General features: G+C 40.7%; 47 protein-coding genes, 1 tRNA gene and 2 pseudogenes (2 of these 50 running past the window's edge). 36 read left to right on the top strand and 14 right to left on the bottom strand.

All coding sequences use genetic code 11. The features are described from left to right. The 15 genes and pseudogenes from KPY62_RS01705 to KPY62_RS01635 all read left to right on the top strand — a co-directional run. A protein-coding gene (locus KPY62_RS01705; RefSeq protein ID WP_216580544.1) for a ShlB/FhaC/HecB family hemolysin secretion/activation protein crosses the window boundary here: on the top strand, nucleotides 1-576 show its 3' end. It extends 1,239 nt beyond the left edge of the window; the window shows 576 of its 1,815 coding nt (coding positions 1,240-1,815); its start codon lies beyond the left edge, outside the window; the stop codon is at nucleotides 574-576. 84 nt (nucleotides 577-660) lie between these two features. Then, the gene (locus KPY62_RS01700; RefSeq protein ID WP_216580543.1) at nucleotides 661-9,762 is read left to right on the top strand and encodes a hemagglutinin repeat-containing protein; all 9,102 of its coding nucleotides are present in this window, start codon (nucleotides 661-663) and stop codon (nucleotides 9,760-9,762) included. After that, entirely contained in the window at nucleotides 9,759-10,352 is a 594-nt protein-coding gene (locus KPY62_RS01695; protein ID WP_216580542.1) for an imm11 family protein, read from the top strand. Before KPY62_RS01700 ends, KPY62_RS01695 begins: the two co-directional genes overlap by 4 nt. Nucleotides 10,353-10,598: 246 nt before the next feature. Then, nucleotides 10,599-12,428, top strand: coding sequence for a VENN motif pre-toxin domain-containing protein (locus KPY62_RS01690; RefSeq protein WP_216580541.1), 1,830 nt, complete (start codon nucleotides 10,599-10,601; stop codon nucleotides 12,426-12,428). A gap of 3 nt (nucleotides 12,429-12,431) precedes the next feature. Beyond that, the gene (locus KPY62_RS01685) at nucleotides 12,432-12,803 is read left to right on the top strand and encodes an Imm8 family immunity protein (protein ID WP_216580540.1); all 372 of its coding nucleotides are present in this window, start codon (nucleotides 12,432-12,434) and stop codon (nucleotides 12,801-12,803) included. A gap of 112 nt (nucleotides 12,804-12,915) precedes the next feature. Beyond that, nucleotides 12,916-15,639: pseudogene (locus KPY62_RS13640) on the top strand (hemagglutinin repeat-containing protein); the annotation flags it as partial. Further along, nucleotides 15,636-16,172 (top strand): hypothetical protein, encoded by a 537-nt coding sequence (locus KPY62_RS01675; RefSeq protein WP_216580539.1) that lies wholly within the window; start codon nucleotides 15,636-15,638, stop codon nucleotides 16,170-16,172. The pseudogene KPY62_RS13640 and the gene KPY62_RS01675, both read left to right, overlap by 4 nt. A gap of 17 nt (nucleotides 16,173-16,189) precedes the next feature. Next, nucleotides 16,190-16,594 (top strand): hypothetical protein, encoded by a 405-nt coding sequence (locus tag KPY62_RS01670; protein ID WP_216580538.1) that lies wholly within the window; start codon nucleotides 16,190-16,192, stop codon nucleotides 16,592-16,594. A gap of 55 nt (nucleotides 16,595-16,649) precedes the next feature. Next, the gene (locus KPY62_RS01665; protein ID WP_216580537.1) at nucleotides 16,650-16,802 is read left to right on the top strand and encodes a hypothetical protein; all 153 of its coding nucleotides are present in this window, start codon (nucleotides 16,650-16,652) and stop codon (nucleotides 16,800-16,802) included. Nucleotides 16,803-16,870: 68 nt separating this feature from the next. Continuing rightward, complete coding sequence (locus tag KPY62_RS01660; RefSeq protein WP_216580536.1) at nucleotides 16,871-17,284, top strand: hypothetical protein; 414 nt, start codon at nucleotides 16,871-16,873, stop codon at nucleotides 17,282-17,284. Nucleotides 17,285-17,289: 5 nt separating this feature from the next. After that, nucleotides 17,290-17,748, top strand: coding sequence for a DUF6334 family protein (locus KPY62_RS01655; RefSeq protein WP_216580535.1), 459 nt, complete (start codon nucleotides 17,290-17,292; stop codon nucleotides 17,746-17,748). 50 nt (nucleotides 17,749-17,798) lie between these two features. Beyond that, on the top strand, nucleotides 17,799-18,320 hold the full coding sequence (locus KPY62_RS01650; protein WP_216580534.1) for a hypothetical protein: 522 nt from the start codon (nucleotides 17,799-17,801) through the stop codon (nucleotides 18,318-18,320). A gap of 385 nt (nucleotides 18,321-18,705) precedes the next feature. Next, nucleotides 18,706-20,163, top strand: a complete 1,458-nt coding sequence (locus tag KPY62_RS01645) for a polymorphic toxin-type HINT domain-containing protein (RefSeq protein WP_324033713.1) — start codon at nucleotides 18,706-18,708, stop codon at nucleotides 20,161-20,163. A gap of 6 nt (nucleotides 20,164-20,169) precedes the next feature. Further along, complete coding sequence (locus tag KPY62_RS01640; protein WP_216580533.1) at nucleotides 20,170-20,562, top strand: hypothetical protein; 393 nt, start codon at nucleotides 20,170-20,172, stop codon at nucleotides 20,560-20,562. A gap of 50 nt (nucleotides 20,563-20,612) precedes the next feature. Continuing rightward, entirely contained in the window at nucleotides 20,613-21,470 is an 858-nt protein-coding gene (locus KPY62_RS01635; protein WP_216580532.1) for a hypothetical protein, read from the top strand. A gap of 220 nt (nucleotides 21,471-21,690) precedes the next feature. Here the strand turns inward: KPY62_RS01635 and KPY62_RS01630 are convergent, their stop codons facing one another. Continuing rightward, complete coding sequence (locus KPY62_RS01630; protein WP_216580531.1) at nucleotides 21,691-21,840, bottom strand: hypothetical protein; 150 nt, start codon at nucleotides 21,838-21,840, stop codon at nucleotides 21,691-21,693. A 34-nt stretch (nucleotides 21,841-21,874) separates the two neighbouring features. On the opposite strand from KPY62_RS01630, the gene KPY62_RS01625 reads away from it, so the two are divergent. The 10 genes from KPY62_RS01625 to KPY62_RS01580 all read left to right on the top strand — a co-directional run bounded on the left by KPY62_RS01625 (nucleotide 21,875) and on the right by KPY62_RS01580 (nucleotide 34,986). Continuing rightward, a complete protein-coding gene (locus tag KPY62_RS01625) occupies nucleotides 21,875-25,096 on the top strand; it encodes a beta strand repeat-containing protein (protein ID WP_216580530.1) in 3,222 nt (1,073 codons plus the stop codon). Then, nucleotides 25,097-25,594: a hypothetical protein gene (locus tag KPY62_RS01620; RefSeq protein WP_216580529.1), complete on the top strand. Its 498-nt coding sequence runs from the start codon at nucleotides 25,097-25,099 to the stop codon at nucleotides 25,592-25,594. 31 nt (nucleotides 25,595-25,625) lie between these two features. Then, nucleotides 25,626-26,129, top strand: coding sequence for a hypothetical protein (locus KPY62_RS01615; protein WP_216580528.1), 504 nt, complete (start codon nucleotides 25,626-25,628; stop codon nucleotides 26,127-26,129). Nucleotides 26,130-26,351: 222 nt separating this feature from the next. Further along, nucleotides 26,352-28,382, top strand: coding sequence for a hypothetical protein (locus tag KPY62_RS01610; protein ID WP_216580527.1), 2,031 nt, complete (start codon nucleotides 26,352-26,354; stop codon nucleotides 28,380-28,382). Between the two features lie 9 nt (nucleotides 28,383-28,391). After that, nucleotides 28,392-28,754 (top strand): hypothetical protein, encoded by a 363-nt coding sequence (locus KPY62_RS01605; RefSeq protein ID WP_216580526.1) that lies wholly within the window; start codon nucleotides 28,392-28,394, stop codon nucleotides 28,752-28,754. Then, the gene (locus KPY62_RS01600) at nucleotides 28,738-29,034 is read left to right on the top strand and encodes a hypothetical protein (protein WP_228730526.1); all 297 of its coding nucleotides are present in this window, start codon (nucleotides 28,738-28,740) and stop codon (nucleotides 29,032-29,034) included. Before KPY62_RS01605 ends, KPY62_RS01600 begins: the two co-directional genes overlap by 17 nt. Nucleotides 29,035-29,300: 266 nt before the next feature. Beyond that, nucleotides 29,301-29,936 carry a hypothetical protein gene (locus tag KPY62_RS01595; RefSeq protein WP_216580525.1) on the top strand — a complete coding sequence of 212 codons (636 nt, stop codon included), beginning with the start codon at nucleotides 29,301-29,303 and terminating at the stop codon, nucleotides 29,934-29,936. Between the two features lie 229 nt (nucleotides 29,937-30,165). Continuing rightward, nucleotides 30,166-31,620 (top strand): hypothetical protein, encoded by a 1,455-nt coding sequence (locus KPY62_RS01590; RefSeq protein ID WP_216580524.1) that lies wholly within the window; start codon nucleotides 30,166-30,168, stop codon nucleotides 31,618-31,620. Between the two features lie 346 nt (nucleotides 31,621-31,966). Next, nucleotides 31,967-32,788 carry a hypothetical protein gene (locus KPY62_RS01585; protein ID WP_216580523.1) on the top strand — a complete coding sequence of 274 codons (822 nt, stop codon included), beginning with the start codon at nucleotides 31,967-31,969 and terminating at the stop codon, nucleotides 32,786-32,788. A 77-nt stretch (nucleotides 32,789-32,865) separates the two neighbouring features. After that, nucleotides 32,866-34,986 carry a dynamin family protein gene (locus KPY62_RS01580; RefSeq protein ID WP_216580522.1) on the top strand — a complete coding sequence of 707 codons (2,121 nt, stop codon included), beginning with the start codon at nucleotides 32,866-32,868 and terminating at the stop codon, nucleotides 34,984-34,986. A gap of 323 nt (nucleotides 34,987-35,309) precedes the next feature. On the opposite strand, the pseudogene KPY62_RS13635 reads toward KPY62_RS01580, so the two are convergent. From KPY62_RS13635 to KPY62_RS01555, 5 genes and pseudogenes are all read right to left on the bottom strand, one after another. Continuing rightward, nucleotides 35,310-35,719 (bottom strand): annotated as a pseudogene (locus KPY62_RS13635) (hypothetical protein); the annotation flags it as partial. A gap of 31 nt (nucleotides 35,720-35,750) precedes the next feature. Beyond that, nucleotides 35,751-36,530: a transglutaminase-like domain-containing protein gene (locus KPY62_RS01570; protein WP_216580520.1), complete on the bottom strand. Its 780-nt coding sequence runs from the start codon at nucleotides 36,528-36,530 to the stop codon at nucleotides 35,751-35,753. A 789-nt stretch (nucleotides 36,531-37,319) separates the two neighbouring features. Beyond that, nucleotides 37,320-37,394 (bottom strand) — tRNA-Gly (locus KPY62_RS01565). A 241-nt stretch (nucleotides 37,395-37,635) separates the two neighbouring features. Beyond that, complete coding sequence (locus tag KPY62_RS01560; RefSeq protein ID WP_324033709.1) at nucleotides 37,636-38,427, bottom strand: DUF5020 family protein; 792 nt, start codon at nucleotides 38,425-38,427, stop codon at nucleotides 37,636-37,638. A 721-nt stretch (nucleotides 38,428-39,148) separates the two neighbouring features. After that, a complete protein-coding gene (locus KPY62_RS01555) occupies nucleotides 39,149-39,904 on the bottom strand; it encodes a zinc-dependent peptidase (RefSeq protein WP_216580519.1) in 756 nt (251 codons plus the stop codon). 227 nt (nucleotides 39,905-40,131) lie between these two features. Between KPY62_RS01555 and KPY62_RS01550 the strand changes: the two genes are divergently transcribed. Further along, entirely contained in the window at nucleotides 40,132-41,319 is a 1,188-nt protein-coding gene (locus KPY62_RS01550; protein ID WP_216580518.1) for a sugar transporter, read from the top strand. A 75-nt stretch (nucleotides 41,320-41,394) separates the two neighbouring features. Here KPY62_RS01550 and KPY62_RS01545 read toward each other — a convergent pair whose 3' ends face one another. Next, nucleotides 41,395-41,559: a hypothetical protein gene (locus KPY62_RS01545; protein WP_228730525.1), complete on the bottom strand. Its 165-nt coding sequence runs from the start codon at nucleotides 41,557-41,559 to the stop codon at nucleotides 41,395-41,397. 375 nt (nucleotides 41,560-41,934) lie between these two features. Here KPY62_RS01545 and KPY62_RS01540 point away from each other — a divergent pair, with 375 nt between their 5' ends. Further along, nucleotides 41,935-42,372 carry a hypothetical protein gene (locus KPY62_RS01540; RefSeq protein WP_216580517.1) on the top strand — a complete coding sequence of 146 codons (438 nt, stop codon included), beginning with the start codon at nucleotides 41,935-41,937 and terminating at the stop codon, nucleotides 42,370-42,372. A gap of 123 nt (nucleotides 42,373-42,495) precedes the next feature. On the opposite strand, the gene KPY62_RS01535 is transcribed toward KPY62_RS01540, so the two are convergent. Together KPY62_RS01535 and KPY62_RS01530 are read right to left on the bottom strand one after the other, a co-directional pair. Further along, the gene (locus KPY62_RS01535; RefSeq protein WP_216580516.1) at nucleotides 42,496-42,744 is read right to left on the bottom strand and encodes a DUF2164 domain-containing protein; all 249 of its coding nucleotides are present in this window, start codon (nucleotides 42,742-42,744) and stop codon (nucleotides 42,496-42,498) included. A gap of 263 nt (nucleotides 42,745-43,007) precedes the next feature. Then, nucleotides 43,008-43,703, bottom strand: coding sequence for a haloacid dehalogenase type II (locus KPY62_RS01530; protein ID WP_216580515.1), 696 nt, complete (start codon nucleotides 43,701-43,703; stop codon nucleotides 43,008-43,010). Nucleotides 43,704-43,877: 174 nt separating this feature from the next. Between KPY62_RS01530 and KPY62_RS01525 the strand changes: the two genes are divergently transcribed. Continuing rightward, a complete protein-coding gene (locus tag KPY62_RS01525) occupies nucleotides 43,878-44,486 on the top strand; it encodes a TetR/AcrR family transcriptional regulator (protein WP_216580514.1) in 609 nt (202 codons plus the stop codon). 161 nt (nucleotides 44,487-44,647) lie between these two features. Here KPY62_RS01525 and KPY62_RS01520 read toward each other — a convergent pair whose 3' ends face one another. From KPY62_RS01520 to KPY62_RS01510, 3 genes are all read right to left on the bottom strand, one after another. Further along, the gene (locus KPY62_RS01520; RefSeq protein ID WP_216580513.1) at nucleotides 44,648-45,301 is read right to left on the bottom strand and encodes a DsbA family oxidoreductase; all 654 of its coding nucleotides are present in this window, start codon (nucleotides 45,299-45,301) and stop codon (nucleotides 44,648-44,650) included. Nucleotides 45,302-45,435: 134 nt separating this feature from the next. After that, nucleotides 45,436-45,990, bottom strand: a complete 555-nt coding sequence (locus KPY62_RS01515) for a carboxymuconolactone decarboxylase family protein (RefSeq protein WP_216580512.1) — start codon at nucleotides 45,988-45,990, stop codon at nucleotides 45,436-45,438. Nucleotides 45,991-46,339: 349 nt separating this feature from the next. After that, on the bottom strand, nucleotides 46,340-47,146 hold the full coding sequence (locus KPY62_RS01510) for a siderophore-interacting protein (protein WP_216580511.1): 807 nt from the start codon (nucleotides 47,144-47,146) through the stop codon (nucleotides 46,340-46,342). A gap of 302 nt (nucleotides 47,147-47,448) precedes the next feature. Between KPY62_RS01510 and KPY62_RS01505 the strand changes: the two genes are divergently transcribed. The 3 genes from KPY62_RS01505 to nfsB all read left to right on the top strand — a co-directional run bounded on the left by KPY62_RS01505 (nucleotide 47,449) and on the right by nfsB (nucleotide 49,512). Beyond that, on the top strand, nucleotides 47,449-48,306 hold the full coding sequence (locus tag KPY62_RS01505) for an SDR family NAD(P)-dependent oxidoreductase (protein ID WP_216580510.1): 858 nt from the start codon (nucleotides 47,449-47,451) through the stop codon (nucleotides 48,304-48,306). A gap of 156 nt (nucleotides 48,307-48,462) precedes the next feature. Beyond that, nucleotides 48,463-48,768: a putative quinol monooxygenase gene (locus KPY62_RS01500; RefSeq protein WP_216580509.1), complete on the top strand. Its 306-nt coding sequence runs from the start codon at nucleotides 48,463-48,465 to the stop codon at nucleotides 48,766-48,768. 87 nt (nucleotides 48,769-48,855) lie between these two features. Next, on the top strand, nucleotides 48,856-49,512 hold the full coding sequence (nfsB, locus tag KPY62_RS01495; RefSeq protein WP_216580508.1) for an oxygen-insensitive NAD(P)H nitroreductase: 657 nt from the start codon (nucleotides 48,856-48,858) through the stop codon (nucleotides 49,510-49,512). A 228-nt stretch (nucleotides 49,513-49,740) separates the two neighbouring features. Here nfsB and KPY62_RS01490 read toward each other — a convergent pair whose 3' ends face one another. Both KPY62_RS01490 and KPY62_RS01485 read right to left on the bottom strand, forming a co-directional pair. Then, nucleotides 49,741-51,531, bottom strand: coding sequence for a potassium/proton antiporter (locus KPY62_RS01490; RefSeq protein WP_216580507.1), 1,791 nt, complete (start codon nucleotides 51,529-51,531; stop codon nucleotides 49,741-49,743). Between the two features lie 246 nt (nucleotides 51,532-51,777). After that, entirely contained in the window at nucleotides 51,778-52,728 is a 951-nt protein-coding gene (locus KPY62_RS01485; RefSeq protein ID WP_216580506.1) for a LysR family transcriptional regulator, read from the bottom strand. A 313-nt stretch (nucleotides 52,729-53,041) separates the two neighbouring features. Here KPY62_RS01485 and speB point away from each other — a divergent pair, with 313 nt between their 5' ends. The 5 genes from speB to KPY62_RS01460 all read left to right on the top strand — a co-directional run. Further along, nucleotides 53,042-54,016 carry an agmatinase gene (speB, locus tag KPY62_RS01480; RefSeq protein WP_216583024.1) on the top strand — a complete coding sequence of 325 codons (975 nt, stop codon included), beginning with the start codon at nucleotides 53,042-53,044 and terminating at the stop codon, nucleotides 54,014-54,016. A 194-nt stretch (nucleotides 54,017-54,210) separates the two neighbouring features. Next, nucleotides 54,211-55,557, top strand: a complete 1,347-nt coding sequence (locus KPY62_RS01475) for a purine-cytosine permease family protein (protein WP_216580505.1) — start codon at nucleotides 54,211-54,213, stop codon at nucleotides 55,555-55,557. Further along, nucleotides 55,554-56,336, top strand: a complete 783-nt coding sequence (locus tag KPY62_RS01470; protein ID WP_216580504.1) for a carbon-nitrogen hydrolase family protein — start codon at nucleotides 55,554-55,556, stop codon at nucleotides 56,334-56,336. Before KPY62_RS01475 ends, KPY62_RS01470 begins: the two co-directional genes overlap by 4 nt. Beyond that, nucleotides 56,333-57,076: an MBL fold metallo-hydrolase gene (locus KPY62_RS01465; RefSeq protein WP_216580503.1), complete on the top strand. Its 744-nt coding sequence runs from the start codon at nucleotides 56,333-56,335 to the stop codon at nucleotides 57,074-57,076. The genes KPY62_RS01470 and KPY62_RS01465 overlap by 4 nt, the downstream gene beginning before the upstream one ends. Nucleotides 57,077-57,169: 93 nt before the next feature. Continuing rightward, a protein-coding gene (locus KPY62_RS01460) for a 5-guanidino-2-oxopentanoate decarboxylase (RefSeq protein WP_228730524.1) crosses the window boundary here: on the top strand, nucleotides 57,170-57,671 show its 5' portion. It continues 1,256 nt past the right edge of the window; 502 of the gene's 1,758 nt are visible here — the first part of the coding sequence; it begins with the start codon at nucleotides 57,170-57,172; the stop codon falls past the right edge of the window.

Raw genomic sequence — 57,671 nt, 5'->3', positions numbered from 1 at the left:
ACTAGTATTGGAAAGAGCCAATGGCTTGGCGATATTATCTATCAGCGTGGTACAGGAGCCTTCGATGCGATAGATCCCCCTGAAGCCTTGTTTAATGAAGGTAGTGCTCGTGCTGGGATTGTGAAAGTCGATGTCGATATGAGTCGTCCGCTGACTATTGGTAAGCAGGCTTTACGATACCAAACTACCTTAAAGGGGCAGTATGCTACAGAGGCGTTAGTTCCCAGTGAACGCTTTGTCATTGGGGGTCGTTATAGTGTGCGCGGTTTCGATGGTGGGCGCAGCTTGAGTGGTGATCATGGCGCACTGATCCGCCAAGAGCTAAGTGCTTATCTAGGCAACACACCCCATGCGGTCTATGCCGGTATCGATGCCGGGTATGTAAAGTTGGACAATACAGCACAAGATGATCTACTGCTAGGCAATCATTTAGTCGGCGGGGTAGTAGGCGTTAAAGGTTATGTCACTCCACTGCGCACTAGTTACGACTTGTTCGCCGGCTATCCATTAGCTCAGCCAGATAACTTCAGTGATAAAGACTGGGTCACGGGCTTTAGCTTGGGCTGGCAGTATTAAGTCTGTTCTATAAGCGTCACTATATAAACCACAGTTAATTTTAAAAATATTTATTTTGCAAAAAACATATCCAAGGACATCTTTATGAATAAGCAATGCTATCGAGTAGTATTTAACAAGGCCCGTGGCATGCTCATGGTGGTGTCCGAAGCCGCTAGATCGCAAGGTAAAACCAGTAATGCAAGCGAGGGTGGCAGCGATATCAGTCAAGTGGCTGGTGCTTCGCAGATTAACGGTCAAAGGTCTGGACAGCTCAATGCTTCTGGTAATGCAGGCAGCTATCAAGGTGGCAAATTAGACACTCTACGCTCACAGGTACTGTTGTCATTAGGTCTTGCCACTATCGTAGCAACAAGCGTCAGCCTCTCCGCTCATGCCGATAGCACTACTATAGTCGCTGATCGCAATGCGGCGGCCAATCAACAAGCGACAATACTGAATACCTCAAACGGTAAAACTCAAGTCAACATTCAATCGCCAAGCGCCGCTGGGGTATCGCGTAACGTTTTTAGCAAATTCGATGTTGGCGCTGATGGCGCTATTTTGAATAACAGTCGCGTCAATGCACAAACCCAGCTCGCCGGTTGGGTCGAGGGCAATCCTTATTTAGCACGCGGTGAGGCTCGGGTTATCCTTAATGAGGTCAATTCAAGCGATCCTAGCCGCTTGAGCGGGTTTACGGAGATTGCTGGTGGCCGTGCTGAGCTGATTATCGCTAACCCCGCTGGTATCACTTGCGCCGGTTGCGGCTTTATCAATGCCTCGCGTACTACTTTGACTACCGGTGAGGCGCTGATGGATCAAGGCCGCTTGATGGGCTTTGATATCAGTAAGGGTGCGGTTCGGGTTGAAGGTGAGGGCTTAAATACTAGCGGTGCTGACTACACCCAGATCCTCGCCAAAACCACGGAGATTAATGCGGCAGTCTATGCTAAGAGTTTAGATGTCATCACTGGTAGCAATCGAGTCAGCTATGAGACCGATGCGGCAGATACGGTTATTACTCCTAATAGTGCTGCAAGCAATCAAGCGACAGGCGTGGCGCTCGACGTTTCAGCGTTGGGAGCGATGTACGCCGGCAAGATCCGTCTGATCGGCACTGACAAAGGTATGGGGGTCACCAATGCAGGGAGCATCATCGCCTCCAATGTTGGCGGCTTGCAGCTCGATAGCAACGGTAATCTCGTTAATTCAGGTATGCTATCCTCAAAAGAAGAATTGAATGTCAAAAAAACAGGTAGCATCAATAATTCAGGCACCATCAGCAGCAGTCAAAAGACCATAACTTTAGACAGTCAAGACCTAACTAACTCAGGTCTTATTAGTAGCTTTGACAAAACTGAAGCGATCAATCAGCAACGTATTGAAAACTCTGGCACTATTAGTAGTGGACAGCTTAATATAAAGACTGCCACTTTAGATAATACGGGTCTTATTGAGCAAACAGGTACGGGTAAGCTAGCAGTACAAAGCCAAAAGCTCATTAATCAAAATCAGGCGATCATTGGGCAAGCGCTTTATGAAAATCAACCTATCGCGACGACGCCAAGTGTCAATACAGCGCCTAGTACGGCTAATACGGGCACACAAACCCAAGTTGTAGATAATACTGCAAACCCATCACCTAACCCTGATGTGCCCGCAACCTCTCCTATACTCACTCCTGTAACCGCTAATGGCTCAATCACAGCCACTACTATTAACAACACAACGAGCAATGCGCGAATCACTGCTACTGGTGTGGTGAATGTACAAGCAAATGATATTAGTAATTTAAACAAATCGAGCATAGCCGTCGATACGCTCATTACTGATAACCAGCAATTAAATAATCGTTTGAACAATGATAACAGCCGCATACAAGTGAGTAACGCTGACTGGAATTTAGCGAAACTTGACAATAGACAAGGTCAGATAATCAGTCAACAAGGTTTTAATATAGCCAGTCAGCAAGGGATTGATAACACAGCGGGTATTTTAGCGAGTCAAAAAAATATTACGCTTATCACGCAAGCTAATATCAATAATACTCAAGGTCTAATGCAAGGTCTAACGGTTACGACTAAAGCTAATCAGCTGGACAACACCCAAGGCAAAATTTATGCAGAGGATACGCTTGGTGTGACGCTAAGCGGTAAGCTGGATAACACCCAAGGCCTTATAAGTGCTAAGCAAGATGTCGATATTGATAGTCAATCGCTCATCTCACAGAACAAGGCACTAGTTCGTAGCGCTAAAGCGATAGATATAAAGGTTAAAGATCGAGTAGATAATTTAGACAACTCAACTATAGCTGCGGGTACTACACTCTTTATTCAAGCAAAAGACACCGTGCAAGATGCGACCTCTAAAATGATTGCTGGTATGAGTGAGGATGGCACTTTATCAGCTGATGAATATGATCTGAACATTACCAGTCAAAATAAACAAAGCAATCAAGGTCAGACGATTGCTACTGGTAGCTTAACACTAGTAGGTAGTGAGTTAGATTTAAGCAAAGCCACCTTGCAAGCTAAAAATATTCAACTCAATGCAAATACTGAGAACCTTGATCTAAGCTATGGCAAAGTCTTTGCCGATGATAAAATATCATTAGGTGCTGCTAAACGCATTAATTCAAGCTATAGCGAAGTATCTGCCAATCAGATCGATGGCTTGGCATCGAGTATTGATAATACCCAAGGTAGTCTGTACGCCAATTCAACAATTAGCCTCAAACAAGAAAATCCAAACGGCGCGCTCACTAATAATTCGGGCACCATCCGTAGCAAAGGCTTATTAGATATTGGCTTTGATACTGTAGAGAACGTCGGTAAAAACTCATTATTATTATCTGATAAAGCGATAAATATTACCGCGCAGCAAATTAGCAATAGCGATCAGCTGGAGGGTAAAAACTTCACAGGTGGCATACAAGCGCCAAGTATTACTATCAATGCTAAAACCTTAAATAATAACCAAGGGTACATCAGTGGTACTACTAATAATTTATCACTCTCACAAGACCTGCAAAATACCAAAGGGTATATCTACGGTAAAGACGCATTAACTATAGGTACTGATGCGCAAACCTTAGCACTGTCTAACGCAGAAGGTGAGCTTAAAAGCGATAAAGACATAACGCTAATCGCTGATAAATTTAGCAATGCTCAAGGCTCTGTTATCAGTCAAGGCGATGCAAGCATCACACTCAAGCAAGATTATACGCATCAAGCAGGCGATAATCTGCAAGTTAATAATCAGCTCTCTATTAAAACACTTGGTAGATTTAATAACCAAGCTGAGCTCAAAGCAGGTAATAAACTTACTCTACAAGCGAATAATATCACTAACGATAGTACTGGCACGATTGTAAGCGATAGCGTAGCGCTTAGAGCGACTGAGACTTTGCATAATAAAGGCCTAATCAATGCCAATGATTTGAATTTGCAGGCCAATTATCTTGATAATGACAGTGCTAAGATTTATGGTACAACCGTATTAATCAAAGCAAATACCGTAAATAACCAAGGGTCTCGCTCTAACCCTAAAGGCGCTATTATGGCCTCAAGAGGCAATATGGTGATCATTGCTGATACGATCAATAACCAAAGTGGCACTGTTACCAATAGTAAGGCACAAGATAATGCATGGATACTTAGTAATCAAAATCTAACCATTGGTGGCGCTATCGATGACAAGGGCGTGGTTACGGCTAATGCCAAAGAAGTTAACAATCTAAGTGGTCGTATCGAATCGTTTGGTGATATGTCAATCACTGCTGATAAATTGATCAATAAAAACCTATCGTTTAAGACTGAGATCCAAGACGTTGCAGGCAGTGAGAACCAAAAGACATTTATCATACCTAAAGCCACTGACAACAAAATACCTTTAGATAAATTAAAATGGGAGTCTTGGAGCCGTGCAGGTCAATATAGATATGCTGAGGACGATGATAATATTATTGAAGAGGGTCAGCTGGGTCAGTCGCCAATACCTAGTGCAACTACCTGTGATGATGGGCCTACTAGCGTCTGCACCTTAAATTATAAGAATAGTGATCCTGTTTGGGCGTACTTTGAGCTGACCCCGCCCAATAGAGAAGCGCCACCTGAGCCTACCCTTACTAAGCCTACGCCGCCTACAGGTCAAGAGAGCTGTAGTGATCCTGCCAGTGCAGCTTGCAGTGCGTACAATAGTGCGCTTGAGCAATATAAGCAGCAGCAAAAAGAGTATGATACTGCCTTGCAAGCTTATGGTGCTGAGCTTAACAGTTGGGAGGAGCAAGATAGTGAAAAGTATGAAGCACTAGATAATGCGGTACGCGCTTATAACGAAGGTTATGGACGTGTTGAGATTAGAGCTTGGACAAAAATTATAGTTAATGAGCGTCAAAGACAAAGCGTAGTGCTAGACTCAGCCCCAGCGCAGATCATTGCTGGTGGTAATATGACGCTGGATGCTGATTATGTCCTCAATGACAAAAGCCAAATTCTAGCAGGGGGTCGTATTGACTTTGATGAAAGTAACAGTACCCTTGAGCAGCTAGATGGTGAAGGCAAACTATTAGTTATTCAAAATGGTACTAGTCAGTTTAGTGAGTCACGGTGGCGCGGCGGGTTTAAGCGCTATCATCAACGTGATAATGATGACTCAATAGCCTTTACTGACTCTCAAGAGAGCACTATTAAGCTACCAGTAGCGCGATTTAAGGAGTTTGCTGATCTATCCCCATCCGTACAAGATACGATTGCCGTTGATAATCAAATCGATGGTAATAGCTCAGCAGTATCAGCTCTACAAGGCGGAGCTGCTCCCACCAACAATAGCTCAATTACGGTAGCTGTCTCCCCATCAGGCGATGAGATTCGAAGTGTCGATGGTGCGACAAGTCTGCCCAATAACAGCCTCTACACTATCGATGCCGATAGTACCAATAGCTACTTAGTAGAGACGGATCCTGCCTTTGCTAACTATAAAAACTGGCTAACCTCAGACTATATGCTACAGCGCCTAAAGCTTGACCCTAACATTACCCAAAAGCGTTTGGGGGATGGCTACTACGAGCAGCAGTATATCCGCGACCAGATCATGATGCTCACAGGTCGCTACTACTTAGGTGACTATAGTAATCAGGACGAGCAGTATAAAGGGCTTATGGATGCGGGCATCAGTGTTGCTCAAACGCTAAATATACGTCCAGGTATCGCCCTCACAGCAAGCCAAGTGGCTAATCTAACTAGTGACATCGTCTGGCTTGAGCAGCAACAAGTCACGCTTGCCGATGGTAGCACACAGACAGTGCTTGCCCCCAAAGTCTACGTACGAGCTAAGCAAGGTGCGATCAGAGGTGATGGTAGCTTTATTGCCGCAGCCCAAGTCAATATTAATCTCAAGGAAGACCTCAACAATCAAGGACTTATTGACGGTTATAAAACCCTTAACGTAAACGCTAATAACGTCAACAACACCAATGGCGGTCGCTTAAGTGGTGCTGATGCTAGGATTAACGCTGACGATAAAATTAGCAACACCGGCGCTACTATTTATGCTGATAATACGCTAGGGTTAAAAGCCAATACCATCACCAATGCCAGTAGTACCTATAGCACCAGCAATCAGCTTGGCGCAAGTAGTGCCACGCGCACAGGCATTGACCAAGTGGGATCAATTGGCGTAGGCGATGGCCTCAAAGGACAAGTGAATGAGGATGGCAATCCCTTAACCACCTTATCTATCGCCGCCAAGAATGATGTTGTCTTTGCCGCAGGGGTCGCCAGTAACAAGAGCGGCAACACCCAAATCATCTCCGAGAAAGGCGACGTCAAATTCAATGCGATCAATACAGGCAATGAGGTTCGTGCCATTGGTGATGGCAATAACTACTACACTGATGGTCAGACCCAAGATAACGGTAGTAATGTTACTAGCTTTGGCAACTTAACCGTAGCAGGTAACAACGTCACAGGCGTTGCCACTACCCTAAACAGTCAAACAGGCACTACCAGTATCGTTGCCGACAATGACGTCACCTTCACAGAGGGACGCGCCACCACAGACTTCTCAACCGCCAGTAAAATGAGCAGCAGTGGCTTCTTAAGTAAAAGAACCAGCCAAGAGCGCTTTAACAGTGAAAGCGATACCGCCATCAGTAGCAACATTGAGGGTGATAAAGTATTTATCCAAGCAGGACAAAACATCAGCCTCACAGGCACTAACGCCCTCAGTGATCGTGGTACTCAGCTTATTGCGACTAAGGGTGATGTCAGCATCTTAGCCGCCCAGAACACCTCAAGTAAAACTAATATCTCGCAAGAGAAAAAGTCAGGCATGTTTAGCACAGGTGGCGCCAGTATCACCATTGGTCGCCAGCAAACCGATGAAAGTAACACCAGCACCTCCTTGACCCATACTGCCAGCAATGTTGGCGCAATCGACGGCAACGTCATCATCACGGCAGGCGGTAAATACCAGCAAACAGGTAGTAACTTGATTGCTGGTATGGGCGCTGATAGCGACAAAGACATCAATTCCACGGAGCGTGGCAACACTATTGTCCGCGCCAAACAGATCAACATCGATAACGCCCTAGATGTCTACACCAATCAAAGTGAGCAGACGTTTAAACAAAGCGGTCTAACGGTGTCGGTTTCCAACAGCCTGATTGACAGTGCTAAGAGCATTGACGCCCTAGTCGATGCTGGTGGCAATACCCAAAGCGTACGTATGAAAGGTATGGCAGGCGCTGCTGGGTTATTAAAGGTAAAAGCCTTAGCTGCCGAGGCCAATAGTGCGGGGTACGATCTACTCGATGGCAATCTCAAAGGCGTGGGCAACACCCGTATCCAAGCCACTATAGGCACTCAAAAGAGTCAATCAAACAGCTCAAGCTACACTGAGGTCAACCACGCCTCAAACATCACTACCAATAACCTAGCCCTTATTGCAACCGGCGGTGGCACCGATAGCAACATCAACATCAATGGCAGTAATCTTAACGTCACCAATGACGCGCTGTTCCAAGCGGATAACAACTTAAATATTAACGCCGTGGCACAAAACAGCAATACTCGTAGTGATAACTCAAGCTCAAGTGCGGCTATTGGGGGCTATGCATCAACAGGTAGCGGTGTCGGTATCACCGCCAGTGCCAGCAGGGGCAAAGGCTATGCCAACAGCGACTCAGTCACTTATGCCGATAGCCAAGTCAACGTCGGTGGCACCACCACCTTTGATATTGGTAACGATCTCAACGGTAAAGGCGTGGTCTTTAACACGGATAAAGTCCAAGGCGTTATCGGCGGCAATGTGACCTTAGAGAGTCCACAAGATACTTACGAGTACGACAGCAATCAGAAGAGCGCAGGCTTTAACCTTGATGTTGACCTCATGGGTAACGGTAAAGGCTCCAGCCTCTCTGTCAATGGTGCTAAGACTAATATCAATGCGAATTCTAAAATTGTCGGGCAACAAACAGGCCTCTTCGCCAATGAAGCCGATCTAATCGTTGAAGGCAAAGGTAACTTCAAAGGCGCCGTCTTCACCACATCAGAGGAAGCACAAGCCAATGGCAAGAGTAACATCGTCTTTAAACAAGGCGTCACCTCAACCGATATCGTAAACACCACAAGCTATGACGGCGATGCGATCTCTGCTGGTTTAAGTATTGGTAAGATCAAAGATAAACCACAAGCCACCATGAATGGTATTGGCTACGGCACAGACGGTGATAGCGACAGCAGTATCACCAAAGGGGGCGTCAGTGGTTATAACGACGAGCAAGGTATTTTCACTACAGACAATAGCCAAGCACTTGCGGGTAAGCTTGAGAGTGTGTTTGATGCCACTCGTGTCACTGAGGAGCTGCAAGCGCAGAATCAGATTACTAAGGAGTTCGGTAAGGAAGCGCCTAAAGCGGTGGCTGACTTCTCAGAAAGTCGTATTCAAGCCATTAAAGCTGATAATACTCTTAGTATTGATGAAAAGTTGGAAGCTATTAAAAAATGGGATGAAGGTGGTGTTTATAGAGTCGCTGCTCACACAGCGCTTGGCGCATTGGGTACTGGTAGTGTTGAAGGTGCCTTAACCACAGGTGGCGTTGCTGCTGCTGCACCGACGCTTAATAATATCCAAGAGAAAATAGCGAAAGCACTTGTAGATAAAGGCATGAGCGAAAGTATCGCTAGTGGCACAGCAAGTGGTTTGGTTAGTTTGACGCTATTAGGTGCTAGCAGTGCGGCAGGACTAGATACCTCAAGTACGGTGACGGCGACTAATGTGGATGCGAATAATAGAAAGTTGCATACATCAGAAATACAAGTTTTGAATTCAGTTGCGAAGAAACTAGCTGAATCAGAAGGAGGAACTGAGGAATACTGGAACACTATACTATATGCAGTTACATTATCTCATTTAGATAGCAAGGGTGCTGCAATTCTAGACAGATTTGAAAATGAATTGGGCTTTTCAATATCAGGTATTCAAAGTGCAGAGAAACGTATAGTTAAAGGAGATATAATTACTGCTGAGAATGCTTATAATAAGCTAAAGGCTCAGTATGCCAAAACAGTACTACCGAAGGATAAGTATAGTAGTTCAAAACAAAAATCTGATATTGTTATGTTCAATAGTAGTGGGTATTATAATGATAATTACATCTATTATAGTATCGATAGTGGTAAAGATGGTATTGGCAAAACTCCAACTTATAAAGCTAACCAAGATGGTTTGCAGAGTTTAGAAAAATTAGAAAACTATTTGAGCCCTGTTGTTAAGGGAGAGATACTAGCCGCTCCTGCGAGTCTTGCTTCTTCTGCGGTATTACGTGCTAATATGATTTCTAAAGGTTTAGCATTAAGGCATGGTGAAGAAGCACATCATATTGTAGCTGGAAACGTAAGAGCATTTGCTCCAGCAAGAAAGCGTTTAGCTGAATTAGGAATTGATATAAATGCTCCTAGCAATGGTGTAGCACTTTCAGGCTCGCGAAAAACAGGCATGACTAAAAATGGTTTTCAATGGGGGGCAACACCTGATATGTTTGCTTTAAACCACAGAGCTTCTGGACTACATAGTAAAAAAATGGCTGATTACGTTGTTGACGAGCTAAGAACAGTTACTACCAAGGCCGAGGCTGAAAATGTTCTTAAGAATGTAGCCTTAGCTATTAAAGATGGTTCTATTAAAAGAAAGGCAGGACTATGACAAATTATTATATTCTGAAGGCAGATTTAGATGATCATTTTCATAACTTTGAAGTAGATTATGATTCCAAAGAACTAGATCACTATTTTAATGCTAATAAATTTTTCAGTCCAGATTTTTCTTCAGATGGTTGGAAAACTGTTGAACTTCATGAATTTAAAGAATATGAAGAGTATCTACCAGTAGAAGATGGTAAAGTAATAAGGCCCTCATTATGGCCAAATATTATGCATGTATGGGGCGCACCTACTTTTGTATTTTCTCAAGCCCTGAAAAATGATCTTTCAGGAATATTGGGTAACTGTGGCTATTTTTTAGAAGCTGAATATCATGGTGAACCATGGTATTTTTATTATTGTAATGTTCATTTAAGTAATGCATTAGATTTAAAACTATCAGAATACGATGTTTTTGAAGATGGTAGAATCATGTCACTACATACTGCTGTCTTAGTGAGAGACGTCATTAAAAATACTGATATATTTCGGGCTTCTGAATATACTAATCGCTTGTTTGTTTCAGATAGGGTCAAAGCAATAATAGATAAACACTTTGTAGGAAATGTTTTTAAATTAGTAGAAATCGTTTAACTTAAATAATGAATATAATCATATCTTTATCAATATAATGATTTCAGACTATTAAAAAAATTTCTGCCAACTAAGCTACTATACATAAATGTGTGTAGTAGCTTTTTATTTTAAAATTCAGACACCACCGCTTGTCATAGCAATCAAAAGAACATAGGCTTTACCGCTGATATCGCTCTAGAGGGTGCAGGCTCAAGTCTATCGCTTAATGGCGGCAAGACCAATATCAATGCCAACTATAAAGCCGTGGGTCAGCAGTCGGGTATCTTTAAAGGAGATGGCGGCTTTGATCTAGAAGTCGGTGGTAAAACTACTTTAATTGGTGGGGCGATTACCACCACTGACAAAGCCCTAGAATTGGGTCTAAACAAATATGTCAGCAAAGGCGGCATTACTACCCAAGATATAGAGAACACCAGTAGCTATGACGGAGATGCTATTCAAGTTGGCATCAGTCTTGGTATGACAGATAACAAGCCTCAAGGCAATACTAACGGTTTAGGTTATGGCACGGATGGGGATAGTGATAGTAGTACCACTCGTGCAGGTATCACAGGTATCGCGGGTAACAGTGGTATCACTACTGACAATCGAGAGGAGTATGCAGGAGCGCTTGAGAATGGGTTTGATGAAACCCGAGTTAATGAGGAGCTCGAGGCGCAGGTAGAGATCACCCAAGCCTTTGATCAGGAGCGGCGTAAGATTAAGACGGAGCTTAATAAGAAGGAGCAGGGTTTAAGAGAAGAGGCTGAAGAACAAGATCAGTTAGGAAATACAGTTGATAGAGATAATTTGCTACTGCAAGCAGATAAAGTTCAAAAACAAGGGTTACTGTTTGACGCTGTCTCTGGCGCTATTTACGGACCGAATAGTAATGGTGTCACAGGCTATGTTGCTAAAGCTGTCAGTCCAGCAGTATCGTTCAAGGTTGGACAGTATTATAAAGGGCTAGAAGCTGATCAAACGGATGGACTGACCAATGGACAGCAAGCGGGTCATATTCTAGCCCATGCTTTACTAGGAGCAGCTGTTAGCTACGCTACTGGCAATGATGCTTTAACGGGTGGTTTGTCAGCCAGTGCAGGTGAAGCCACCGCACCGCTATTATCTAATCTACTTTATCAGAAAAAATCAAGTGAACTATCTGCTGAACAAAAGGATGTTATTAGTAGCATTACTAGCTTAGTTGGTTTAACTGTAGGTGCGACTACAGGAAATGTCACAGATGCTGTAAATGCGGCTGAGACTAGCAAGGTTGCAGTTGAGGAAAATGCTTTAAATAAACTTCAAGATCAATGCTTGAATTGGACGAGGTGTATTGATGAATTTAGAGGGCAGGGAGCAACGTATCGCCCTACGGTGATGAGTAACGGCCAATGGCAATTAGTTGAGGTAGTAAATAAACAGGGAGATACTATTGGATACACTGCTTATAACAAGTTAACCAAAAAAACTGATTTTATAGTTCGTAAGAATGAAATTCAGGACTTTATGAACGCGATACCTATCCTTATCGCAAATATTGTAAATATGGGCAACCTCACGGAAGGTAATCCTAAAGCATTAAATCAAATGCAGATGTCAGTAATGGAAGGTAGTTTCTCTGGTTATCTAAAAGGTTGGCAAGACGGAATTCAAGATCCATATTTTGTTGCTTTCGTTGGTAGCGGTTTCATTGGTTCTGGTGCTGGGTCTATCGCCTCAAGACAAATTAGTCAAGCAGAAATACAACAAATGGCTCGAATGTCAGGAATGTTGAGGAATGTATCTAAAAATAAAGGTAACGTAGGTATGGGTACAGCAACGCGAGCAGAAGCTGAAGCTATGGGTAAAGCCTGGGTAGGATCAGGTTATCGAGTTAGTAAAAGTGATGCAAATGTCTTTGTAAGTAGTGATGGCATGAGAGTTTATAGAGCACCAACTACAAAAAGACCTTCTCAATATAACACAACTGGTGTACAAGCTAATTTTGAACAGATTGAAATAATTTATGACAGAAGTAAAGTGCCTATAGGTGCTAAGCCAACTGAGAAAAGATCTGTTATCGTAAACGCACATTTGAATATTAAGGACTAAAAAATGCTTACATTACAATATATATCATTCGAAGATCATCAAGACTTCGCTGATTTTGAATTAAAAGGTTATGATGGTTTTAATTTGATGATCAACTTACTATTAGGTGATGAGCTTGGAAGTGATATATATCATTTTAACTTAGTTAATGATTACGAAAAAAGTTCTGATAAGATTATTATTGAAAATAAAAATATTTACTTCAGAGAGAAAGGTATATTCGTAATGGAAGTATTTAATAAACATGATTTACTTTGTTTTATCAAGGACTTAGTAAAAAAAAGTACTCTTAATAAAGGCTTAGATGAACAATTGGTTAGTTTATCAAAATATTTTCACTGGGAATTTGATAACTATGTTCCGTATGTCGAGTAGTATATTTTAGTATGTGGTCTATATAGAGCTTGCAATATATAAAAAAAACTAGACTTAATCAAAAGCTACAATCTCTCATGAATCGTAGCTTTTTCCATTTCTTAACACCAATAAAGGCAAAGGGTTTGCTAACAGCGACTCAGTCACTTATGCCAACAGCCAAATCAACGTCGGTGGCACCACCACCTTTAATATTGGTAACGATCTCAACGGTAAAGGGGTGGTCTTTAACACGGATAAAGTCCAAGGTCTTATCCGTGGTAACCTCAACATGGAATCGCCACAAGACACTTACGATTACGACAGCAATCAAAAGAGCGCAGGCGTTACCCTAGATGTTGACCTCATGGGTAACGGTAAAGGCTCCAGTCTCTCTGTCAATGGTGCTAAGACCGATATCAATGCGAATTCTAAAATTGTCGGACAACAAACAGGCCTCTTCGCCAATGAAGCCGATCTAATCGTTGAAGGCAAAGGTAACTTCAAAGGCGCTGTGTTTACCACATCAGAGGAAGCACAAGCCAATGGCAAGAGCAATATCGTCTTTAAACAAGGCGTCACCTCAACTGACGTCATAAACACCACAAGCTATGAAGGTGATGCATTCTCAGCAGGTTTAAGTATCGGTAAAACCAATAACAAACCACAAGCTGCTATGAATGGGCTTGGTTATGGCACAGATGGTGACAGTGATAGCAGTATTACTAAAGGCGGCGTGAGTGGCTATAACGATCCACAAGGTAATCTGACTACTGAGAATCGTGAAGCTCTTGGCGGCAAGCTTGAGAGTGTGTTTGATGCCAGTCAGGTCACTGAGGAGCTTGGGGCGCAGACGCAGATTACTAAAGAGTTCGGTAAGGAAGCACCGAAGGCGGTTGGGGACTTTGCCAATAATCGTATGAAAGCGATTAGAGCTGACACGACTTTGAGCGCTCAAGAAAAGCAAGAGGCACTACAGAGATGGGATGAAGGCGGCATTTACCGAGTAGCGGCTCACACAGCGCTTGGCGCATTAGGTACTGGTAGTATTGAGGGTGCACTAACCACAGGTGGCGTCGCTGCCGCTGCGCCAACGCTTAATGATGTACAAGAGAAGATAGCGAAAGCACTTGTAGATAAAGGCATGAGCGAAAGTATCGCTAGTGGCACAGCAAGTGGTTTGGTTAGTTTGACGCTATTAGGTGCTGGCAGTGCAGCAGGACTTGACACCTCAAGTACAGTGACTGCTACTAATGTGGATGCTAATAATAGACAGTTGCATCCGCAGGAACAAGACTTGGCTTATATTTTACTCAAGAAAGCAAAAGAGAAAGGCTGGAAGCGTGCTGATGGTAAACCTTATACCTTGCAAGAAATAGAGGATGCCCTACGATGGGCTAATAGTACAAAGTATGGCGAACAATGGACGAGCAAAAGAACAGTAAAAATTCATAAAAATGCCAGTAAGGATGGTATTAATAAAGCAATGTACGACCATGGAATAGCATCAGATTTTGATTCTAGACTGTGGAAGACTACTTCTACTGGAGAGTACACTACTATTACTCAAAATTTCAATAACATTGAAAAACCTGATACTAATCTCGTTAATTTTATTAAGGGAGAAACGAAGAGTTATGGCTATAGTTGGGTTGGTGGTGTGGTGCAGCCTTACAACGCTAAGACAACAGGACCTACTCCTGGTAAGGCTAAACCAACCACAACTGCGAAGGTAATTTCTCAAAAGGATTTTGAAAAACAATCGCAATCTAAGAATCAGGCTATTATTAATGGAGGGGGTGGGGTTGATTTACGCGGTGGCAATAGTATTCAGGCAGCATCGGACAAGACATTAAATGAGAAAGTGCTTCCTGTTGCTCAGACAGTTACTGGTGCTGGTGAAGTAGTAGTAGGTACAGGAGCGTGTGTTTCAGGAATTGGTTGTCCAGCAGGTGCGGTGTTAATCGCTAATGGTTTAGACAATATGGCTACAGGTGGGTCGAATTATAATAAAAAACCGACCGAGCAAGTCCCTTCCGCCACCTTAGATAAATTAGGTGTGCCTAAAGAAACTGCTGGTTATATTAAGCTAGGTGCTGATTTAAGTGCAGGTGGAGCAGTAGCAAATATTACTAAGCCGAAGCCTAGAACTACAGTGAATAGTGCAGCTTCGAAAGCAGAAATAGACGCTCAGCGTATTGATAATAATGTTAATACGGATAACTCAGGATTTGGTGATTCAGCTATTAGAGATTTTACTGCAACGCCTAATAACCCAGTTGTACATCGCGCAGAAAATATTAATGCAGGACAGGTAACTGATAGAGATGGTCTACAGCGTGTAGATGATACTAAATGGATAAATGACAACCAAATTGCTGAAAATCTAGGTTTGGATTCAGTACGAGAACTAGAAAGATGGGGTACGCAAAGACCTGCTTGGCAAAATGGTACAACTGTCACTGACCATGTATTGACAGAGCCAAGAACATTTCAAATGGTAGTTGATGAGAGCCAGCTAAATAAAATGAAGGAAGCTGCTAGAAATAATGAAAATCCAGCATCGAATCTTGGAGGTTGGGCAACTGATACACCTGTTGGTTCGGTTGCAGATGTTCGTAATAAACTCGGTGTTCCTGAAGAGTGGAAATCTGGCAACTTATATGTTGTTAATTTCACTGCTAAAACTGGGACTAAAGTGCGTGAAGGTACAGTAGGTGACATGTGGAGTACCGCTACTGAACAACGTTTGTCAGGAGGTGGGCATCAGGTAGAGTTTAAAGACCATCCTGCTGCAAGCCCAGGACAGTTTAAAGTAGATTTAGATTCATTAAATAGAGTTAAGGCATTAAAATGAAAAAAACATTGATTGAAGAAGTTTTGATTAAAAGTACATGCGATGATGGACAATTATTTATAGAAAGCAGTCTAGATCAGAATAAAGGTTCTGGACTATATACTCATCTCAGTAAAGGTCATAAAGTAATTTCATCTAAACGTTTTATTAAGCTAGCAGATGGTCAAGAAATCTCAATTCCAATCTCCAACATTATAGAGCTGTTACCCGATCGCACGGGATTTATTGTTATTTACAAAGAACAGCCAAGCAAGTTTAGTCAAGCTACCAGTTATCCGTGGTTTTTTAAATATCCCAATAATGCAGCTGTTTATAATGCAGATGGTAGTTTACGTTTTCAAATCAAGTTAACAGATAACCTCAAAAGTAGCTTGTATATTGAAAGTTTCGCACAAGAATCTATAGAACATCCCGATAAAAATAGTGTAACTATAAACAGTACTTCTAACCCTATATACTCCTTTTATACACTTTTTGCAGTGGATCCAACTAATCCACAGTTAATTGAAACTAGTCAAAAAATACGACGCTAAAAAATATTGTAATTATAATGAAAAGAACATTAAATATATTTTATTTTTCTAAAAGACCAGAAGTATATGCCTTATACAATCTTGAAAATTATTATTTCGTAATATTTTTGAATGGCGGTTATGGTGGCAGAGACCGAATTGTACAGATCACCAAACAAAGTTTTGAGGAGTTAAAGAGCGATAGCTATAACTTTAATCAAATTATTGATAAAAACACTAGGCTTAAAAACCTTGACCAAACACTGAAGGAATACTTGTATTTCTCCTCATCTGAACCTTACATATTATACGAAATTGATAATCGATATTTTATTGAGTTATGGAAGAAGCAAAGGACTGGTACAAGTCAGGCCGTAAAGATTGATGAAAAGAGCTTCAATCAATTATTGGATGAAACTATATTACCAAGTCATATATTATAAGTTAGTAGAACTATTACTCTATGCAACTAATAATTGAACTTATTAAAAAGCTACGATGTCTAATACGTATCGTAGCTTTTTTGTCATGAACCCAAAAACAGGCAAAGCATCAAGAGTTTATCAATCTTCAATTGCGCCAACTACTAATCCTTCTGGAGTGACCAATGTAGGTAATGCGACTCAAACTGCGCTACAGAAGCAGCAGTAGGTTTAACAGGTTTAGGTATAGCTGGTTGTGCAGCGACAGAAATATGTTCTGAAACTGTTAAAGCTGGTTTGAATAATGCGCAGGAAAATGCTATTGCTGCCGCTGAAGAAGTCAGAAAAGCTACTAATGCTATACTTGCTAAATCTAAGGGTAATGATCGAGGTAACGGGCAGAATGCGTTTGGAAGTTCTTCGCAAGTTGCTTCTACACCGCCAGATCCTGATGATGATGGCGATGGAGGCATTAAATTAACTGGAAAAGGTAAGAGGAGTTTAGGTAATCTAACAAATTTGAAAGATAAGACGGTAGCAGACGCAATACGTTCGCGAGGTGGTACTGGTAGCAATGTTAATAAAGTCGAAAGTTATCTAAGAAATGAGAAAGTAGGCGAAATTGCAAATAGAGCAGCTAGAGGTGATCCCGATGCTGTAACGGCTCTGAAGCTAATAAAAGATGCTAAAAGATTAAGCCAAAAAAGGTAATAATTATGAACAATAGTGATATGTTTGAAGACAAGATTAATGTAGATGGTATTGTAAATATACTATCTATGAGGTTTTATATTGATGAAGACATGCCCGACCAAATTAAAGGTGCGCCCGACCAAATTGAATGCATTCAATTTGAAACAGACGTCTTAGGCACTATATATTTGAATGTAAACAATGATACTGATGAGTTATATTGGTCAATTGAAAATCTTATGTTGACAAGTTCATATAAGTATATGGAAACAAAAAACCCTTTCTCAGCTAATAGTTTCACTGTTTTTTATTATTGGCATATGATTAACAATACTGGTTCTCATGACGCTATTCAGTTTCATGTTAGAGTAGAAAATAAGGATAAAAGTCAGCTATCTTATTTACAATTTATGGGTGCAGCATCAACTATATGGTGTCATGAATTTGGCAAATCAACTAATTATATACATTCAGAATTTTAAAATAAGTGATGACTAATTTGGTAAGCATTCATTAAAGAAAACGGATAAAAATGATAAGTATAGAGGATGTAGTAAACGATGAAGTTGAAAACGATGTTTTCGTTATGCCCTACGAAATATATGATTTGGACTATGGAAAAGTAATAAACTTTAATAGGATGAAACATCAAGCAATATTAAACTCTAACTATTATTATGGTGAGGACAGTGAAGAGTCTGATATAGATATCTCTCTAACTTCTTATTACGGTTTGTGCGCATCATTTAAAACTATACCAGACTGTTTTATTTTAGAATTAATTAGAATCATGATTGTTGATCTTGAATCGATGAGCTTTGCATCAATGTTTTCTGAAAACTTTAAAATTTTTGATTTGCAACTTATGGAGAAATATCTAATGTATTTTAATAATTTATACATTAGAGCAAGTAGTGATGTAGTGAGGAGTAATATCAAAATGTTTGTTAGCACTGTATTTCAAGATGGTAATAAACTAAAAGATGATAAAGTTTACTATGATAGTTTGCTTACAGATAATAATTTAGTTATATTGAATAATTTAAGAGAATAAATTTGACAGTAAGACAGTTATGAATAAGTAGTTTTATCATAACGAAATAATGCAAATTTATTATGCATATTAAGCTATTAACAACAACGAATAATATATCCAAAAGCTACGATATAAATCTTTATATCGTAGCTTTTTTTATTTTTAAGTTATCAATTTTGCCGCCACTATAGAAGCCATACAAGAAGGCGAGCTGACGAATTCTGTTGACAACAAAGACACCCTCAATCAGCTTAATGCTGCTATCACCCAAGGCACTGATGCTGAGGGTACGCAAATCAGTCTGGTAGATGATCTACGTAATGTAGAAGGCAATAGAGTCCAAGGCACAACCAACGTCATTAATGGTACCGATACTTATATTGCTACCGATAGTATGGGTAACGTGGTCGAAGTCATCAACCATGACGCCGCTCATCAAAACGGTCAAGGAGAATTTGCAGCTGATGTGATAGGTCAAACAGGCAACAGTGCCTTTAACTTAGGCAAGTGGGCGAACAGTGGCGCTATTGCAGAAGAGCGTACAACGATCACACCAAAACCAATCACAACTACTAACGATGCTAAAGCCCAGCAAGAGCAACTCGCAATTGACAAGGAGAAGTTAGAGACTCAGCAGGATGCTGGCGATGCTTTTGATGATGGTGGAATCTACGACGGTACTGTACCTGGTTACTCTGGCGAGTGGGAGGACATGAAAAATGTATGGGGAACTAAAACTCGACCTATAACAGAGAAAGATTTTGATAAATTCGTAAAAAGTATGTCTAAGACATTAGGATTTGATGTAGAAGATGCTGCAATCCATATTTTTACGCCTTTGATGGCTGGGTCGGGTTCAACTGCCAATATGGTCGTTAGTATAGGCAAAAGTGGTATTATAATTTCAAATAAAGGTAGAGTAGTCAAGCAGTATAGTTCTGCTTATCTTGCTAAACTAGCTGCTAGTAGAAAGGCTAGCAAAAGTGCAGCTTCTGACTTGCCTTCTACAAATATAGGCTCAAATCTACCTGTAATCACAGGTACTCCTATTAAACAAGCAGGAGCAGCTAAAAATTTAGACTTTAGTAAGGTATGTAGTGGCACAGTATGCTTTACCGCAGGCACGCTAATCCATACTATAGATGGTACAAAACCCATTGAAGCTATTGAGCGTGGCGAACTGGTTTGGTCGAGAGAAGAGTTTGGTGACAAATATGATTATCGACCTGTCATTGACACCAAGGTTACGCCTAATTCTGCTATCTTTGAAGTTAAGATAGAACACGACAACGGCTTAGAAGAAACCATCAATACCACAGAAGAGCATCCGTTTTGGATTGACGGTGAAGGCTGGCGTAAGGCATCTATTTTAGAAGCAGGGATGAAGCTACTTGATAAGCATGGTAAAGCTACTGCGACAATAATTAGCCAAACTGCTTTAGATAAGAATGAAACGGTTTATAACTTTGAAGTACAGGACTTCCATACTTATCATATTGGTGAAATAGGTCTTTGGGTACACAATGCTAATTGTTGTGAAATTGTGTTGCCATCAGTACGATCATTTGAGCAAGCTAGAAATAAAGCACTTCAACTGATTGATGATGTCGCTCCTATGGGTAATTCAAATCCAGTAATAGGAAGATTAGAAGTCAGCCAGGGGTATGGTAAGGTTGTGGGTCGCCAATCACTTGATGGTAAAGTCAGATGGCGATTAGATTATGATGATACTAAGGGATTGCATTTTAATGTGGAGGATTTTAGAAACGGCAAAGGAACAAACGCGAAAAAATATGCTATTCCAATAGAAGGAGGAACTGAAGTCGACTTCGTAAATTATCTCAAACAACTGAATAGGTAATAGACAATGAATATTCTACTTGAAGAAGCAGTTGAAGCTCTTGATAATGTTAGAATTTTAACATCAGAACAGTCAGCAAATATATTAAAAAAATTTACTAATTCCTTTCCGTTTGAGTCTAGTGGATGCGGAAGGATTGATTGGAAAGCTATCGATAGTAAAGTTGTGCTAGATGATATAAATAATATTAGAAGAAATCTGACTTTAGACTTAAGTTCTTCGTGTTTTATTATCTGGAATGATAATTCTTTGCCAGTCCTAGAATCTAAGTTAAAAGACGTTATAAGTTCTTTCGATGATGTAACAGCTGTTAGTTTTGATACATGGATATTTATACCAGAAAGTCTAAACGTTATTGAGAGCCTCTCTAATAGTTTAAAGATGACAAAGAAATTATGAATGACATATAGATGGCTTAATCTTTATCAAAGCAAAAGGAGTTAAATAGAATGAATACCGATGTCTTGAGTAGGTTTGATGAGATTTACTATGATTTAAATAAAATCAATATCGATGATGTTCATATAAAAAATAGAGATGAAACAAAAATTAAATTTAATTCACTAAACTTTAAAGATGCTAAGCCTCAAGAGCAAAGTTTTCATGAGTATTTTTTTTCTCCTTTCAAAGATAATCAACCCGAAACCTATAAGGTTTTATCAGGTGTAAAAGAAGAGTTCTTTTATGCTATTCAAAGAACGGCCAATCCAGAGGTATTTTCAGATATCACAGCGTCTGGGATCAATATTAATGGCATTATCATTTACTTAAGATATTCTCCTTATATCTCTGATGATGCAAAAGAAAATGAATTTAATTTACCAATAGAGATTATCAAATCATGGTTGTGGCGTAGCGCAGGTTGGTATATTTCCGACGGAGTAAACTATGGACCAGTGGCACCAAGTGGCCTGCCCTCTAGTAATAATCCACCGTTAGTATTTCTTTGTCCAGATATTGAAGGAAAGAAAAATGAGGCTAAGAAGAAGGTCGCTTTTTTAGAAGAGAAGTTTCAACGGCCTTCTTTAGTTGACTATGAAGATGACGATAGTTATGCCACTCATTTTCAACTTCGTGCTTTAATCGATACTAGGTTTAACGGTTTAGAGCAAGAGAAGAACTTTCAATTATTCTCTATTACTAATCATATTCAAAAGGATATGTTTTTTATCCAAGACCAAGATGTTTATAGTATTAAGAAGCTTATCAACCCAGCAGAAGCAATAGATAAATACGCAGCTCATTTATTGTCGAGGCAAGAAGGCTTTTTTGATTTTAGAGATTATGGAGAGGCTTTTCAGTATTAAAATAAGTATTATGCATTTTATGAAGCATTTAGGCTGAATGGAGCTTGCTACATCCAGAATCTTAAACATATTTAATAAGATTTCTTTATCTAACTGCAAAACTGTACTTGCCCCTGCCGAGGGACGAGGCACAAAGCTAACTATTAAAGAAAAATAGCCCATGCCTCGCATATTTCACGACCTTTAAAGAACCCAAATCTACAGGCCAAGCTTCTTATTTTTATTGCTTTTGACAAGGCACCCAGTTCACTGCCACCCAAGCGGGCGGCAGCACATACATACTAGGTAACGACATTGACTTAGGGATAGCCACTAGCACTACCACCACCACTGAGACTGCACAGAAAGAAGCCATTGGCGGCGAAGGCATCAAGCTGAACAGCGACAGCTTACAACTTGGCGCTGTGGTCCGTACCGATACCGAAGATACTAAGACCACCACCACAGGGACTAACCAAGGCGTCACTATCAGCAGTGACAACATCGTCGTCTTAGGTGATATGACTGATGGTAGCCTCACCACCACCGCAGCCAAATTCAACGCTAATCAACAGACAGGTAGCTTATTGATTGGCGCTAAGACCACCGTCTTAGGGGGTGTTGAGGACACCGAAACCGTCACCCAGAGTAATAAAACCGACACCACTCGAATCAGTGTTGACGTACATCACGCAGCAGTAGATACCATCAGCGCTGCTGAACAAGTTAAAGAAGCAGGCTCAGCGCTTGCCGCTGCCAAGAATGCGCTTAGCGATGCCAAAGATCGCGCCACACGAGGTGAGCTCAGCTCGGATGCTATTAAAGACTACGAGATCAACCTAGCCGCAGCCACCCTTAATCTCGCCAATGCCCAAATCAACTTAGGTAGCGTCGCCGCTGGCGCTGCTAACACTGCTGGCACCCTAGGCTTTAGTGCCACCGCCAATGCCGAGAACACTCGAACCACCACTACTGAGACTCAAGCCCAAGGACAATGGCAAGGTACTGAATTAAATGGCGCTAACGCTACCTTTGTAGGCGATGACTTTACGAGTGTCGGACTCCAAGGCAATATCGGACAGCTTAATGTTGATAACTTAAATAGCCTCAATCTAAAAGCAGGCACCAACACCAGTAGCAGTGATAGCAGCAGCAAAACCAACAGCCAAACAGGCAGTATCAGCACCACAGGTAATGCCAGTGTCGGCATCAGCACCCAGCAAAGCCAATCTCAAAGCCAAGAAAATACCTACACCAACAGTGAGCTCAATGTTGGTCGTTTTGACGGCTACGCAGGCACTACTAACTTAACCGGTGGCCGCATCAACGCAGGTGGCGGCGACTATGCCACAGACAACCTCACTATTGAGACCGTCCAAAACACGGCCAGTAGTAGCAATAGCAGTTCAGGGAGCAATCTAGGTATCAACTTCAATAGCGGCCTCCCAAGCGGTGGCAGCATCGGAGCCAATAAAGCCCAAGGCAATAGTCAAAGTATAACCGCTGCTGAGCAAAGCGGTATTGTCTACAATGGTGACAACCACAGTCTCACCGCAGGCAGCACCATTAACACAGGCGGCATCATTGCCAATATCCAAACTGATGCTGACGGCAACCAAACCAACGGCACGCTTAACTTCACTACAGGCAGTCTGGTCACTAAAGATCTTGTCAACACCGCAACCCAAGAACAAAAGAGCATCGGTGGTAGTCTCAGCACAGGTAAAACCGCAACAGGGGTCAGTCTTAACAATGTCGGTCTTCAACTGGGGAACACGGGTCAAGACTTTGAAAGCGTCACCAAAGCAACAATTGGACAAGGTGCTGTAGTCACTAGTGATGCCAGCACAGGCAATGACAGTTTGGCAGGGGTCAACCGTGATGCATTGAACACTGAGATCATCACCAAAGACATGCAAACAGGTGGCCTTGATGTTGATACGGGTATCGATACTAGAGTGTTTACCCAAGCAGGTCGAGAGGAGATTGCCAAAGAGCAGAGGGAGCTTGGGAAGAACACTAAAGGCGTGGCTGCTATCACTGGCACCGCAGGATTAGCCGTTCCCTCTATCGCAGCAGGCTTACTAGACAAAGGCAATAGTAACCCTGACAGCCTGAATAAATCAGGTATTGATAAAGCTAAAAACAACGTCACTCAGCTGATCAATAACTTAGAAACGGGCATGAGTGATAACACCGTTAATCTTGCCGCCACCGTAGAAGCTATACAAGAAGGTGAGCTGACTAATAGCGTTGACAACAAAGACACCCTCAATCAGCTTAATACCGCTATCACTCAAGGTACTGACGCTGAGGGTACGCAAATCAGTCTCGTTGATGATTTACGTGACGTAGACGGTAACAGAGTCCAAGGCACAACCAACGTTATCAATCGCACCGACACTTATCTTAGTACAGATAGCATGGGCAATGTGGTTGAAGTCATCAACCATGACGCCGCTCATCAAAATGGTCAAGGAGAAGCCGCTGCTGATGTCATGGGTAAAACGGGCAATAGTGCCTTTGACTTAGGAAAATGGGCGAATAGTGGCGCTATCGCGGAGGAGCGCACGACGATTACGCCAAGACCAATCACAGCGGTTAATGATTCCAAAGCTCAACAGGAGCAACTTGCAAGTGATAAGGAGAAGTTAGAGGCTCAGCAGGATGCTGGCGATGCGTTTGAGAATGAAGCTGGATATCGATGTACAGGTACAGGTCTTAACATGAGTTGTAGTCATCCTAGTGACAGATACTCAGCGCAGGGTCAAGCTAAACTAATATATCCAAATGATAAAAATAAAAGAGACGCATACATTGCAGCTCATGAAGCATCAAAAGGAACTGGCGTTAAGAACATCGCAAAAGGTGTGATAGCGTTTGCCACAAATCCAGATACAGTCGCTACTGATTCAGTAAAAGCAATAGCGCAATTAATACTTCATCCTGTTGATTCCTCTATTGCTATGAACAATGCAATAGTGAAATGGCAAGCTGATTATGAGAAAGCAAAGTTGACTAATCCTGCTTTAGCAGGAAGAATGCAGGGTGAATTATCTAGTATACTTGGTACAGAAGCAGTAATAGCTTTGACAACTGGAGGAGCTGGAGCAGTAGCAAAAACTGTCAAAGTCGCTAACCAAGCTAGTGTTGATGTACGTTATAATAACCCGCAAGAGTATCGAGAATACCTCGCCAAAGAAGCTGGAATTCCTAAGCATATCAATCCTTTGAAACCTACGAATGCGTATGGATTGGACTCGCAACAACTTAGAACCTATTTTGAAATAAATGGTTATCATGTTAATTCTGTAAAAGAAAAGGCCAAAGGTTCAGGTAATGCTCAAGTTTATGCCATAAACAATCATCCTGAAATAGCAAAGATACAACATAGTCCATCAACAAGTAATCTTCCGCTTAAAGAAAGAAGTCAACATGAAGGGGAATATATTAAGTTTGAACTTAGAAAAGCAGAAAAAGATAAGGCTGGCTTCATCAGACCAGCAGTAAAAGATGCTTATGGTAATACAAAAATTTATGTTATTGACCCTAAGACATTTGTAGGTACAGCTAAGTACTCAACTTTCTATAACCAGCAGGGGCAAAGACTTCAATACGTCAATGGTAAATACAAGGTAATTAAATAAATGTGTAACTTAGATATATATGGTAAGGCTGAAATAGGAAAAGGAATAGCAGGGATTAAATTTGGAGATAGAATAGAAAATTTTTTACCTTTAGTAAAAACTGTTGTTGATGGAAATAAAATACCTTGGACTACAGATATTTATATAGATAATGAAAGTGTTTTAATGTACATCGTTCCTAACGATAATGGGAATATAATATATTTCTCTAACCCTGAGCTTAAGTTGGGTTTTAACGCACAGGGTAGCTTGGATGTAGTTATTGCTGGTAAGGGTTATAAAGGAGAGGTGTTTGAGGGGGGAGTAAAGATAGGTAGTCGAATCGGTGATATAAAACACCCTCTAGTTTTGGATGATAGTGAAGATGTTCACTACTTAATGGATGAAGATGGAGAGGTCATTCACGGTATTTATTTTGTAGCAGATGGCTTAGAAGTTGACGATGATCCTGATCAAAAGATTCAAGAAGTTAGAGTTTATAATCATGATTTGAAATGAATACAATTTGCTTTTTTATACAAGGAAGAACATGGAATGTGCAGTAATGAGTGTATATGAAATAGATTTTAGCGCTGATATAGTGCCAGGTAAAAGTATTGCTGGTTTTACTATTTCAAATCAAGACTGTGACGATGTAAGAAAAGCATTAGAGAAACTTGACAAAAATTATTATTTTGAAGATAACGGCGATTATATAGACGTTTTTAGCAAAGACAAACAAAAATATACCAATAATGATATTGTAATGAGTTTTTTCTTTAACTCTGATAAGAAGCTCAATTGCATCAATGTATTTAAAACAAATAATGATAATCAGTATAAGGGTAAAATACTCGGAAAATATGGCCTTGGAGACAAGGTTATAGATCTTGCCGAATTTGGTGAGCTTGAAAGAACTTCAACAGGTGAGAGTTTCTTATTGATAAATAGTGATAATAAATATGGATTAAGTGTATCGAATGGTTTAGATGTATCTTTAGATGAAGATCCAAATCAAAATATTGCTGTGATTAGTGTTCACTGTCTTTATTAGTTAACAATAGTTTCTATGCTCTCTTATGTATATGAGTTAGTTTTACAAAATGTTTAGTTTATCAAACGGTTGATAAATAGCTATCTCGCATACGATATGTCAGTTCATATAAAGTTTAACTTGTTCAAAAGCTACGATTTTCATATCGTAGTTTTTTTTATTTCACTAAATTAAAACCAAACCCTCTCTCAAGCCATTCAAGACCTAAAAGCCCCTGCTAAAATGGCACAAGCCATTCAAGACAATCCTGAGATTGGCGCAGTCTTACAAGGCTATCAACAAGGCGACTATGACGGACTACTTAACAGTCAAGCTGCTCTACAAGCATTGGCTGACAGTACAGGCGTCAGTGTCGATGTTATTATCACAAGAATTACTCAAGAACTACGTGCAAAAGGCGCAACTGATGGTCAACTGGTTGCTATAGATCAAGATGCTAGTAATCGTAAAGATGTCATCAAAACCACGGCACATGAGCTTGATCATGTACGAGGCGGTAGTAGTGAAACATTAGCTAATCTAGCAGGTATTGCCGCAGACTTAAACGTCTCAGCCAGTATGGATGCCAATCAAGATGAGATAGATAGCTATAAGCCTGCTCTAGGCAATGGCAAAGATGCTATCACTCAAGCTGAGAACAAGCAGCTGCTTGATAAGAATGATATAACGCTGATTACGGCTGTTGAAAATGATCCTGAGAGCTTTGATTATGCTGTTTCTTGGAAGCAGGAATTTCAATATCTTGGAAGGTTTGTTGACAATGACACTGCTAAGGCCTACATGGCTATTGATAAAAGCCAAGAACAGGCTCATTTCAAAGGATCACAAGCGGCGCTCAAGGAGTTTGGAGAAAATATTGTTAATGCACCTGCTAATATTAAGGCTTTGTACCAAGCGACCAAAGATGATCCAATTGCAGTTGCCATCGAAATAGGAAAGGCCCTAAAGAATTTACCTCCAGAATATTATAATATGGGTAAGGACATTACCTATGCTTCCCTTTTAGGTAATAAAGATCAAGACTTCTATGATGCAGGCAAAGCAAGTACAGCGATAGCTTTAGAAGCTGCTACAGCAATTATATCGTCAGGTGGCGCAGTTGTCGTTAAGAAAGTTCAAGGTAGAATAGTAGGCGTTGAGATTAAGCCACCTAGTCGCAATCCTGACAGAAAACCTGATAGATCTAATAGCAATGCAGATTATAACGCTAATAATAGCAATAATCCAAACTCAAACAATAAGTCTAATTCTCAAAATACTACTATCCTAGGTAATGATAATTATTTTGATAATTTCAATAACGATGCGCCTGACACTAGAGATTATACTGCGGAACTACAAGCAACTAAAGATAAGCAGAAAGCGGCAAGTGACAAGTATGACGCTCAAATGCAAGCTGAAAATGCTAAAAGAGATGCAGAGTGGATTAAGATGCAGGCTGAAACCGATGCGCTCTTAGCTGAATCAAATAAGGTGTTGAGAGAAGCAGAAGCAGATGTTCGAGTTAATGATAAAATTGCAGAAGCAGATCGTATTAAGGATGATTTTAACCGTTCTAAGGCGAATAGAACGTCTAGTATAAATAGCTCAACTAACGGCGTAAACTCTACTCCAAATACTACGGTTATCAATGGTATTACTTATTACAATTTACCTGAAGGTGGGTATACAACAACGAAGCCTTCGAGTTCTACTCCAAGCTTGAATCTCAATACTGGTTATAATCAACCTCCGACAAACTATGCTGATAGGTCTAATAGTACTAGTGGTATTAACAACGTCTCAAATAATAACTTGATTGCAGATCCAACATCTTATAAAGGAGTAAGAGATCCTTTATATCAACCTCCTGAACATCCTGACTATCCAATTACTTCATATATTATTCCAGATGAAGGATTGACGGTAAATATGGCAATTCATAAAAACCAGATAGATCCTAAGACAGGTCAGGTTCTTCCAGATAGAATAGGAGGTTATACTACAAAAGATGATATTTTGAACGTCGAACAAGTTCATTCAGATTTGGCTGTTAAATCTCCTGATTGGGGTCCTGAGAAAACGCACATACAGCAAATACAAATTTTGCCAGGTACGAGAGTTCAAGAAAGTGTAGTTGGTCCTCAGAAAGGTAGTGATGGTAAAATCTATGAAGGAGGCGGTAATCAGGTAGTACCTTTGGTCAAACCCGATGATAGATCTAAGGTTATGATCCCAATAGGCACTGCTATACCCCTACCAAAAAAGAAATAAGGAAATAAAATGGAGCTCAATGATCTTGAAAAGACTACTTTATTAGAAAGTTTTGAAATTGACTTCAAGTATAATGATGTTGTGTATATTGAAAATTTCGATTATTTTTTTATTTTTAATAAAGAAAGGTACTCCGATGATACAGATTTTTTGGCAAAAGTATATAATAAGGAAGGTAGCTACGTATTAACTGTGCCGTTTCCTTATGTAGAAATCTATCATAAGGAAATCAATGTTGGCTATAGGTGGAGCTGGGAAGTTGAGAACGGACTAAGAATCGTGTTTAACACGAATGAAATGATCATAGATGACTTTTGGTATGAATTTGACCTAGTCCAACGCAAGTATACTAGTCATGGGAAAGCTTATTAAAGCTAATATACTACGACCTCTTAAAGAAATTGTTTTGTCATTCGAAAATCAGGTTATTATAAAAGATATGAATAAAGCCACCAAAGAGCCAATCAAACCAACTAATGGCGAAATTGAAGAAGCGTTAAATTTTCCAAATGGTTGGGTCTATTGTATTCATCCTGACTACTCTACTGATGGAGACGTACCCCCAACAGCTATTATTGGAGCTTGGAAAGTAGATGCTAATGGGAAAATAGTTGGAGAGTTCATTCATAATCCAAACTATATAGAGCAATGATTGTTTAAAGAAACTTAATTCTTTGACCTATGCTGTCAAATCCGTAGACATTAACTTGGGAGATTGATGAAGAAGTAGGAATATTATTCAATACTGACGATAGAAATATGCGCGACTTTTGGTATGGATTTGATTTAGTACTACGCAAGTATACAGGTCATAACAGAGCCTACTAGAGATAGAAAAATATCATCTTATGTGTATATGCAAATTAAGTAGCGGTTGTATTTGACTAGATTGAAACTTGAGCTAATTAGGCTATGTAAATGAAATCAAGTGAAGAAGTAAAGCGTCTACTACAGAATAGCACTATGAAGAGTGATCGTTTTTTTTTCAACAATTATAAAATTGATTTTTCAAGGGTTGGATTGCTGAACTCTCAAATATACAATGGCATAAGTATTTTAAAAAATAATGAAGTATATATTTATAAGGTCGTAAATAGTAAGGATCAAATCATCTCTACTGATACACCTGACTTTTATAGAGTTCAGGTTTTTCTAGATCAATATAGAAATACGGCTAAACCCTTGCCTACTATTAATCCGAGTACGCACCCACTGCGCAACCATTGGTATGAAAGTAGTGAAAAATTAAAAAAAGCAATGAGTATTATGCTGATGCCTTTAGATAGCTATGAGAACTTTATAGTTAACGTAAGACTAGCTGAAGAGACTTTTGATAGGACGATTATCTATCCCGAGATGGAGTTAGGTAGTATAGCTACGTGGTCATTGGGAGATACCAAAGCAAGCGATAATTGTATTACTGTCAATTCAGTAGGAAATGATGAATGGCAGTTACTTTATTGGGAGAGAGGTAGCTCTAAGGTTATCCTGACAGTATTTGCTGAAAAACACGTTTATGAGTTTTTTATGAACGAGTATTTAAATGTAGTTTAAATTTATAGAAAACGACCAATAAGAACCAAATATTCTAATAAATAAAAAAGCTACGATACCTCATGTATCGTAGCTTTTTTTATTTGTTGTCATATCTCGACTAGCCGTTCCCTCTATCGCAGCGGGACTGTTTGATAAAGGCAATAGCAACCCTGACAGCCTAAACAAATCAGGTATCAGCAAAGCCCAAAACAACGTCACTCAACTGGTTAATAACCTAGAAACAGGCATGAGTGATGATACGGTCACCCTTGCCGCGACTGTAGAGGCTATACAAGAAGGTGAGCTGACTAATAGTATTGATAATAAAGACACCCTCAATCAGTTTAATGCTGCTATCACTCAAGGCACTGATGCTGATGGCACACAAATCAGTCTCGTTGAAGATTTACGTAATGTAGAAGGCAATAGAGTCCAAGGCACAACCAACGTCATTAATGGTACCGATACTTATATTGCTACCGATAGTATGAGCAATGTGGTTGAAGTCATTAACCATGACGCGGCTCACCAAAATGGTCAAGGAGAAGCCGCTGCTGATGTTATCGGTAAAACAGGTAACAGTGCCTTTAACGTTGGTAAATGGGCAAACAGTGGTGCAATTGCGGAAGAGCGCACGACTATCACGCCAAGACCAATTACTTCTACTAATGATGCTAAAGCGCAGCAAGAGCAACTCGCAATTGACAAGGAGAAGTTAGAGGCGCAGCAGGATGCTGGCGATGCGTTTGAGAATGATGATGGTACTTTTATCAACGGTAGATGGACAACCCGTGATAATGCCATCTTGATTCGTGAGGCAATGAAAAAATATCCTAATAGTCCTGCTAATCAAAATGCTTATATACAAGGTAAGCGATCTGCTACAGGCTCTGGCATTGCTAAAGCAGGTAATGATTTAGCAGAATTCGCCGCTGATCCAAAAAGTGCGATTACTAATTCCTTTAGAGGAATGATAAACGTACTAACCGATCCGAATAAAGCGGGTCGAGATATGAGAGCAGCTATCATCCAATGGAAAGGTGATTACAATAAAGCATTAAAAGATAATCCAAGACTTGCAGGTCAAATGAGAGGTGAGCTTGAAGAAGCGGTAGGAATGGCCGTAGCTGGCACTGTCATGACAGGCCCAACTACTAGTGCAATAAAGTCATTGAGGGCGACAGGTAAATTTGATATCAATACAAAGAGAACTACTACTATAATTTACCGTGATAAAACTACAGGATTGAGTACGGTAGAAGCTTATTCAACCAATTTAGATATTCATGGGACATTAAACGTAAGGGATCAAGGTAAATTTAAACCAGCCGAAGCAGCAACTGGAGCACAATTAGAGCCAGTATTAGGTAAAATGCAGCCTTATAGTGGATCTACTCTTGGAGCTAACCCTGATTGGGTAATTACTGAGGGAGTTAATAAAGGTAAAACAGTAGATGCTATGTATACTACGAATAATTTGAAAGATTCAGAAATAAAAGGTCTAAACTACGGTTTTGGTATTAACTTTAAAAAGGGAACCGAGATAAGTCAGATACAAAAGCATCTTAGTAAGGCTGATTTCGTAACAATCGATTTCAGAGTTCTGAATAGTCAGAATCAGAAAATTTTTACGGACTATGTTAAAACCCTACCTAAAAAGCAACAGGACCAGATTATTATTATTCAACCACCAAAAAAGTAGCAAACGACCCTATTAAAAGTATCAATAAATTATTTTTTTATTTGATAAAAATTTAACTATCTATACAGTAAATATAATATAAAGGTGGTAATTATGTCAGTTTTTTCTACAAGATTTATATATGTTCTATAAACTCAAATTTATATTCGATAAAATTTAAGAATTGTAATTTATCTAATATTAAAATTTACTTTTACTTAACAAGCTCTAACACAATATTTTTTAAGTCAATTTTTTTAGATAGTATTGTTTATAATAACTGTACTACAAGTTCGAGAATATTTAATGATTGTGAATTTAAGAATAGGAACAATATTAATGCTCAAAACATTATAATTGCGAATTAATGATGATGAATAAAACAAAAACATCAAGGATGCTCGAAGTTTTACAAACGGTCAGTGCGCAGCTAAATCCATTGCCTAAGCATAGTTTGGCTGGGCATGTGGATAAACAAACTCGCCAATGGTATGCCGTCTTTTTAGCGTCGCTTCTGGCAGATACTGGGACAGTTAGTAAGCTGCAGAGTGAATACTTCACCTCACTATTAATCTCTTTGGATATTGACGCCGATGTTGGTTATTATCTTGAGAGAGCGAGTAGGTTAGATGACCAACAAATAATAGATCTCATTCGTCTGCTAGATAGTGATAGTACGGATGCATTGCTATTTGATGCTCTAGTACTATTGCGTATTGATCAGCCTTTATCAGAGAGTCAGGGTGAGCTACTAAGCGCCGTAGCTGATGTCTTCTCTGTGCCTGAAAATAGCATAACTTTAGCTAGCTTTTGGGCGACTAAAGCACTGGATGTTGATGACGATAATTTTCGAAAATCGGTTTTGTATCAAAAAGCTGAGAAGTTAGCAGTAGATAAGAAAATTAAACTAACAACCCTTGAAAGTTTCAAGTTCACTTTAGCTCATCAAAAATTTATTTCTAAAAATCAGGTAATTGGTGAGTATTCGCATCGAAATGAAATAAATTCATTTGGTGGTTTTTTTTATGAACAGCCGAAACTAGAAATTTTTAAAATCGAAAGTACTATTTTAGGATGGCTAGTAGATACGAAAATCTCTACTTCAGAAGATTTAGCTCAATATTTAGTTATTCCTTTACCCAAATACTTAAATAACTGGTGTAGTTTTTATGCCAGTGCTTATGCCTAATCAATTATTTATCTCTATTTTCATTATTCTTACCAAATAAGCATACATATTTTAATATATAGAATGGACTCTCTTTCATGACCACTACTTTTGATACCCACTTAGAGCGTTTAAGCAGCCTTAGTACGCATATTTTACCTTGGCAAGATAAGTTCCCTGCATCCTATGCTGAGCTACAGCATATTAAAGGGATGTATGGCGAAAAATTAAAGCGTTTCGCAGAAGATGAGCAAACCCTGAATATCGCTATTATGGGTCAGGTAAAGGCTGGTAAAAGTAGCTTTCTGAATGCTCTGCTATTTGATGGTAAACCAGTCTTGCCAGAGGCATCGACACCTAAAACGGCTAACCTCACTCGCATCAGTTATGCCGCAGCGCCACGTCTTGAGGTAGAGTTTTATAGTGTTGAGGATTGGCAGCGTATCACTGAGCAGGCTAAAAGTAACCAAGACTATCAAGAGGTAAAAGTAGCCAAAGAGCAGATGCTAATGATAGAAGAAGCGGGGATAGATGCTCAAGCTATTATTCAGCAAGGCAACTATGTGCATGAGAGTGATGAGCTTGAAGACATCATGCGGGTATTGAATGATTACGCAGGTAATGATGGTAAATATACGGGTCTAGTTAAGATGATTCGCCTATATCTGTCCTTACCTGAGTTGGAAGGCTATAACATCATTGATACCCCAGGTATGAATGATCCTGTAGTCAGCCGTACGCAGCGTACCAAACAAGAGATGGCCAATAGTGATGTGGTGTTCTTTCTATCTCGTGCGAGTAACTTTCTCGATACAGCAGATACGGATTTGCTCAGTAAGCAATTGCCTGAAGCAGGTATTAAACGTCTAGTCTTGGTCGCGGGTCAATACGACTCTGCTATTGAACAAGACGGCTTTGATCGTGACTCATTGGCGACTACTGAAGCTAACTTACAGAAAAGAATTGTATCTAGAGCACAGAATGATATCAGTAAACTAGCTGATGAAAAAGATAAGGCGGGGATGGGTAAGACGGCTGAGATATTACGCAGTATCGCTACCCCTGTGCTATCAAGCACTTATGCCCATGGGTTTGCTAATTGGGATAGAACCCTCTGGAACCATAACATGCAGCATGTCTTCGCGCAGCTAACAGAGATGGCAGAAGACGAGTGGGATGGCTATAAATTTACTCAAGAGGATTGGCAGCGTATTGCCGGTTTTGTACCGCTGCAACAAGCTTATCAACAAGCTAAGGCTGACAAAGAAAAGGTTATTGCAGAGCAAAAGGCGGGTTTGTTACCTGAGGCAAAGCTGAATTTAAAAAACTGGCTTAATGAATATTATGAGCAAATAAATCAGCGTATTATTACCCTTGAGCAGGGTGATATGGCTGAAGTAGAGCAGCGGCAAAAGCAGTACCAAAATAAGATTATGGCTATTGGCACTAAGTTAGAAGACGTCATAGAAACCGCTATTCGTGAGGCGCAAGAGCGGCAAAAAGAGATCAGCCGTGAGTTAAAACAAGGTATCCAACAAAATAGCGAGCTAAAGACGCGAACAGGTACAGATACCTATGAAGATTCCTATGAGGTGAGCACATCAACTTGGTATAAGCCGTGGACCTGGGGGGCTACTAGCACCCAGTGTATTACCAAGACTGTCAATTATGAGTATGTCTCCTCTGGTGACGCTATTGATCAAATTACCAATTATGCTCACCAGTGTGAAAGCGATATTGAATATATTTTTTCACAATTGGTCAATCCTAATGATATCAAAGCCAAGCTTAGAAAGTCGCTACTCGATAGCCTAGATACTAAAAGTGCTGACTTTGACCCTGCACAGTTTAAAAACTTAATTAACCAGAGCATCAGTCAATTACAGCTCCCTGAGTTAAATATGGATATTGGAGATGTGGGCAGCATTACCAGTGCCAGTTTTAAGGGGGAAGTGCGCTCTGAGGACGACAGAAGAGAACTCAAAAGACAGCTAAATTCGGCTCTTAAGGTTGTCTTCGAGAAGTTGAATACAGAGTTCGTTAGTTCTGTAGGGCTAGTGGTTGACTCGCTGAAAGCTATTAAACAAAACTTAGAGGCTAATCTAACCCAAAAATTGCAAGATGAGTTAGAGCAGTTAAAAGCTGATATGCAGGATAAGCAAACAACTTTGACGAGCTACCAAGAGTTAACGCAAATAGTTGAGGCTCAAATAGAGTAGGGAGCGCTCAAGAGGTTTTAGCTTTCACTTTGCTCAGCCTAAAGACCATACGATATGGAATGCTGTGTGGTTTTTTTATGGTTAGTGATGGGAGCAAAGGAGTTATTAGCTTAGATGGCAACAATACCTAAGTATGTATATATACAACTATGCCAATTATTAAATTGCTGCCTATCGTAAGCTGATAGGTCGCTATGGTATGTGTTACTACAAAGTTGACCAACTCTTAAAAAATAAAGTATTTTTAGACTCAGCCATGCTGCCAAATCTATGTATATTGACTTAGGGGGTTTTGGTTACGTAGCCTGACGATAGAAGTCGAACTATATCTGTCTTGGTGTTTTATAGCCTAAACCCCTTTAAATCCTAGTTCCATTTCGAGCATAGCTTTTGTCTTGCGTCGCTGTAAAGCAGTGCTTTGCTATTCCTCATTGTAATCTAGTTCGATATACTTAGTGATATCGCTGATGACTTCGAATGTTGTTTTGTAGTCTTAGTGAGACACCAACTCATTATTTAATATGCCCCAGAAGGTTTCTATGGGCACGTTATCAAAGCAATTGCCACGCTTAAATATTGAGCCTTTCAATTTATACAGCTTGATGATCTTGTGGTATGCGTGGCTACAGTACTGACTGCTTCTATTAGAATGCACAGTCAGCCGTTGGTTGGGTAGTTTGTTCTCGATTGCCATATTGAGTGCACGGCATACTAAATTAGCGGCCATTGTCTTAAACGCAGGATCGCATGCCTAGGGTGACAACTTAAGCTTGTCTGGTCACGGATACCGATTGGTTGACCAATTCTATAGATCCAAACGCGGTTAAGAACGCGACACTGGATGCGTCGGATCCAACACCGATGCGGGCCATCGTGTTGGCATCTGCCATGCCAGTCGGATCAATGAGGTGCCAGTTGCCTGCAAGATAGACCTCTGCCACGGCATGAAAGTCCTGTGGCGTCACATCGGGCGCATAAACGCTGGCGAATCTGGCCGGTATCGACGATGCGCGCGCTAGTGTCACGAGAACATGCGCGAAGTCGCGGCAGACGCCCTGACGTTGAACGAAGGTGTCAAGCGCGGTAGTTTGTGCGTTGCTCGATCCGGGCACGTAGCTAAACGTCGACTCGATCCAATCGCGCATTGCGGCAATCCTTGCGCCACCTGTGAGATCGCCAAACTCTGCGTCCACGAAGGCTTGGAACTGGTCTGACGGGCAATAGCGAGACGGCATCAAATGCTTGATTGCCTCTCCGGGCAAAAGATGGAGGGGCGCTTGAGGCAGCGTCGATATATCCAAGGCAGGACGGTCAACGGCAATTTCTGCGATATAAGTACAGCTAAAATCCCCTTCGGCGCGGATCCAAATTCGCTCTCCTATGCCATCATCGGCGGCGACCCGTGAAAAATGCGCAACGTCTGATGTCCAAATCTCGGCCGAACTCACCCGCTGATCTGTAAGATCGGCGGCTTCGATCTGAAGCAAAAGGTCCATAGGTTCGGAGAGCCGATAATGGAGTTTGACGTTAAGTTTTAGGATCATGTTCGAACTCCGTAAGGGTATTGATCTGGTAGGCTGACGATCGTGTGAGGCTACACCTAAGCCGCGCATGTCTATCGAAACCGAGATTTTTTGCAATGAACCGCCCCGACTTTATCAGAGAGTGGTTTACTTGAGTCAAGCAGCAATGCCTGACAGGGTTAAATTATCATAATACCGCTTTTCAAACTAAAAAGGTGAGACATAACCAGTAGTATTATGCAGTCGGGCTTTACTAAACCATTCCATCCATTCAAGGGCTGCTAGGTCAACATCGTTCACCCCATGCTACTACTCTTTTAGGTACTCAATCACCTCAGACTTATATAGCCCGTTGAAGGTTTCAGCCAAGGCATTATCGTATGAATCGCCTGTTGTGCCAACGCAAGCAATCACGCCGTAATCAGCTGTTTTATTCGTATAGCGAATGGATAGATACTGAACGCTGCCCTTGTTCCCATAACAGACGTTATAGTAAATAAGTCTATAGCGAAAAAAGAGTGAAAAAATTAGTCTTCAAAAGGGTTTGGGCTATAAATCACTAACACAGATGCAGTTTTTTATTGTCGTTAATGCGTAGCTAAAAGTGTAAAGCTTCTGAATTAATTCTTACGGTTTCTTTGGCATAGCTCATTTTGGTCTTCTAATATACTAGATAGAGTTAACGATAAGACTGGTTAACGAACTATAAAAACCACTACAACCCCAAAAAATAAGCACAAAAAAAGCCCCACTTCTTATTATAAGAAGTGGGGCTTTCCGCTTTGCATCTAATGATACATAAGCCATATTTGGAGCGGGAAAAGAGATTCGAACTCTCGACCCCAACCTTGGCAAGGTTATGCTCTACCACTGAGCTATTCCCGCTAATCTATCGACTAACTATCGCTAGATGATGTTGGCATATTATACGCAGTTTTTTTGGCGTGTCAACAACTATTGTTAAAAATTCATAAATGATTATAGATTTTGCCATTTCAGCTCTATTAACTTAAGTGCGTTAGCGACATCTAAAAATACAAAGCCCTAGCCAAGTTTTATCACTTAGCTAGGGCTTTGTCTGAAACTAACTTTTTAAACACTTATAATAGTGGTTAAATAGTAATGCTTAAAAATGATATTTGATCAAGGCACTTGGAGCACTTTGGGTCTCATCAGTACCGAATTTGTTTTTCCAGTAGCTGTATTCCATACCGACTTCTAAGCGATTATCAATACCTAGTGTTTTTTGTAGGTTATATTTAATCTGCGGATTAATATGCAACTGATCTTTTAGGTCATCATTGTTAAATGAGTAATCTACATAACCATCAACAACGAAGTCATTCTTTTCCCAACCGTAGGTCAAAGTAATCTGTTGATCGTTGGCGTCATTAGGACCAGAATTATTGTTAAAGACTTGATATAGTGAAGCAGAAGCGTATTTCATGCCTGGAATTGGAACATTTAAGTCTGCCCCAACACCAATAAGATAGTTATCTTGGCTAAAACCACCACTATTTGAGCCAAACTCATACTGACCCGCTAAGTTAACCTGCTTAATAAAGCTATTGTCAAAGGTGGCAAGCTTAATTTTAGGGGCAATCTCACCATAAGTTTCTCTAAAATCCTTGCCATTAGCACCTTCATCGCCATGAATGCGGTCAACGAAGAAGAATACGCCGCCCCAAGTATGAGTAGAGGCATGTTCTAGAGTCATCACTGCTAGAGCGTTATCATCTTTGTTAGGGGTTAACTTAAAGTTATCACCGTATAGGCCAGTGATACTAGTACCACCAAACAGCATTTTAGCATTAGCGCTAGTCATACCACTTAGAGCAATCACAGCAAATGCTGCAGTAGCTAATGGTTTGATAAAGGATAGTTTAGTAGTAGGTAAGCTTATTAGATTAAAACGCACAGTGTAACTCCCTTATATACAGTCGTTAGTTCCCTAGCAGACTCGGCTATAGCGGCGCGTAAAAACTGGTTTTAACTTCCTGTCAAAACGCATGATGACCGCTAGGGGATAGATAAATATAGTGTCAATGAGTAATAAGAAATAGCAATAACGTCATAAAGAATAAAAATTCATGTAATAACTGTCAATATTTTCTAACAGCCAAACATAACAGACTGTGTCTAATTAACGGTCTAAGTAACAAAACGTTTACTTATGGTTTAAAGTAGTTAACCATACTTTCTATACTCTAACAACTCTATTTTATTAAAAGTAAAGCATTGTTAAGTGTATTTATGCTACTTTTTTTTACTAAGCAACTGATTTTAATAATAAAAATTGACCATTTAGTCAGGTTTAATTATTTTAATAAATTTGTATATGGCTCATATTTTAGCTAGTGAGGTTAAATATAGGTAATTAAGTTGCTGAAATCTTACTGACCGTTAATTTGCTGACTATCAAACACAAGGGTGTTTTACGTAGGAGGATGAGTAGCTGTTGCTATAGCTAAATTGAGAGAGCAAACTAAAATTATGCTAAGCCCTAAAAGCTGTGCATGAGTTAAAGCGGCATTGACAATAATGGATCATGCCAATTATATCAGAGCAGTCTGCTATATTTTGGTAATAAGCATCTGCAGTGAATTTAAATTTTATAGACTAGTTTTTAATGTTAACAACTAGGATGTTGATTGAAGGGGGTCTTGTAAAAAAAACTTCATCATGATTTGATAAATATCAGGATAAGCATCGACCAGTTTTTGTGGGGTTTCAAAGAATACTTCGCTGAGAACTGCAAAAAACTCAGCTGGGTTGGTCGTACCATAACGATCTAGTCCAGACTTGGGGTATTGTTGAAAGTCTGCAAAGCCACTCTCCATAGTCTTAGTCCAGTTAGCAGGGTCCATATTTGCCGGTAGTGGCGGGAAGCCATTGGCACGGCCATTTATCATATCGAGCTTATGGACAAATTCATGAATCACCACGTTATGACCATCACGTTTACCTGAGTGTTTAGAATCTTGCCAAGAAAGAATAACTGGTCCACGCAGCCAAGCTTCACCACTACGACTATGACTGTTCTGGTGCACTATACCTAACTCATCAGTAGTAGTGCTTTCGCTTTTAAAAGCCCCAGGATAGATAATAATTGATGACCAACCTTCATACCATTCAAGACTTAAATTTAAAATAGGTAAACAGGCTTGTAAAGCGATCGATTGTCTCACTGCATCGGTGATCACAAAGCCTTGAGCACCAACCATTGATTTATCGTGCAGCAATAAGGTAGCCAGCTCAAACAAATGAATCAACTCAGACTCGGTCAATCTATCTAGGATAGGGATTTTTTGCGCCGCTAATAGCCAATCCAATTGGCTAAACTGACTTTGGTCTAATATACGCTGTTCGCGCCAGTCTTTTATTATGCTGAGCATAAGTTAGAGTCTCCTATAAGGTTTGCGACAACTAATTTTTGCTTAGGGCTATAGCGTCTATTAATGGCATTGCCCTAACCATAAAAGGCTTGTACTTATTGCGGCGGGGTAGCTTTTTAAGCTTAGATTCACTATAGTCTGTGGTTTATAGCAACTCTATCATTTACCTTAAATAAACTCACCTTATAAACTGTAGCTATGCGCTACTTTGTCTTTTATTGGATATTATGAAACAGCAAGTTGAAGAGGGCTTAGGCTCGCAGCGCAGCCAATACTTTCAAATGATTTTGATGGGTATTAGTGCCTTCATATTTAATACTACAGAGTTTGTCCCTGTGGCGTTATTGAGCGATATTGCTCAAGACTTTTCAATCACTGCCGCTGAAACTGGCTTGATGTTGACGATATACGCTTGGATAGTTGCCGCTATGTCGCTACCGCTGATGCTACTAACCGGAAAAATTGAGCGCAAGCGTTTATTACTAGCACTTTTCATAGTTTTTATCGTTAGTCATGCTTTGTCAGTTTTCGCTTGGAGCTATCAGATACTGTTAATTAGCCGAATAGGCATAGCTTTAGCACATGCGATATTTTGGTCGATTACAGCAGCGATAATACTGCGTATAGCTCCTAAAGGTAAAAAAGCTCTAGCTCTGAGTATCTTGGCTATGGGTACTTCTCTAGCTATGGTGCTTGGCGTACCCATAGGACGACTAGTAGGTCAGTGGTTGGGTTGGCGCGCTACTTTTGGTGGCATTGGAGTAGTAGCTTTTGTAGTGTTTATTCTACAAGCCAAGTTATTACCGACTTTGCCAAGTATGTTCGATGGGAACTTTAGAAAAGTGCCAGAGTTGCTAAAAAATCCCTTATTAGTTAGCCTATATTTATTTATTTTCTTAGTGTTCACTGCGCACTACACTACTTACTCTTATATCGAACCTTTTATGCGCCAAGTGGGCTTAATCAGTGAGAATATGGCCACTTTTGTGCTATTGCTGTTTGGCGTTGCAGGACTTATGGGCAGTGTGATATTTAGTCGTTGGGGTGAAAAATCAAACAAGGGATTGATGCTAGTATCTACTATACTGTTATTGTTCTCTATGATCGTGCTATTGTCTTCGGTCAGCTCGATTTGGTTACTCAGCATTGTTACCCTGATTTGGGGTATGGTACTCATGTTGCTGATATTATCAGTGCAAGCCAAAGTTATCGTTATTGATAATAGTGCACAAGATGTGGTTATGGCGATGTTTTCTGGAACCATCAATTTAGGTATCGGTGCTGGGGCATTATTTGGTGGTTATGCGGTTACTCATCTCACACTGCCTAATATCGCCTTTGTAGGTGCTGCTATTGCCGCTATGGCACTGTTAGTCATCATACTTATCATCAAGCGCTTTTCTGGATTACGTTAACGGCAATAGCGTGAAGGTAGATTATTTAGGGTTGTCAGCAATGAACTGGACCAACAGCTTGGCCGCTTTTTGACCTTAGTCTTCTTGCAGAAAGTACCCAGCATTATCTTTTGGTCCGTGGTCTAAGTAGTGCACGCGCAATTGGCCTCCTTCGTCATCGTCAACCATTAGATAGTGTGGATCAAAATCGTAATCAGCTAGGTTGGTGAAACAGCTATCAGTGGTTCTAAGCTTTTCCATGAGTCATCCTTGTATTGAGGGTATAAACATCTATTCCCATAGCATAATATCGTAAGGTAATAACTAGTAGTAGCATCGAAAATCTTGATAGTGGCAGCAGATTTATGCCGTACAATTTTGAAAATATGTCGAGTAACGATTTATAGCGCATTCACCTTTGTTCCTGCAACAAAGCACTCACTGATGATTGACAGTAGAATTTAACCAAGCTACGAATAACAAAAAACTTATTAGTGTTGAGGCTAGTTATCGAGCGCCGTAATAAGCATCAGGTTTGAGGTGTACATTTGTATCAATGCGTTGACTAAACAAAAATCCTGACATAGTATCAAGGGTCAAGGTGTACTAAGCAATATCATAACGAGGGCTGTAATTATGTCGAATAAGTCGGTTGATAATAATAAGCTGAAGAGTGATGCAGTAAACTCCTCTAAAAATAGTGATGTAAAATCTGACAAGAAAGATCAAAAAAAGCAGGACAAGGTAGACAAGAAAGACCAAAAAAAGCAGGACAAGATAGATAAGAAAGACCAAAAAAAGCAGGACAAGATAGATAAGAAAGAGCAAAAAAAGCAGGACAAGGTAGATAAGAAAAAGCAAAAAAAGCAGGACAAAATAGATAAGAAAGACCGAAAAAAGCAGGATAAGATAGACAAGAAAGAGCAAAAAAAGCAGGACAAGATAGACAAGATAGACAAGAAAGAGCAAAAAAAGCAGGGCAAGGTAGATAAGAAAGACCAAAAAAAGCAAGATAAGAAAGACCAAAAAAAGCAAGATAAGAAAGACCAAAAAAAGCAGGATAAGAAAAAATAAATACCATTAATCCAATGTTAGACCTTTAAACTAAGTGTCTAGCATTGGATTTTTATTGTCTTCTATTTGGTTATAGGTAATATTTAGTTATAGCTAGATAAACCAATACTAAGAATCGTTGAATCAGTGTTTTTTAAAGCTATGCATATCTTCTAAAATAACTGTAAACCGCTCATATAACCAAGGCTCCATGTCTTCAACCACTTGATTATAAATATGGGGGCCTAAGCTTTCAATAATGAAATCTAATAAAAAACGTGCTGGTAAATTACCAATATCGACATCGAACTCCTCAAGCATATACAGTCTTAATTTATCTAATATCAATGCTTCTTCTGCATCGGACAACTTGATTAGTCTATCTGCACTCATGACCATCACTCCAAAAATATTTTTATTTATTTCATTACTAGACTATAGGCTCAGTAGATATAAGCTATAAGCTATAAGCTATAAGCTATAAGCTATAAGCTATAAGCTAAATGGCTATGGATTTAATGTCTATAAATTTAATAGCTATAATTTAACCAAAACTAATGACTATCACTGAGTATTCATTATATAAGTAAGCTAACTAGCCAACCAACAGTCATTAGCCAGTCAGCACTATACTGCTAGTCTGATAAATTAGCCAATTAAGCTTGCTCCTCCCTAATGATTTGTGCAGCAAGGCTAGTCATATCTTGGGCAGTTAAATCTGGCAAAGGTATGTTCGCCGCTTGAAGAATAGCGTTATGAGACCGACTGACAAACGCACCTCGGCAACCGGCAGCTTGCGCTCCTATAATGTCCCAAAGATGACAAGCGACCAAGCATAACTCAAAGGTCTCTACGGACAACTCGTTGGCGACTAGCTGATAAGTTTCGAACGCTGGCTTAAACTTACCGACGGTTTCAACGCTAAAATTATGCTCAAAAAATTGGCTCAATCCAGCCTTGTCTAATAGAGTGGGCGAAGTGCTACTTACTGAGTTGGTGAGAGTGACCATGCGAAATCCTGCATCACGTAGGCGGATAAGTGCCGGAATGACGTCGGGATGGGCTGGCATGTTGTTCAAGCATTGTTTGAACTCTGTAAGATCACTGTCTGTAAGGGTTATCTTATGAATCTTTCCAAGCATTGATAGTACACTTAGCGCTAATTCACTAAAGGGTATATAGAGACCTGATAAAGTCAGAGTTTGTGAGTACAGTACCAACTGAGCAAACCACTCTCTCATAACCGTTTGATCACCGAACACGCGCTCAAATAGGGGCTGTAAGCTGCTAATGTCGAGGAGAGTTTCATTGACGTCAAAAACAATAATAAAGCGAGGTTTATTCTGAGGCATAAAGCATCCTTTTTAATTACTAGTTGTTATAGCTAACCCATAGCTTAAAAGATATTTATAAACTTAAACTGGACTGTATTGGCCAGTCAAGATAAAATTGAGCAATCACTCAAGAATGTTTAGTGGCGCTTATCTATCATATGAGCTTACGGCTTTGAAAAATGGAAATTAATTATGGCTCGCGCAACCCTACACAATCGACAAGATTCTTTAGATCAAGCTTTACAGATTTTCTGGCAAAAAGGTTTTCATGCCACCTCGCTAAAAGATTTAGAGCAAGCAATGGATATGCGTCCCGGCAGTATCTACGCCACTTTTGGTAGTAAAGACGGACTGTTTCAAGAAGCCCTCGATTATTATGCTCGCATGGCAATAGCTGAGCTAGAGCGCAGCCTAAGCAAGTATCCTAGCTCGCCACTACAAGGATTGGCAGCCTATTTACGTTTACTTGGTAGCTTACGTGATCAAGTGTTACCAAGTAATGCTTGTATGCTAGTCAAAAGCTTATTAGAGCTGGGAGTAAGAGAGGAGTCTGCTTTGTCTAAAGTTGAAAGCATGCTAGCAGAGATAGAGTCTCGCTTTACCACTAGCTTTATGGAATCTCAGCGGATCGGAGAGCTAGGCAGCCAGCTCAACCCTGTACTCCTTGGTCAAAGATTACAAGCTGAAGTTATGGGACTACGCGCCTTTGCACAGCGCAAAGTTGACAGTAGTGCTGTGCATGATGTTGCTGAGGCTATGGCATCTTCGTTGGATGCCATGCGCATAGATAATGTCCTATGAGGACAGGGATAAATTTATAAAAACGAGCGATATTAGATACAAATTTGCCTGCTGCGCTTACGCTATAGAAAAGTATAGCAGGCGAGCAGATATCAGTTACAAACATAATTTAGCAAGGTAATTTACCCAGATAGATTAGACAAATAATTTAGAAGGATAAGTTAATCAGTTATTTCAGCTAATTGCGCTAGAACAGCAATATAGTTCTCAACGCCTTGGGCGCCACTAACTAGATGACGATTATCAAAGATAACCGACGGTACACTTTGAATGCCTTGTTCGCTCCAATGCTGCTCTGACTCGCGAACTTGTTTGGCAAAGCGTTGATCCTCAAGAACGGCTAGCGCCTCTGTACCATCCAAGCCGATTTCTGCAGCGATTTCTGCCAGAACCGCTTTTTCAGAAAGGTTACGATTGTTGGTAAAATGAGCGGTGAATAAAGCCTGCTCTAAATCATTCGCACGATGGTATTGCTCAGCCCAATAGATAAGTTGATGCAGGTTAAAAGTATTATGTACTCGCGTATCGGTAGTAAAATTAAACTCAAAACCAACTTCTGCTCCTGCAGCGGTCATTCTATCTCGGCTCTCTTGTACTTGTTTTTCAGTACGGTTATGCTTTTCCATACCATGCTGGCGTAGATTCTTACCTTCGGCTGGCATGTTTGGATTAAGCTCGAACGGATGCCAATGAATCTCATAGTTACTATTACTCTGCTGTAGAGCTTTTGCCAGTTGTCGATAGCCGATGATGCACCATGGGCAAGAGGTATCTGATACGATATCTATTTTTAGTGGTTTTTTTGAACTTTCCATATGACCTCTGGTAAGATGTTATTTATCAATAGCATTGAAAAAACTACTGCCTAATGGTCTTTGAAGCAATACTACTTTCAATAAAGGCATTAAAACAGTGATAGGATGAAGACCGCCTCAAACTAACAACCTGACTAGTCCACTTTATGCCATTCAAATTTCTGGAACGGTTGATCTATTGGGGTATTGGCAAGGTGGTTGGTATAGTTGCTCATTACCTTTTGAGCCGCCCCAAGAATAACTTCAAGCACTTGACGCTTAGTATAGCCAGCCTGTAAAAATGCTTGCACCGCTGTCTCATCGACCTCACCACGGTTACGGATCACCGATAGGGTAAAGTCGCGCAGCGCTTCTAATCGGGCGGTTGGTAGGGAAGTCTCGTCACGTAACGCTGTAGTGATGTCGTCATCTACTTTCATGCTTTTAGCAATACCAGTATGGGCAGGGACGCAATAATGGCAGGCATGTTCAACATTGATGGTTTGCCACACTACCGTAGTCTCTTCATCATCGAAACTGCTGTCTAGGAACAATTGATGTAGACGTTGGTAGCCTTCAAGCAGTCCTGGTGCTTCAGCCATTACTGCATGTAAGTTTGGAACCATACCAAATGCTTTGATAGACACATCGAGTAGTTGTTGGCTTTGTTGTGGAGCACTTTGTTTATTGTGAAGGGTAAAGTCAGTCATAGTATTCAGCCTAATTTTGATAAGAGTAATAGCTCCTATCAACTTAAAGTTAGTTATTGATTCGTGCTCACTACTTAAATTGAGTGATCACTCAATTTAAGTGATGACACCTCTTCAAGCGAGTCGATAGCCCCTACTATAAGTTTTTTTGAGCGAACGCTCAATATATATTTGAGTAATCGCTCAATTAAATTGTAACTTCGGCAACTATTTTAATTTATTATAAAAATTATCTTAACAATAACTTAGCTGAGTATTGCTCTGTTAGCACAGTCAAAAGAATGTCTTGCCCTCGGGGATAGGCATACTGCTAACTCTGAGGGTATGAATTAGCGTATGAATAAATAGGTTATTCGCTATCTTTTTCTGCTAAGCGATCTTTGGCAGATCTATCTTCAGCAATGCCCGCCTTCCAGTAGGAAAAAGCGTACAACTCATCTTTTGACCAGTCTAGCTCCTTTTTTAGATAGTGGCGAATGGCTTTCACTGATGAGAACTCACTTGCAACATAAGCAAAACGGCTTTGCTCGCTGGTTGGTAGGGTGAGGGACTTAACCGTATTAGCTAATTGACTGCCTTGCTCGGGATGCGGATTATGTAACCAAGTCATCTCAACCTTAGCTAAGGTTGGTAAGTGTTGTTGGTCCTGCTCATCATAAACCTCGATAATACATTGAACCGTAGCGGTGCTAGGCAAGCTCTCAAGGATCGCACTAAGTACGGGTATAGCAGTAGCATCACCGACTAATAAAAAGTGATCTGCTGCTGGATAAAGCGGTTTATTTTTTGGTGTCATTAGCACCGCAAGTTGGTCACCCACTTGCGCGTGAGACACCCAGCTTGAGGCAGGAGCCTGATCACCATGAGCAACAAAGTCAATCCAAATGTGCTGTTTGGCAATATCTACGCCGCGGTGGGTGTAAGTACGTTTAGTAAGGTTGGCAGTGTCATCTATATCAAGGGGTTGGGTTTTGTCTGTTGGAATAAGTATTTTATTATTGAAGCCAACAGTCATTTTAGCGATGTTGGCAATAGTGTCGGGCTGTGCGGTTAGATAAACACGGATATAGTGTGGGGTAATGATCTGCTTAGCGATAACCCTCATCACTTCTCGTACTGGTGATACGATGAGGCTGTCAATGGTGGTATTTTTCATAGATATCTTCCGTTAGTTTTTTGTCTTATACATAGATTACGCCATCAAGCCTCGTTGATATTGGGTGCTGTGTCAATTTATTAAGCCAAATGATAGCTATTGTGCACGGTTAGGGAGAGAAAGTTGAGCTGCATTTATTGGGTTAAATCCTACAAATGAAATAACGAGTTTTTAGCTATTTCGGTTCAAGGTTCAAAGTGTGGGCGACTCTGGCTAGTATTCCAATAACAACACTTTCATTACAATCAGTTGTGTTACGAAGCATAGACTAGAACGCATTATTTAAATAATAAGGACCACTGATGAGCAAGACTATTTTGATTACTGGTAGTACCGATGGTATCGGTAAACTTGCAGCACTGAAATTGGCAGAAGCCGGCCATCAGGTGTATCTGCATGGCAGAGATGCTGACAAACTGGCGACTGTCATTGCTCAAGTCAAAGCAGTGGCTACTGGGGCCGCGCTAGATAACCTAGATAACATTGGTGGGTTTGTCGCTGATTTCTCAGATTTAACGCAAGTGCACAAAATGGTAGCAGAAGTGACTCAAAAGCTACCTAGACTTGATGTACTCATCAATAATGCTGGGATTTATACTACTGCTTCTCCACGCACTAAACAGGGGCTCGACGTACGCTTTGTAGTCAATTACTTAGCGCCTTACGAATTGACCAATGCTTTATTGCCGCTACTCAAAAAATCTGGCCAAGCCCGCGTCGTAAACTTAAGCTCAGCTGCGCAAGTGCCCATATCCTATCCTGCATTCACAGGACAAGCAAGTCTTAGTGATAAAGAGGCTTATGCCCAAAGTAAACTGGCCTTGACTATGTGGAGTATGGCTTTAGCCGAAGCAGTCGCTGCCGATAATGTAAACGTCATCGCAGTAAACCCAGGCTCGCTACTGAATACAAAAATGGTTAATGAGGCTTATGGTGAGCATTGGTCATCAGCAGATAAAGGGGCAAACATCCTAACTGAACTCGCTATCTCAGATGAATTTGTAACCGATACGGGTAAGTATTTCGATAACGATATTAAAGACGGTGTACAAGGTGAGGCCAAGGGTGAATTTGGACAACCGCATGCCGATGCCTTAAATAAAAAAGCTATTGCAGAACTTGAAAACCAAACTCAAAGTTTGTTGCAGTCGCTTTGTTAATAGCCACAAGCTTTATGATAAAAAAGGTAGGAGTTAGGGGCTGTCAAACCCAACGATAGCCTAAATAATTATGATAGTTAAATTTACATTGTTAAAAATAATGCTATTTAAATTACTAATATTACAATTAACAGTATTCACTTATAGGAATCGCTAATGCACCCGAAAACCCCCAAGCCTCTCACTATCGTTGCCACTATTAAAGCTAAAGTTAATCATATTGAGCAGGTCAAATCTGAGCTGCTGCAACTAACCAAAGCTTCACAATCGGATGAGGGTTGCATTCAATATGACTTGCACCAAGATAACGCCAACCTTGATAATTTTATAGTGTATGAAGTCTGGGAAAATAATGAGTTTTTGCAGCACCATGTCCAAAGCCCCCATTTTCAAAACTATATAAAGGTCACAGAAGGGATGGTCGATGAGTTTATCATAACTGAAATGACCGTCATCTCATAAATTTTAGGGCTACATTTATCTATCATTAACAATGGGATAAAGGATAATTGCCCTTAAAATTTGAAAAATTAATAATAGGAATAATGTATGAAAACTATCACTGAAGCAATGAATTGGCGCTATAGTACTAAAGAATTTGATGCTAATAGAAAAATATCTAACGAGGACTTTCAGAGCTTAAAAGATATCTTACGACTAAGCCCTTCAAGTACCAATATTCAACCTTGGCACTTCGTGATTGCTGATGATGACACTGGTAAAGCTAGAATCGCTAAAAGTACTAGCGGCATGTTTACCTTTAATGCGCCAAAAGTAACCGACGCTTCACATGTTATCGTCTTTTGCAGTCGCATCGATGCTGATGAAACTTTCTTAAGAGACGTACTAGATAAAGAAGATGCCGATGGCCGCTTTGCTGAACCAAAATTCAAAGAGCAAATGCATGAAGTCCGTAAAATGTTTTTGGATATTCGCCGCTATGAAAATAAAGATGAGCCGCATTGGCTAGTTGAGCAAGTATATTTAAATATGGGTGCATTATTACTGGGTGCCGCAACTTTAGGTATCGACTCAGTACCCATGGAAGGCGTTGATCTAAAGGCTCTTGATGAAGAATTTGATTTGCGTACTAAGGGTTATTCGGCATTAGCCGTTGTGTCACTAGGTTACCGTACTGAAAATGACTTCAATGCCCTACTGCCAAAATCACGCTTGAGCGAAGAGACTATCATCACTATGGCTTAAATCAGCTTAATTAGTGTCCATAAAAACCCCCTAAATAATTATTATCTAGGGGGTTTTATTATAGCCGATAGCGTTAAAGAACCTTGATGGCAACCTACTTTTATAAATAAGTTTATTATAATATCTTTAGAACAGACTTATCATTTTTATAAAGATTTTAAAGATTAATATCTTTAAGGTTGATAGCTTCAGTGCTTTACCAATGACAGTTCGTTTTGCCTTGTAGCGCTAATTGACCATGGGTAGATCTTGCCGTTTTAGACCTATGGTTCTCAATGCTCCCTTATTATCGACCTCTTTGATTACCAGCGACCATTCATCATTGACTGCCACCGTGTCGCCTGGAATGGGGGCGATCTCTAGATTTGCTTTCACATATTGAGCGACGGTCTGTTGCCACATGTTGGTTGAGGGGTTAGCAGCATTGGATCGAAGGGTAGTAACAAGCGAGTCTGATTCCATTACACCGGTAAAAAAAGGCAAGTCTCCCAGCTTAACACTAGGTGATAGTAGCCAATCACCATAAAAATCATCAATGGCTCTACGATCTAATTTTGTATCATTAAAGATTTGCGCAATTTGGCTGGCATGATTACTTTGCATAGCGTACCAAACATTGTCACCAAATTTCAGCTGAGTATCTTCTTTGACAGGGACCAATTTTTGCCCCCGTACTAAGGCAAAGACGTTGATCTCATCAGGGCTGACTCGGCTAGATATTACCTTAGGGTGGCGTCCGATAGCGAACGCACCTGGCTTTACTTCAAACTCGTATAAAGTAATACTGGCCTTATCAGATACCCAAACTTCATGTTCTTCTTTAGGCTCATTATTGGCAGGAATGCGCACTTTGAATAAGGTGGCCATAAATGGGATGGTAGTCCCTTGTAGTATTAACGATAGCACTACCACCCCAAAGGCGATATCGAATAACATAAAAGCACTATCTGTCCTTGCCATTACTGGAAGAATAGCCAAGGTGATAGGAACCGCACCACGTAAACCTACCCAAGAAATAAAGGCAATTTCTCTGTCTTTAAACTTAAACGGTTTGACGCTAGTATAAACAGCGATAGGGCGGGCGACCAAAATCATAAAGGCCACAATCGCTACTGAATAGTACCAAACATTGATAACGTTAGAAGGGGTGACGAGCAAGCCGAGCACTACAAAAAGCACCGCTTGCGATAACCAAGCAAAGCTATCCATCACCCGTAGCACATGCTCAGTTGAGTGGGCTTTATGATTGCCGATAATGACCCCAGACAAATATATGGCCAAAAAGCCACTGCCGCCTATCAGATTGGTCGCAGCAAATACCGATAGCCCTGCCGACATTATTAAAATGGCATACATACCTTCGGGCAAATGGAGCTTAGGTAATAGCTTAGATAATAAAAATCCTGCCAGTAAGCCCACTATCAAGCCAAAGCCTAACTGCTGTAATAGTAATAGTAAGAACCCAAAGACAGTTTGACCAGCAGGATCGAGATTGAGGGCAATCAAGCCAGTAACTAACAAGATGGCGAAGGGGTCGTTGGCGCCAGACTCTAGTTCAAGCGTCGCTTGGACTCGATCGTTAAGCTTGACGCCGCCATTACGTAATAGAGAAAAAACCGCAGCGGCATCCGTTGAGCCTACGATAGCGGCCATCAATAGGCCAACTCGCCAATCCACATCTAATAGCCAAGTGACAAACACACCTAACACCAAGACCGTGCTGAGTACCCCCCAAGTGGCCAAGACTACTGCAGGTTTAAGGCCAACTCGAAAGGATTGAAAAGAGGTGCGCAGGCCACCGTCCAACAGGATGCAGGCTAAGGCCGCTTGTCCAATAAAGTTGGCAAGAGCATATTCTGCGAAATGAATACCTAAAATACCATCTTCGCCTGCTAGCATGCCTACTACCAAAAACAACAGTAATAAGGGTACGCCTAAACGCGCTGATAAAGTGCTGGCCATGATGCTAGCGAAGATTAATAATGCACCTACTAAGTACAGGATATTGAGGGTATCCATGCTTTTAAGCCCTATTAGTGAAAAGTGTTGACGCTGATAATATCAGCGCTGATTATAGTCCCAGAGTTCTTGTTCGGCATAAGTTGGCTAACGACTAGCTTACTTGCCTATGTGCCTGACTACTCGATTAATAGACCTTAGCATACTACCTTTATTACCTCACTCAGGTTTAACCCGATTGTGGTGAAAACAATAGATAATCGCATCAATGTTGTCTTTTAATAGACAGTAAGAACTGCCTATAGGTTAAATTTTTACTGGGTAACCGGCACTAGTGCCTGCTAATAACAGCTTAATCATTTGATCTAAAAATTCCGCAACTTGCTTATGTAGATTTTGTCGATAGGACCAATGATGTTGCACATCATAACTGGCTTCTTCCACTAACAGTATTCTCATTAGGCCCATCGCTTCATAGCGTTTCGCCAAATCATTGGGCAAATAGCCGACATGATGTCCGGTAAGGATAAGCTGCGCGGTCGCCTCCATATGATAAGTAGTAGCACTTAGAGTTTTTGGGCGAATATGGTTGATTTGATGATCTACACCATAGCCTCTTCTAACCCAAGGGTAGTCTTGCTCTAGCCTGTCAAAAGTTAACTGCTCTGCTTCACTAGCATCAGTTTGAGCAAATAGTTGATGTTTAGATCCACAGCAGACCACTTGCTTTTCGGTAAAGGCAGGCTTAAAAGTGAGGGCAGGGGGAAAACTACTAAAATAACCAACCCCAATATCGCTCTCATTGTTAAGTAAATTCTCCAGCATATTCTCTGGGCTTTGCACATCAATAGAGAAATGTATTAATGGATTTTCTTCATAGCTAGCGGATAGACATTGTTGCAGGGCATCATAAAAAAATGTTGGCAACTGATCCGCTAGACATAGACGAATATGACCGCCACGCACTGAGTCCAGCTGCCGGATATAGTGTAGTTGATGCTCAAAACTAGCTACCGCATCGTGAAAGCTCAAACAAGCCTCATAAACGGCGATTCCATCTTCTGTCAACTCAAAGCCACCACGACCTCGCAAACAAAGCGTCATTTTTAATCGATCCTCTAAGTGCGAAAGATGACCACTGATTACTGAGGTAGTGAGATTTAGTTGAGATTGGGCAGCGGTCACCCCCTGACACTCTACGATAGCCATAAAACTACGTAAGGTCTTGACATCTATCCTAATCAATTCATTAAACATTAGCTTTACCTCAACTAGATTATGTTACTTAGCAAGAGTTAGCAGTGATCAACACTGACTAGCGCTATGACGCTAAAACCGCGCATTTACTTAGTGCTGCTTCAGTGTGCCTGTGCAGCATTTATCGATATAGAAATTTTTAGAAAGTTATTAACTTCTGGATATAAGTATTAAAATGCGATTACTACTGAATATCAGAAGTTTACTTCTGAACTTTAGCATGGTTTGATAGCTGTTATTTAGGTATTGTAAATGTATATCAGATATTTAATTACTTTGATGAGCGTTAATGACTGCAATCACCCTAAAGGATATGAAAATGGAATTCAATCAACCGTTAAGTGGTAATGACATGCCAAGATTTGGTGGCTTTGCTTCTATGATGCGTCTACCTACTCAAGCTGATGCTGAAGGGCTAGATGTCGCTTTCGTTGGCGTTCCACTAGATATTGGGGCCTCAAACCGTAGTGGTGCAAGATTGGGTCCTAGACAAATCCGTGATGAGTCGCGCATGATTCGTCCTTACAATGTTGCTACGCGCGCTGCCCCTTTTGAGTCATTGCAAGTTGCTGATATTGGTGACGTTCCTATCAATACTTTTAACTTACTAAAAAGCATCGATATCATTGAAAAGTTTTACTCAGAAAAAATTGTCAGCCATGGTGCCATACCTTTGACTTTAGGTGGCGATCACACTATTGCCTTACCTATTCTACGAGCTCTGGCAAAGAAACATGGCCCTGTAGGGCTAGTGCATATTGACGCTCATGCTGATATTAATGATGATATGTTCGGTGAAAAAATTGCTCATGGTACGCCATTTCGTCGTGCTGTTGAAGAAAGCCTAATTGATGGTAATCGGGTAGTGCAGATAGGTTTGCGGGGTACCGGTTATAGCGCTGAAGAATTTGATTGGTCCACTCAACAAGGCTTCCGTGTCGTACCTGCTGAAGAGTGCTGGTATAAATCATTGACGCCACTGATGGCAGAAGTTAGAGAAAAAGTGGGCGACGGTCCTGTCTATTTAAGCTTCGATATTGATGGTATTGATCCCGCCTTTGCACCGGGTACAGGTACGGCGGAAATTGGGGGGCTTACTTCACCACAAGCGATAGAGATCATTCGTGGTATGCGTGGTCTTGACGTTGTTGGTTGTGACTTGGTCGAAGTCTCACCGCCTTATGACCCTTTTGGTAACACTTCAGTATTAGCAGCAAACTTGCTGTTTGAGATGCTGTGTATTTTGCCCGGTGTACGCTACGACGAAAAGGTTAAGGCTATTTATTAGTCAGTGTTGATTAACCAGAGTTGATTAATATTGGACCAGCTATGACGGTCGAAGATAGTGACTGGTAAAAGCCTATTTTATAGCGTTGTAGCATTATCATAGTGGTCTCAATACGATATTTCTATGGATAGTTTTGTCGTAACTAGTGCATTTGAGGCACTAGTATTCATATAGTTCGGTTAAGGAAAACCGTAATGAGCAAACCATCTTCATTTTTTGGCCAAGATACATTATCACCAAATGATACCGGTCACAGTTTAAGCTCGATTGGTACATTTGCTCTATGGTTCGGTGCCAACATAGTAGTCACTACTATTTTAACTGGTATGCTATTAGTACCTGACTTAAGCTTCAGTATGGCTATAACGACTGTACTAATTGGCTCATTAATTGGTGCAATTCCATTACTGTTAGTTGGCCTTATGGGCCAACGCACTGGGCTACCATCAATGGCGTTGACTCGTAGGGCTTATGGGCCACTCGGCAGTCAAATGATCTCATTAGTGAACATGTGCGTTCTAATTGCTTGGAGCTGTATTCAAGCTCTGCTAGCTGGTATGAGTCTCAACTACGCTGTTGAGGCTACTATAGGCTATAGCAATCTACCACTCTTTGTTATTCTTTGTGAGAGCGTAGTGGTACTGATTGTATTACGTGGTCATCTTGGTATTGAGCTAGTCGAACGCTGGGCAGCACTAGCAATGGCTGGCTTGACGGTCGTGGTGTTATATCAGCTCAATCAGCACTATGATGTTTCAGCTCTTTTTGAGATGCCAATTGAGTCTCGCAATGGAATTACTTTAGGCATTGCTTTTGATATTGTGATTGCTACTGCGTTTTCTTGGATGTCGTCGGCAGCAGACTATAACCGTAACTGTAAGACCGCAAAAGTTGCAGTTTGGGGCACGTATTTTGGCTACCTTATGGCAGCCATAGTAGCTATGGGCTTAGGGGCTATGATCTCTGGGCTTTCAATACTCAATGGCATGGAACAGACTTACGATCCTACGCGTTTGTTAGCAGATTTTGGTTTTGGTTTACCTGCGGCATTAGTCATTTTCTTCTCGGTGATGACAACCAATGTTATGGCAGTTTATAGCGCTACTCTATCTTGTATGAATATAGCGCCTAATATGAGCTTTTGGAAACCAGCATTAATAATTGGCTTAGTGACTATTTTTGGTGCCCTAATTCCCGGTATCTTAGATCAGTTTCAGAACTTCTTACTACTAGTAGGGGCGCTCTTCATTCCAGCATTTTCAGTAATGATTGTTGATTACTATCTAGTAGGTCAAGAAGGTTATACCGCTCAGCTTCTTAATTCTAAGCATCAGCTAGGACGACCCACTGCTAAGATTGCTATTGCAGCTTACTTTATTGGCGCATCTCTGGCAGCTTACTGGGCAATAATTTCTCCTCCACCGTTTGGCGCGTCTTTACCTGTATTTATCATCACTGGTGCGCTTTACTGGTTGGGAGCTACTTTATTTACTCGCTATAATGTTTCTACGGTATCAGACCAAGAGGAATCATTATCATGAGATTGATGCTGGCGCAAACCGACCCTATATGGGCTGATCCTTCTGCCAATTTAGAAGCTTTAGAGCAGCTATGTCAACTAGCGAAGCATGGCAAAGCAGACTTGCTAGCAATGCCAGAGTTGGCTCTAACTGGATACAATATTTTCGACTGCCTTGATACTTTGGCTGAACCAGTAAATGGACCAATTTCTACTCAAGTCGCAAAGCTGGCTATTAAGTACGATTTATATATATTATTTGGTATTGCTGAACGTCAGTCTGATAGCCAGTTAAATAACGCTGCTGTTTTGTTAAACAACAATGGTGAGCGTATCGCCACTTATCATAAGCGTCAGCTGTGGGGCCGTGAAAACGAACATTTTACTGCTGGTAACCAGCACTGCGTAGTTGACACCCCTTTTGGATGTTTGGGAATAATGATTTGTTACGACAATGAATTTCCAGAAATAGCTAGAGAGCTTACACAAGCAGGCGCACAGATCATTCTATCTCCTACCGCTAATATGCTACCGAATGCAGAACGTCAGATACTGCAAGTTCGTGCCCGAGCGATGGATAACCAATGCTTTGTTGCTTGCATCAACCGCTCTGGTGTAGAGGGTGAACTACATTACTGCGGTCACAGCTTAGTAGCCGGCCCTGATGGAGAAGTATTGGCTAGCCTTGGGTATGATTCTGCTATATCAATAGTGACCATTAATCTTGCACGCATTGATGAAAGTCGAGCTAACCAAGACTATTTGAAAGATCTGCAAAATTTAAAGGGAGATGACTCATGAAAAAGAGTTCTCTAAAACGGATAGAAGCGGAAAAATGGTATCGGACTCAGTATGTTAACGACGGTATTACCTTGATTGACGAGCCATGGATCAAACCTTTTTTTCGCTGTAACCTTTGGCATGTAAAAGGTAGTAAACGTGATTTGTTGGTAGATTTCGGTTTAGGTGCTGTACCCTTACGCCGTCATGTCGCTCTGCTGGCTGAACGTGAAGTGGTCGGTGTCGCCAGTCATACTCACTTTGATCATATCGGTGCAGCTAGCGAGTTTGATTGTTGTCATGTACATGCTGCAGAGGCTGATATTCTAGCGGCACCAGATAATGCTCGAACCTTAGCTGATATGTTCGTAAATGATGAGATGTTTGATGCTTTACCTCCCGTTCCTTATGCGCATTGCGGCTATAAGATCCCTGCACCGGCAAAAATCGTTAAGCTTGAAGATGGCGATATGATTGATTTAGGTGATCGGCAATTTGAAGTGGTTCATACGCCAGGCCACTCACCTGGCGGTATTGCTCTTTGGGAGGCAGCTAGTGGAGTATTAATCTCGGGCGACTTGATTTACGACGGTCCGCTAATTGAAGATACTTGGCACAGCAATATTTCTGACTACGCCAATAGCATGAGACGCCTAAATGCATTACCTGTGCGTATCGTACATGGTGGTCATTTTCCTAGTTTCTCAGGAGAGCGTCTCAATATTATGATTGATGATTGGCTACGGCATCATGATCTATAAGCATTTGTTCAACAGCTTAGCACTAACCGTAAACCCAACCCCCAATACATTATTTCAACTCTAAACGCTCAATGATTTCAAGGATGATTTACCATGCAATCGATGCAGGAAGCAACGTCAATAGTCACTACGGCAACCAATAATTCGGCAGTTTTGCCTTCAATAACTTGTGGAGAGCTGCTGGTAGAGTGGTTGGAGTATTATGGGGTAGAGACGGTATTCGGTATTCCGGGCGTGCATACTGTAGAGCTTTATCGCGGCCTGCCAAATACCAACATTCGCCATGTCACGCCGCGCCATGAGCAAGGGGCCGGATTTATGGCTGATGGCTATTACCGTGCTTCTGGCAAAATTGGGGTTTGTTTTATTATTACTGGCCCCGGAATGACCAACATCATGACCGCCATGGCGCAAGCTGCTGCTGACTCTATACCGATGCTAGTGATCTCTAGTGTGAATAAAATCGGTAATACTGGTAGTGGTGAAGGGCATTTGCACGAATTGCATGATCAGCAAGGAATGGTCAGTAAAGTGGCGCTAGCTAGTAAGACCATCTGGCAGCCAGAGTCACTACCGAAAGTTATCGCCGAAGCCT

Origin of the sequence: Psychrobacter sp. TAE2020 (genome assembly GCF_018919485.1) — a bacterium.
Classification (GTDB): domain Bacteria; phylum Pseudomonadota; class Gammaproteobacteria; order Pseudomonadales; family Moraxellaceae; genus Psychrobacter.
Note: the sequence above shows the minus strand (reverse complement) of the source record. Positions and strands in the feature narration are given on the sequence as shown.

Bases quoted from the DNA above. Each gene is read 5' to 3' on its own strand.
- KPY62_RS01510 (WP_216580511.1), bottom strand. From the start codon at position 47,146: ATGAAAAATACCACCATTGACAGCCTCATCGTATCACCAGTACGAGAA.
- nfsB (WP_216580508.1), top strand. From the start codon at position 48,856: ATGAAAACTATCACTGAAGCAATGAATTGGCGCTATAGTACTAAAGAA.
- KPY62_RS01500 (WP_216580509.1), top strand. From the start codon at position 48,463: ATGCACCCGAAAACCCCCAAGCCTCTCACTATCGTTGCCACTATTAAA.
- KPY62_RS01555 (WP_216580519.1), bottom strand. From the start codon at position 39,904: ATGCTCAGCATAATAAAAGACTGGCGCGAACAGCGTATATTAGACCAA.
- KPY62_RS01675 (WP_216580539.1), top strand. From the start codon at position 15,636: ATGAAAAAAACATTGATTGAAGAAGTTTTGATTAAAAGTACATGCGAT.
- KPY62_RS01635 (WP_216580532.1), top strand. From the start codon at position 20,613: ATGAATACCGATGTCTTGAGTAGGTTTGATGAGATTTACTATGATTTA.
- KPY62_RS01485 (WP_216580506.1), bottom strand. From the start codon at position 52,728: ATGTTTAATGAATTGATTAGGATAGATGTCAAGACCTTACGTAGTTTT.
- KPY62_RS01650 (WP_216580534.1), top strand. From the start codon at position 17,799: ATGATAAGTATAGAGGATGTAGTAAACGATGAAGTTGAAAACGATGTT.
- KPY62_RS01520 (WP_216580513.1), bottom strand. From the start codon at position 45,301: ATGGAAAGTTCAAAAAAACCACTAAAAATAGATATCGTATCAGATACC.
- KPY62_RS01595 (WP_216580525.1), top strand. From the start codon at position 29,301: ATGAAATCAAGTGAAGAAGTAAAGCGTCTACTACAGAATAGCACTATG.
- KPY62_RS01605 (WP_216580526.1), top strand. From the start codon at position 28,392: ATGGAGCTCAATGATCTTGAAAAGACTACTTTATTAGAAAGTTTTGAA.
- KPY62_RS01545 (WP_228730525.1), bottom strand. From the start codon at position 41,559: ATGGAAAAGCTTAGAACCACTGATAGCTGTTTCACCAACCTAGCTGAT.
- KPY62_RS01615 (WP_216580528.1), top strand. From the start codon at position 25,626: ATGGAATGTGCAGTAATGAGTGTATATGAAATAGATTTTAGCGCTGAT.
- KPY62_RS01655 (WP_216580535.1), top strand. From the start codon at position 17,290: ATGAACAATAGTGATATGTTTGAAGACAAGATTAATGTAGATGGTATT.
- KPY62_RS01505 (WP_216580510.1), top strand. From the start codon at position 47,449: ATGAGCAAGACTATTTTGATTACTGGTAGTACCGATGGTATCGGTAAA.
- KPY62_RS01695 (WP_216580542.1), top strand. From the start codon at position 9,759: ATGACAAATTATTATATTCTGAAGGCAGATTTAGATGATCATTTTCAT.
- KPY62_RS01630 (WP_216580531.1), bottom strand. From the start codon at position 21,840: ATGCCTTCGCCGCCAATGGCTTCTTTCTGTGCAGTCTCAGTGGTGGTG.
- KPY62_RS01465 (WP_216580503.1), top strand. From the start codon at position 56,333: ATGAAAAAGAGTTCTCTAAAACGGATAGAAGCGGAAAAATGGTATCGG.
- KPY62_RS01550 (WP_216580518.1), top strand. From the start codon at position 40,132: ATGAAACAGCAAGTTGAAGAGGGCTTAGGCTCGCAGCGCAGCCAATAC.
- KPY62_RS01620 (WP_216580529.1), top strand. From the start codon at position 25,097: ATGTGTAACTTAGATATATATGGTAAGGCTGAAATAGGAAAAGGAATA.
- KPY62_RS01685 (WP_216580540.1), top strand. From the start codon at position 12,432: ATGCTTACATTACAATATATATCATTCGAAGATCATCAAGACTTCGCT.
- KPY62_RS01590 (WP_216580524.1), top strand. From the start codon at position 30,166: ATGAGTGATGATACGGTCACCCTTGCCGCGACTGTAGAGGCTATACAA.
- KPY62_RS01470 (WP_216580504.1), top strand. From the start codon at position 55,554: ATGAGATTGATGCTGGCGCAAACCGACCCTATATGGGCTGATCCTTCT.
- KPY62_RS01530 (WP_216580515.1), bottom strand. From the start codon at position 43,703: ATGCCTCAGAATAAACCTCGCTTTATTATTGTTTTTGACGTCAATGAA.
- KPY62_RS01600 (WP_228730526.1), top strand. From the start codon at position 28,738: ATGGGAAAGCTTATTAAAGCTAATATACTACGACCTCTTAAAGAAATT.
- KPY62_RS01540 (WP_216580517.1), top strand. From the start codon at position 41,935: ATGTCGAATAAGTCGGTTGATAATAATAAGCTGAAGAGTGATGCAGTA.
- KPY62_RS01515 (WP_216580512.1), bottom strand. From the start codon at position 45,990: ATGACTGACTTTACCCTTCACAATAAACAAAGTGCTCCACAACAAAGC.
- KPY62_RS01665 (WP_216580537.1), top strand. From the start codon at position 16,650: ATGTCTAATACGTATCGTAGCTTTTTTGTCATGAACCCAAAAACAGGC.
- KPY62_RS01570 (WP_216580520.1), bottom strand. From the start codon at position 36,530: ATGATCCTAAAACTTAACGTCAAACTCCATTATCGGCTCTCCGAACCT.
- speB (WP_216583024.1), top strand. From the start codon at position 53,042: ATGAAAATGGAATTCAATCAACCGTTAAGTGGTAATGACATGCCAAGA.
- KPY62_RS01535 (WP_216580516.1), bottom strand. From the start codon at position 42,744: ATGAGTGCAGATAGACTAATCAAGTTGTCCGATGCAGAAGAAGCATTG.
- KPY62_RS01580 (WP_216580522.1), top strand. From the start codon at position 32,866: ATGACCACTACTTTTGATACCCACTTAGAGCGTTTAAGCAGCCTTAGT.
- KPY62_RS01475 (WP_216580505.1), top strand. From the start codon at position 54,211: ATGAGCAAACCATCTTCATTTTTTGGCCAAGATACATTATCACCAAAT.
- KPY62_RS01490 (WP_216580507.1), bottom strand. From the start codon at position 51,531: ATGGATACCCTCAATATCCTGTACTTAGTAGGTGCATTATTAATCTTC.
- KPY62_RS01670 (WP_216580538.1), top strand. From the start codon at position 16,190: ATGAAAAGAACATTAAATATATTTTATTTTTCTAAAAGACCAGAAGTA.
- KPY62_RS01585 (WP_216580523.1), top strand. From the start codon at position 31,967: ATGATGATGAATAAAACAAAAACATCAAGGATGCTCGAAGTTTTACAA.
- KPY62_RS01640 (WP_216580533.1), top strand. From the start codon at position 20,170: ATGAATATTCTACTTGAAGAAGCAGTTGAAGCTCTTGATAATGTTAGA.
- KPY62_RS01610 (WP_216580527.1), top strand. From the start codon at position 26,352: ATGGCACAAGCCATTCAAGACAATCCTGAGATTGGCGCAGTCTTACAA.
- KPY62_RS01700 (WP_216580543.1), top strand. From the start codon at position 661: ATGAATAAGCAATGCTATCGAGTAGTATTTAACAAGGCCCGTGGCATG.
- KPY62_RS01525 (WP_216580514.1), top strand. From the start codon at position 43,878: ATGGCTCGCGCAACCCTACACAATCGACAAGATTCTTTAGATCAAGCT.